We start from the raw sequence: 57,671 nt of genomic DNA, 5'->3' as shown, positions 1-57,671 counted from the left end.
TTCGTTGTTCAATGCATACGTAAACATCTCTCCTACCTTAGCTCCTGAAATGGAATCTAGAGTACCATCGCGTTTGGGGGCCTTTAAAAAACAAATATTTTACCAGTTGATTCTAGAAGGCGAAAGAAATAGTGACACCCCTAGAATTCTGGAAATGGATAAAGCCATCAAAGCCATTGACAAAGAATCGTTGCACTACTTCTTTGACGAATATCCAAGTGCCGATCATATTTCAATTGTTACTTATGGAATAGGCAAAGCATTTGATAACATTTTTGGAATGTTCAAGCCTATCAGTCCAAAAGAGTACAAAACTCAAATACTTACTTCAGAAGAACCGGTATTTCAATATCTACAGACCAAATATAACAGTATTGAAGACCTTTTCGGATTTACAAAATCGGTTGATTTGAACGATGTAATGGCGATCTATGCCGGAACCCGTAAAAAGGATGATTTTGAATCTTTAAAGCCACTTTCAGATTTGTGTAAACGCGAATTTCCAGGTACCATGCTTGGCTTTTACTTTGAAGGTGAATATTACGAACAATTAGGCGAACCTAAAAAAGCGCTTAAAACTTTTGAAAAAGCCTTCGGCATGGATGAAATTGACTTCTTGACCAAAGAAATGGCATTGGAAAAGATTGATGCTTTAAAAGCCGATTTTGGATTTTAAAGAACGCTAAAGTCCAAACTTTTTCAAACTTCTTGCTACCTTTAGCGCCTAACTTCAAAAGAAGCAATGGCGAAAACCAAAACAGCATTTTTTTGTCAAAACTGCGGCACCCAATATGCCAAATGGGTAGGCCAGTGTTCGGCCTGTAAAGAATGGAACACCGTTGTAGAAGAGGTTGTTCAAAAAGAAGAAAAACAAAGCTGGAAACCTACTTCAAATAGCAAACGAAAAGTTGCAAAACCACTCCGAGTTACCGAAATCAGTACTGAAAAAGAACTGCGTCTAAACACATTTGACCTTGAATTCAACCGTGTTTTAGGTGGAGGATTAGTTCCGGGTGCATTAGTTCTATTGGGTGGGGAGCCCGGTGTTGGTAAAAGCACTTTGCTGCTTCAAATAGCTTTAAAACTTCCCTATAAAACACTGTATGTGTCTGGAGAAGAAAGCCAAAAGCAAATCAAGATGCGGGCCGATCGCATTCATCCGAATAGTGAAACCTGTTTTATCTTAACGGAAACAAAAACGCAAAATATCTTTCAGCAAATAGAATCTACCGAACCTGATATTGTGGTCATAGATTCGATACAAACCTTGCATTCTGATTATATTGAATCGGCAGCCGGAAGCATCTCACAGGTTCGAGAATGTACAGCAGAACTCATCAAATTTGCCAAAGAAACCAACACCCCTGTCATTCTAATTGGCCATATCACCAAAGACGGTTCTATTGCAGGCCCTAAAATACTGGAGCATATGGTCGATACGGTTTTGCAATTTGAAGGAGACCGAAACTATGTATATCGCATTCTACGTGCCTTAAAGAATCGATTTGGTTCAACGGCAGAATTGGGTATATATGAAATGCAAGGTAGTGGATTAAGACAAGTGAATAATCCTTCGGAAATATTAATCTCGAAAAATGATGAAGGGCTAAGCGGTACTGCTATAGCTTCCACAGTTGAAGGTATGCGACCATTGATGATCGAAATACAAGCCTTAGTTAGTACGGCAGTCTACGGAACTCCTCAAAGATCGACCACAGGGTACAACGCCAAAAGGTTAAATATGCTTTTAGCAGTATTGGAAAAAAGAGCAGGGTTTAAATTAGGTGCCAAAGACGTATTCTTAAATATCACGGGAGGTATTTCGGTAGATGACCCGGCTATAGACTTGGCGGTTATTGCGGCAATACTCTCGAGCAACGAGGATATTCCAATTGAAAAAGGGGTTTGTTTTGCTGCCGAAGTGGGTCTTGCAGGTGAAATAAGACCTGTACAACGTGTGGAACAACGCATTTTAGAAGCCGAAAAATTGGGTTTCAAAACAATTTACGTATCTAAAAACAACAAAATTAGTCTCCATAATCCGAAGATCAATATCGAGCTGGCGTCCAGAATCGAAGATGTGGTGACTGGTTTGTTCGGCTAACGCTTGTCTCTCATAATCCGGGTAAAAACCAAGATTATCAAAATTACTGCAACGATCAGTGCCAACTGCCAAAAACCGATTTTTAAAAAATACATTTAAGATTGTTTATGGTGCCGGATTCGGAATTTCATTGTGTATCTTTTCTATGGCTTGATACACCTCATCACTAAGTTCTACTTCAATGCTGCTGATATTCTCTTCTAACTGTTTTATTGATGTAGCACCTATAATATTGCTTGTAATAAATGGCCTGCTATTCACAAAAGCCAAGGCCATCTGAGCCAATGAAATTCCATGTTCTTGGGCCAGTTCGTAATACTTTTGTGTTGCGGCTACGGCCGTTGGATTTAGGTACCTTTTGTAATTTGGGAACAAGGTAATTCGTGCACCATCTGGCATGCGCCCACCTAAGTATTTTCCACTTAGAACACCAAAACCTAAGGGTGAATACGCTAATAACCCAACCTTTTCACGCATAGCTATTTCAGCCAGGCCAACTTCGAACAAGCGATTTAAAAGACTATAAGGGTTTTGAATAGTAATCGTACGCGGCAAACTTGCGTGCACTTTGCTTTCTTCAAGAAACCGCATAGTGCCCCATGGACTTTCGTTTGAAATGCCCACCTGACGAATTTTTCCCTCACGAATCAGGTCACGAAAAGTCTCCAAAAGCTGATGGATATTATCTTGCCAATAATCAGAAACATCATGAGTATAGCCTCTTTGCCCAAAATAGTTGGTATTTCGATCGGGCCAATGCAGTTGGTACAAATCGATATAATCGGTTTGCAGTCTTTTTAAACTACCCTCTACAGCTTCTATTATCGACTCTCGGTTAAAACCTGTAGTACGAATAAACTTAGTAAATTCAGCTTTGCCTGCTATTTTGGTGCCTAAAACAATTTTATCGCGATTTCCACTCTTCTTAAACCAAGTGCCAATAATTTTTTCTGTATTCGATCTGCGATCAGGGTGTGCTGGAATAGAATACAACTCCGCCGTATCAAAGAAATTCACCCCTTTATCAAGTGCATAATCCATTTGCTCATGACCTTCAGCTTCTGTGTTTTGGTTGCCCCAGGTCATGGTGCCCAAACATATTTTACTGACTTCTATATCGGTGTGCGGTAGGTTGGTATACTTCATATAAATTTTTTGATTTCTGTGTTTGGGCAAGCAAATTTATCCATTTTTTAAGAAGTTATCGATCTAATATCAGCTATATTTATAATTGCCTGTTTATCAAAAGATTTAAAATTCATACGACCCTAAAAACTTCTTTAAACCGTGATTACCGGGCTTAATTATTCTAGATATTTTAATCTACTTCAACCAAAATTGGGCAATGATCACTGTGTTTGGCTTCCGATAAAATTACTGACCGTTTTAATCGTGCTTTTAAGGGTTCTGCTACCATTCCATAATCTAATCTCCAGCCTTTGTTATTGTTTCTGGCATTGGCACGGTAACTCCACCACGTATAATTATCAGGTTCTTTGTTGAAATGGCGAAAGCTATCAATGAATCCACTCTTCATTAAATTACCAATCCATTCGCGCTCGACTGGTAAAAATCCCGAGACGTTTTTGTTACGAACAGGATCATGTATGTCAATAGCCTCATGACAAATATTGTAGTCACCTAGCACTATAAGATTGGGTCTTTCCTTTCTCAAATCATTAAAATACGCTTGAATTTCTGCCATGTAGTTCAACTTGAAATCCAAACGCGCCAAATTCGTTCCGGACGGAAGGTACATGCTCATAATAGAAAGGTCTCCAAAATCAGCTCTGAGGTTTCTTCCTTCAAAATCCATCGATTCAATTCCCGTACCGAATTCAATATGATCTGGTTCGGTTCTCGACAAAATAGCAACACCACTATATCCTTTTTTTTGGGCACTAAACCAATAATTATAGGCATAACCAGCCTTTTCAAAAATAGAAAGATCTAGCTGCTCTTCCAATGCTTTTATTTCTTGCAGACACACTACATCAGGATTCACAGATTGAAGCCATTCGATAAAACCTTTGTTCAATGCAGCACGTATACCGTTAACATTGTAGGACACTATTTTCATATAGATTATTTTACTACGAAAATATACAATGCACCGTTCAAGTAAAAATTAGGCGCTGCTTTAATTTTGTTCGAATTTCCATAATCGAAATTGTAAAGTGGGTTTTCAGAATTATAGGGCATATCTTCCAAAACTAAATTTGTTTATTTAAAGGCTTGTCGAAACTCAAGAAGTATCACTTTGGCCCAAGATTTGATTTAAGGATGGTGTAATACTGTATACCATGAAAAAACCATTTCTTCTGTGTGCCCTATTCTTCTATTCTTGGATAAACGCCCAAGCCTATAACGATGGCTATCATGACCATGAACTCCGGTTCAATATGGGCCGCTTTCTTGCCACCACAGCAATTGAAGGTTCATACGAATATTATTTTACCCCAGATACCAGTATTGGCGGAACGGTATTTTTCAATGGTGACAGCTTGGGTAGAACGGGAAACTTCGGTATCGGACCCAATCTTAGGGCGTACTTTGGCTACAAGCCAAAAAGCGGCATTTTTGCAGAAGCATTCGGACTTTACTACACTGGTGAAACGGATATCACCGATAATCTCGGTGCTCGAAACAATGACTACAGTACAACTGCCCTTGGCTTGGGATTAGGAAAAAAATGGTCAACCTATGGCCAAAAACTGACCTTTGAGGTCTACCTCGGATTGGGGCGAAATGTTAATCAGAAAGAATTGCAAGAAGCATTCATGTACCGTGCAGGGCTATCACTCGGATTTCGTTTTTAAATAGTATTTTAGAAGCCTTATTCTAAGATATGACAAAATACCTCTTCTTGATTTCTCTTTTTTGCAACACTTTGTACCTGGTGGCGCAAGTTCCGATTTCAAAAGATAGCATTACCCAGTTAGACGAGGTCATTCTATTAGATGCTTTAAAAAAGAAGAATGCTGCGGGCATTACGTCTTCCGATATCATTTCAGCCAAGGTTTTCCAGAACTATAGTCCGGTTTCGATGGTTTCGGCGGTCAATCAAATTCCTGGTGTTTATGTGTTTTCAGGTGCATTGAACACCAATCGTATCACGGTACGAGGCATCGGTGCACGAACCCTTTTCGGCACCGATAAACTGCGTATGTATTATGAGGATATTCCCGTTACCGATGGCTCCGGATTTTCATCTATTGAACAGTACGACTTGGAAAATCTAAGTCAGATTGAAGTTATAAAAGGCCCAAAGGCGACCACTTATGGCTCAAATTTAGGAGGAGCAATTATCTTAACTCCTAAAGAAGCCTTAGGCCGGTCTACTACCTTTTCGAATAATTTCACAGCTGGTTCATTCGGACTCCTCAAAAACAATTTATCATTCAATCACTATAATGGAAAGTTAAGACTGGGATTGCAGTATGGCCATATGGAAACTGATGGTTATCGCCAAAACAGCAATTTTGAACGTGATGGATTTCTTCTTAATACATCGTATCAACTTAGTGGTAAAGACAAAATATCTCTTTTAGTAAATCACATTGATTTCAAAGCCCAAATTCCAAGTTCTTTGGGTGCAACAGCTTTTGCAGAAGACCCTCAACAGGCTACTTTTACTTGGCAAGTATCTCAAGGTTTTGAAGACAATAACACGACCTTGATCGGATTGAATTATGCACATCGTTTTAGCGAGAAACTAGAAAACTCGACAAGTATTTTTTACAATTATCTCGATAAAATAGAAGCTGCGCCTTTTGGCATCTTCGACGAAATCACGAAAGGGTTTGGCTTTCGCACGCGTTTTTCTGGAGCATTGAACTTTTTGGAGAAGGCTTCTAGTTATTCCTTGGGAGCAGAGCTTCTTAAAGATGAATACGACTGGGATCGCTTTGAAAATCTTTGGGAAGAAAATAATGGCAATGGAAGCTTAAAAGGGGCGCAAATTGGGCGAAACAAAGAGTTTAGAAGTCAATTCAATATTTTTGGTACTTTCCTTATGCCATTGACCAAAGAATTCGTTGCGCAACTAGGAATAAGTCTAAATAAAACCACCTATGATTACCGTGACCTTTTCAATAACGGAGTTGAAAACAAAAGTGCTGAAAGAAATTTCAGTGCCATAGTCTTACCTAGCTTAAATCTTGAGTATTCCTTTTCTGAATACCAGAAAGTATATGCCAATATCAGTCGTGGATTTTCGAATCCTACATTGGAAGAAACCTTAACCCCTGATGGCATTGTCAACCCTGATATTGCACAAGAAACGGGAATAAATTACGAATTGGGCACAAACCTCTCTTTAGATCAGAGGAGGTTCAACATCAATCTTTCTATTTATCAAATGAATGTCAGAAACCTATTGGTTGGGGAGCGGATTGACGAGGATCAGTTTGTAGGAAAAAATGCTGGTAAAACGCGCCATAGAGGCCTAGAAGTTGCATTGAGCTATTCATGGAGCATTTCAAAAAATGTACAGCTTGTACCCTTTGTAAACTATACTTTGACCGACCATAGTTTTGTTGAATTCATTGATGGTGATGCTAATTTTTCAGGAAATCAACTTACTGGTGTTCCCAAGCAACGCAGAACCTCGGGCATACAATTGCGTCTTTTTGACGCCTTTTATTGGAATACCACTCATCAGCATGTAAGTGCTATTCCGCTAACTGATTCCGGTAATCTGTTCAGTGAGCGCTATACTGTTTTTAATACCCGAATGGGTTATCAAAAGAAACTTACCGATAAATTCATCATTGGTGTTGCTATTGGAGTCAACAACCTTTTCGATAAAGTTTACGCCCAATCCGTCCTCATTAATACCCAAGGTTTTGGAGGTAGAGAACCCCGCTATTTTTATCCCGGCGATGAACGTAATTATTATGGAAGTTTGCGATTAGGGTATCGACTATAAGATTACTTCATTTTCAACAACCAAGACTTCATATCCACTGCCTTGTGTATAATAGCCCGAAGTTCAGAAATAGCAACGCGCTCTTGCGCCATGGTATCGCGGTGACGAATGGTCACGGTTTTATCATCCAATGATTGGTGATCAACGGTAATACAAAATGGTGTTCCGTTTGCATCTTGTCTTCTATAACGACGGCCTACGGCATCTTTTTGATCGTAGAGCACATTGAAATCCCATTTCAGGTCATCAATAATTTCATGTGCCAATTCTGGTAATCCGTCCTTCTTGACCAAAGGAAAAACCGCAGCCTTTGTAGGTGCCAATACAGCGGGTAACTTTAGAACAGTTCTTGTAGTGCCATTTTCCAATTCTTCTTCTTGGAGTGAATTTGAAAATATGGCCAGAAACATTCGGTCTAAACCAATAGAAGTTTCTACTACATAGGGAACATAATTCTTATTCTCTTCTGTATCGAAATATTGTAATTTTTTACCGGAGAACTCTTGATGTTTTGAGAGGTCAAAATCGGTTCGAGAATGTATGCCTTCTAGCTCCTTAAATCCAAAAGGAAAACGAAATTCGATATCCGACGCGGCATCGGCGTAATGCGCTAATTTTTCATGATCGTGAAAACGATAGTTGTCCTCTCCCATACCCAAAGAAAGATGCCACTTCATTCGATGCTCTTTCCAATGCTCGTACCATTTCTTTTGTGAGCCTGGCTTGATAAAAAACTGCATTTCCATCTGTTCGAACTCTCGCATTCTAAAGATAAACTGACGCGCTACGATTTCATTTCTAAATGCCTTCCCGGTCTGTGCAATTCCAAATGGGATCTTCTTACGGCTTGTCTTCTGCACATTCAGGAAGTTTACAAATATGCCTTGTGCGGTTTCGGGGCGAAGATATAAATCCATTGCTGTATCGGCAGAGGCACCTAACTTTGTGCCGAACATTAAATTGAACTGCTTGACATCCGTCCAGTTTTTGGATCCTGACATGGGACAGGCAATTTCAAGTTCTTCAATCAACCTTTTTACATCGGCTAAATCTTCATTTTCCAAAGATTTTCCGAGACGTTTTAAGATCGTATTTGCTTGCTCTTGGTAGTCGACCACGCGTGGGTTTGTAGCTAAAAACTGTTCTTTATCGAAAGTATCACCAAATCGTTTTGCTGCCTTTTTAACTTCCTTCTCAATCTTACCCTCAATTTTGGCGACATAATCTTCTACCAAAACATCAGCACGATATCTTTTTTTAGAATCCTTATTATCAATAAGAGGGTCGTTGAATGCGTCAACATGTCCCGAGGCCTTCCATGTAGTAGGGTGCATAAAAATAGCTGCATCTAATCCAACGATATTCTCATTGAGCTGCACCATGGCTTTCCACCAATATTCCCGTATATTTTTTTTGAGTTCGGCTCCGTTTTGCGCGTAGTCATAAACAGCGCTCAGTCCATCATAGATTTCACTTGATTGAAATACATAGCCGTATTCCTTAGCATGTGAAATTACCTTTTTAAAATCGTCTTCTTGTTTTGCCATTTGGCAAAAATAGAATTTTATCCGATTTTATTGACTTATTTTAACTGGAATTCAGAAGTTTGAAGAAGACGTTGATCTTCAAAAACGTTTAATATATAATCTCCCGATTCTAGCGAACCTTCGGGTATCGAAATATAGTCTTCAACTTGTGTTTGCTCTCCCGTAAAATTAACTACAACGCGCTTGCTATACACATTACCGTTAACATTGATGGTATTGGCGTTATCTTCAATAATACCCATATTTGGCCCTAAGAATTGAAAATAAATTACACGTTCTTGATTTGCCAAAGAATTATCAGGGGCGATTATTACTCGGCCTTTTAACCGTTTAACGGTCGACGCTTTATTTGTTTGTATTGGTCTACCACCACGAATTCGATAACCACTTCCCTCGGTAGTTTCGAGTGCCAAATACTTTTTTGTCTTCAGCTCTTTATTTAGATCTTGTATTTGATCTCGTTGTAGGGCTTCAGCTTTTGCCAATGCCGCATTCGTGCTGCGAATTTTCTGAATTTCCCTTTGAGAAGCTTCATACTTCTCGGCAAGCTGCATATTGTTATAATTAAGAAAATCGTTCTTAAGTTTTAAACTATCATTTTTAGCCCCCAGCCTGCGAAGTTCTGTCTTATATTCCCGAAGTTTTTCAATGGTAAAAGTTAATTTTCCAACAGAATCCAACAACTGTTGCACTTTGTATCTTGATGTTTGAAGTTCAATATCATTTACCTCATCAAGTGCCGAAAGACGATCAACATCGGCCTTCATAAGTGTTAAGTCTTTAACCAACAAATCTTTCTCATGTTCAAGAAAACTAATTTGGGTACGTGATTGTGCATAGCTATAATAGAAGGCTATTAGTATGCCTACAATCACAGCCGTCAAAGCGGCAAGGATTATTTTGTAATTGAATTTAGTATCTTGACTGTCCATCAAATTGAAATGGGCTTTATAAGTAGGTTTTTAATATATAAAATTTGCAAACAAATCAGTTTTCAAAGATAGTAAATGATATCAACACCGTGCTGCTACCTACGGTATGTTTTGGATGTAATGCCCATTTAAATAGAGGAGAACAACACTTGTGTACCGTTTGTCGAAATCATTTGCCGATTACCGATTATACCTTTAACGAAGAAAACCCTATTGACCGTATTTTTTATGGCCGAATTCCTATAAAAAAAGCCAGTTCCTTCCTGTTTTTTACTGAAAACAGCATTGTTCAGCGCTTAATTCACCATTTAAAATATAGAAAACAGGAACAGATAGGAACTTTTTTAGGCGATTGGTATGGTCAAATTCTGAAAGAAAACCGATTTCTTGATAAAATCGACACGGTTATTCCTGTTCCACTTCACAAAAGGAAATTGAAAAAAAGAGGTTACAATCAAGTTGCTGCCTTTGCCAAACGTTTGGCTCATTATCTTGAAGCGGAGTACAGAGATGAAATTCTTATAAAAACTGCCAATTCCAAAACCCAAACTACCAAAGGAAGAATTGGGCGATGGCAAGATAACAGAGCGCTTTACACCTTAACCGACTCTTCTCAACTCAAAAATAGAAACATCGTATTAGTGGATGACGTAATTACAAGTGGAGCAACCATGGAATTATGTGCAAAAGCTTTACAAGAAGCAACAGGAACTACCATTTATATTGCCAGTATGGCGGTGGTACCACAATTTCAATAATCTGTAAATTAGTCGTTTCTTTGCTATAGATTTATAGTAGGTATGTTGCAACGTTTTTTAGCTTGTATATTTTTCTTGTTGATAGCGGTTTCTGTGGTACAATGTGGTCGGCGTGGTGGTACATTGACGGGTGGTCCTAAAGATGAAGACCCACCTGTTTTGGTTAAGGCAGAACCCGAAAACCTAAGCACGAATTTCAAAGCCAAAAGAATAAGGTTGACTTTTGATGAATACATCAAATTACAAGATATTCAAGATCAACTCATTGTTTCACCACCATTGAAATATATACCGGAGATTAGTCCACAAGGTGGGGTACAAAAATATGTAGAAATTAAGATTAAAGATACCCTCCTGCCGAATACTACGTACACTTTAAATTTCGGGCAAAGCGTTCAAGACAACAACGAGGGAAATCCTCTTAGTTTTTTGACCTATGCATTTTCTACGGGAGACTATATTGATTCTTTGGAAGTTTTAGGAGTTATTAAGGATGCGTTTAACAAAGAGGCTGATGAATTTATTAGTGTTATGCTCTATGAAATAGACACCGCATATACCGATTCTACTATTTTTAAAAAACCGCCAAACTATATTACCAATACCTTAGATAGCACTGTAATATTCAAGCTGAATAATTTGAAGGAAGGAAGCTACGCTATGTTTGCGTTAAAAGATGAAGCCAAGAACAATATCTTTGATCAAAACTCAGATAAAATTGCGTTTCTAAGAGACACAATTAGGCTCCCAACAGACTCTACATATATACTGACGCTCTTCAAGGAAATTCAAGATTATAGTGCTTCCGTACCTAATTTTGCCGCCAAAAATAAGATTGTGTTTGGGTACTATGGTGGTGATGAAGATATCGAAATCAAACCGCTGACCCCTATTCCAGATACCGTAAAAACCAAAATTTTAAAAGAAAAGGATAAAGACACTATAAACTTTTGGTTTACACCTTACGAGGCCGATTCTATAATCTTTACAGTTACCAACAAAAGGAAAATGGCGGTAGACACCTTTACGGTTAAAAGCCGTAAAGTGGGCATTGATTCTTTAAAAATATCTCCTAACCAAAATGGCTCTCTAGACTTCAATACTTCCTACTACCTGGCTGCCAACACGCCCATTGTAGAGGTTGATACTACAAAAATACAGATGATTGTAAAAGACTCTTTACCGCTGAGATTCAAACTAGTTCATGATAGCATCGGTAATAAATTGGATTTTGATTTCGAAATTGAACCCAATGAAAATTATACTTTAGATCTATTACCCGGGGCCGTAACAGATTTTTTTGGTCAAACGAACGACACCTTAAATTATCGCTTATCCACAAGGAGCTTGGCCGATTATGGCAATCTTCGACTAAATCTTGCTGGAGCTGTAGCATACCCTGTCATTGTGCAACTGACTGATGAAAAAGGAAAGACAAAGCTCGAAATTTATGCTACAGAGCCCAAAACTTTCGAATTCAATAACATTGAACCATCAAAATACCTTATTCGCGTTATTTTTGATACAAACAAGAATAGAAAGTGGGACACTGGTTCTTTTCTAAAAAACATACAACCTGAAAGGGTAAGCTACTATCCCGATGAAATCGAGGTTCGAGCCAATTGGGAATTGGAACAAACATTCACATTAACCAACTAAATGATACATATGAAGAATATATTGACGCTATCCATTCTTGCTTTTCAATTCGCTATCGCGCAACCAGGAAATGTTACTGAAAAAGACGCAACTTTAGCTACTGGCACAGATAGCACACCGTTTCTCAGGGCGTCTTCGAAATCAATGCCAAAAGTAAAAGGAACCGTTTATATCAATGAAGAATGGGAGCAGGCGAGCGTAACGACCCTAACAGAAAACAAGGTCGTAAGGCTATTGGCCAGATTCAATGCGTATAGTAAAGAAATTGAAATCTTAAAGGAAAAGGACTTTGTGGCACTAAAGCCCGTTGACGGTATATCGGTACTATTGCATGGTAAATCCTTTGTTCCTTTTAAAACAAACACCTCCAGTAAAACCATTTTCGCAGAATCGATGATAGAAGGAAAACTTTCCCTATTCCGAGTTTTTGACATAAAAATTGTCAAAGCCGTATCTGACGCAACCCTACTTAATGTTGAAAATGAAGATAGAGTGACCATGATCGATAAACTCTATATTCGAGACACTTCAGGAAAAATTACAATGTTGCCTAGAAAAAGAAAAGAGGTATTGTCGATTTTTGATGGTGATACCCAAGCTTTTATTAAAAAAGAAAAACTTTCGTTAAAAAAAGATGTGGACTTAATTAGCGCCATCAACTTTTACAATACGAACAATGGAAAGAGTCAATGAATAGAAAATTCATCTCTATCTTCTAAAAAATTTAATTTTGAACGGGTAGTATCAATATGTTCTTTTGATATTCGCGCATAACATATTTCTTCCTTTTCTGTATATACAATCTGATTTCCCAAAACATCGTAAACTGCCGAATGACCTGAATACAGATGTCCTGATTGGTCGGTTCCTATTCTATTCACACCGATGCTATAACACATATTTTCAATGGCCCTTGCTTTTAGCAAAGTGTCCCAAGCATGAATTCTCGGTTTTGGCCAGTTAGCGACATATATAAGAACGTCATAATCTACTGTATTTCTCGCCCATACCGGAAAGCGAAGGTCGTAGCAGATCATTGGGCATATTTTAAAGCCGCAATAGTCTAAAACTAGGCGTTCTTTTCCAGCTTTATAAACCTTATCCTCTCCGGCTAAAGTAAACGTATGTCGCTTGTCATATTGATGATAGCTCCCGTCTGGCAGAATAAAAAACAGTCGATTTGCAAAGGTTCCGTTTTCGTGAAAGGCAAGACTGCCAACCAATGCTGAATTCTTTTCCTTAGCAACTTCTCGCATCCATTTTAAGGTAAGTTCCCCTTCTTCTTCTTTAAGGTTTTCTGGAGTCATTGTGAAACCTGTAGTAAACATTTCTGGAAGGATAATCAAATCAACATCTGATGAAATTGAATTGAACTTAGCATTAAAATTGATTCGATTTTGTTCAGGACTTTCCCAAATTAGGGAAGATTGTACCAGAGCAACCTTGAGTTCTTGAGCCATATGATAAAATTAGTCAAAATATACGTCCGCCTTATCCTTTGCCAACTTGAACAACTGTTTTAACTGTGATTCCAAAATACGATCTGTAGAAAGTTCTGGAAGATTATCTAACGAAAAAAAGGCTGCTCCCTCCATGTCAAAACCATGCCTCAAATCGCCTCCTACCATTGTACAGAAGAACATGATTTTATAAACATAGAAAGGCTGGGGCGGATGAGGGTGACAACGTTTATCATAAATTGCCAGTAATCGTACAACCTCGGTTTCAAGACCCGTTTCTTCCTTAATTTCTCTAAGTACAGCTTCAGAGGGTGAATCGCCCACATCGGCCCAGCCGCCTGGAATAGTCCATTTACCATCTATCCTTTCCTTGGCCATAAGTATTTCATCGAATTCATTTAGTACAAGTCCGCGAACATCAACCTTTACCGTTGGATAGTCTTTTTCAGGAAGAAAAAATTGCTGTAACGCTTCTAAAGGCTGATCAGCTAATTCACTCATCAGTTTTATGCTTATGTCCCGTAACTCAGTATAGCGTTCTTTATCATAATCATTTTGTACATAAACCAAGCCCGTGTCTGCTATTGCCTTAAGGCGTTTTACTAAATCCAATTGTTTTTTCGATTGCATAAACCAAATCAAGGATAGGGTTAAATATAATTATTGTGAAAAATCTAAATTAGTTTCCAAGTCTTATCCTATAATGATAGCTATCTAATTTATATACTCCTGTAAAATCGAAGCCTAAGGTTTCAGGGTGATGCATTTCATTAATAACTTTATACCCAATCAAATCCTCATCTCCAAGGTATTTTTCCAATTCCAAATAGTCGCTGTTATCAAACGCCTGAAGAATTTTAGCATGGTGAATCCTAAAAATAGCATCGATTTGTTCAACAGGTGTTTCAGAATCTTGTTCAAGAATTAGAAATAAAACGCTAGCACCTTGCGCCATACCATCTTTATTAAAACCGCTATAAAGTATGTTATCTGAACTACTCAATACTTTTTGATCAGAACATAACGATTCTCCTAAAGGATTTTCTGTTTTCAATTCATAAATTAGCAAAAGCACTTCATCATTCCCAGACGACAAGCTACTCATATCTTCAGTTAAATCTAAAGCTTTAATTGCGATCTGAATAGTATCCTTATTCGACCTTTTAACAGATTCAGCTGATCGAATATTCATCTTGCTTTTACACGAACAAAAAGCACTTCCAAGCCATATAAGAAATAGAACGTATTTCATGGTTACGGTATGTCATCGTTACTCCCAATCAGGTTTATCGAACAAATCTATAAAACTTGCAATTCCCTGTAACTTGGCATGATCGAGTGCCGAATTGCCCCTAGCATCCTTTAAAGAGGTATCAGCGCCATTTGACAAAAGTAATTTTGCAATAGCCATATGTTTAAACGTTACTGCATATATTAAAGAGGTACTTCCCATTGCATTAATTTCATTTACATTAGCAGATCGCTCAATTAACAGCTTTGCAATCTTATCAAAACCTTTAAAACAAACACCCATTAAGGCCGTATTGCCTGAGGCATCTTTCTCATCGATTTTTGCCCCGAGCTCTAGTAGCAAAACGGCTATATTATATTGGTTATAATATGTTGCCAAAATCAAAGGTGTAGAGCCTCTTTGGTCTCTAGCATTTATTAAGTCTGGATGCTCAATCAGTAGTTCGCGAACCACTTCATCATTTCCGCTACGTATTTCATTGAAAAAATCTTCTGTATTCTTCATGTTTTAAAAGTATAAAAAACTGTTAGAAAAAGACTTTAAAATGATTTACATCAGGAAATAATTTCTTTTTTTCCAATACTTTGTTTACGTTAAATCTTATAATATCTGGATAATAGATATTATCAATAATGAAATAGTACAAAACAAGATTTGCACACGAAGCTGCAATGAACAATTTGATAACTTTACCTAGCTACGTAAAAAATAAAACAATCGTTTAATCAATAATATAATTATGGGAACTGGAGATGAAAACAAATGCCCTTATTTGGGCGGAACGTTAAAAGAAACTGCCGGTGGCGGTACTAATAATTCAGACTGGTGGCCTAACCAGTTGCGCTTAAATGTACTGCGTCAAAATTCAGAATTAAGTAACCCGATGGAAAAAGACTTCGACTATGCTAAGGAATTTACTTCCTTAGATTTGGCCGAAGTAAAAAAGGATATCGTTGAGGCTTTAACCACTTCTCAAGATTGGTGGCCTGCAGATTATGGCCACTACGGACCTTTTATGATTCGTATGGCTTGGCATAGTGCCGGAACCTATAGAATTGGAGATGGACGTGGTGGAGCAGCATCTGGTTCGCAACGCTTTGCTCCTTTAAATAGCTGGCCCGATAACGGTAACCTAGATAAAGCAAGATTACTCTTATGGCCGATTAAACAAAAATATGGTAAGAAGCTTTCTTGGGCCGATTTGATGATACTAACCGGAAACTGTGCGTTAGAGTCCATGGGTTTTAAAACCTTCGGTTTTGCTGGCGGTCGAGAAGACATTTGGCAGCCAGAAGAAGATATATATTGGGGGTCTGAATCAGAGTGGATGGGTAATGAAGAACGTTTTTCAGATGGAGAATATGTTTTAGAAGCAAACCTTGGAGCTTCACATATGGGACTCATTTACGTTAATCCTGAAGGTCCTAATGGAGTATCCAATCCTTTAGGAACGGCAAAGCTTATGAAGGAAACTTTTGGGCGTATGGCGATGAATGACGAGGAAACCGTTGCCTTGACCATTGGAGGTCATACTTTTGGTAAGGCCCATGGTGCTGCCAACCCAGATGAATTTGTAGGGCCAGAGCCCGCTGGCGCAAGTATTTTAGAACAGAGTATGGGCTGGAAAAACAGTTATGGCACAGGCGTATTAGACGATACGATAACCAGTGGGATAGAAGGCGCTTGGACACCTAATCCAACGCAATGGGATCACGATTATTTAAAGGTATTGTTGGAATATGATTGGGAACCCACCAAAAGTCCGGCCGGTGCCAATCAATGGAGACCAACTGCAGAATCAAGGGCTAAACAGGCCCCTCGTGCGGGCGATGCCTCTCAGACACAAGATTTGATGATGACCGATGCGGATATGGCATTAAAGTTGGATCCAGACTATCTCAAAATTTCACAACATTTCTATGAAAACCCAGCCGAGCTTGAAGATGCCTTTGCCCGTGCATGGTTTAAGTTAACTCATAGAGATATGGGGCCCATATCGCGCTATTTAGGGTCAGAAGTTCCATCAGAAGAGCTTATTTGGCAAGATCCAGTACCTGGTATTGACCACGAACTGATAAACGACGCTGAGGTTGCTGAATTGAAAAAGAGGCTTTTAGCCTCAGGATTATCGATATCTCAATTGGTCACAACAGCTTGGGCTTCGGCTTCAACTTACCGAGATTCTGATAAAAGAGGAGGCGCCAATGGAGCTCGCATTCGCTTGGAACCTCAGAAAAATTGGGAAGTAAATAATCCAACCGAACTCTCACAAGTGTTGGATACTTTAGCGGGCATTCAGACAGAGTTCAATAGCGCTCAATCAGGAAACAAAAAAGTTTCTTTGGCAGATTTGATCGTACTTGGTGGAAGCGCTGGAGTGGAAGAAGCGGCTCGTAACGCAGGTCATGAAATAACAGTTCCATTCACTGCAGGTCGTACAGACGCCTCACAAGAACAGACCGATGCCTATTCTTTTGAAGCACTCGAACCAGCAGCAGACGGATTCAGAAATTATAAAAATCCAGATTATAAGGCATCTGCCGAAGGATTACTAGTTGATCGCGCACAATTGATGAAACTTACGGCTCCTGAAATGACCTTGTTAATTGGAGGCATGCGTGTACTTGATACGAACTATGATAAGTCTAGACATGGCGTTTTAACAGACCGTCGTGAGGTATTGACCAATGATTTCTTTGTAAATCTTCTTGATTTAAGTGTTAAATGGGAGGATACTTCTGATAATGAAACCCTTTTTGCCGGACGTGACCGTATGTCAGGAAACATCAAATGGACGGGTACCCGTGCCGATCTGATCTTTGGGTCAAATACAGAATTAAGATCGTATGCTGAGGTTTATGCTTGCGCTGATTCAGAGCACAAGTTTGTTACCGATTTTGTAGCAGCCTGGGTCAAAGTGATGAATTTAGACCGTTTTGATTTGGTTTAGTAAGTCATATTATATTGGTAAAAAAGGCAACCTGTTATAGGTTGCCTTTTTACTTTTTATATCAAAAAGTGTCCAATAAAACTGGGTTTATTCGTCTTACTATTACAGAGAGAACTATTACAAATCTAAAAATCAAGTAAAATGAAAAAAATTATTCTGCCCCTCGTGGCTCTGGTAATGGTAAGTTTTGGCCCTTTAAAAACTGGAATAACCGATGCTGAGCGTGAAATGACTATTAAGGAACTTACAAAATCACATGACCGATTAACCAATGCTATCGAAGGTCTTAGTGAAACACAATTGAATTTTAAGGCGTCTGCTGAATCTTGGTCTGTTGCGGAATGTGTTGAACATTTGGCCATTTCTGAAGGGATGTTGGGTGGAATGCTTCAAGGGGCACTAAAAACTCCCGCCGATGCCTCAAAAAGGGATTCTGTACAAATTTCTGATGAAAAACTACTTGGCATGATTACCAGTCGAGCGCAAAAAGTGAAAACCAACGAAGCCTTTGAACCATCAGGCAAATTCGGTTCTTTTGGCGAAAGCTTAAAGGAGTTCAAAGACAAACGCAAAGCGCATATCGAATACGTAAAAATGACATCTGATGACTTGCGTAACCATTATGGTAAATTACCTTTTGGCACTATCGATGGCGTTCAGATCATTTTATTTATGAGTGGACATACAGAACGTCATGTTGCACAAATGGAAGAAGTGATGGCAAACGCTGATTTTCCAAAAGAATAGTATTATAAATTTCTGATATGCACCTGTTTTTCTCTTTAGAGAAACAGGTGTTTGTTTGAAAACCTCAGAAAAAGACAGCAATGCGGAGGTTTTGTTGATAGCTGCCTTAAAAATTGTTAATAAATACATCTAAAGCGGGAGGAATCAAATTCTATAATTTATGTAATTTACTAGTATGGAAATAGCGTCTAAAACCAAAAAAGGTATCAAAAAGACAAAAGTTTCCCCCCAACCACAAAAGTGCTCCTTCTCGGGTAGTACTGCAGATTTTTATGTTGGTCTTTCAGGAATAAACGATTGCAATGCTAATGTTCGCATTGTCGGTGCGGTGCGAAGCGATTTGGTAGAAACCGCGATCAATAAGTTATTGGGTAAGGGCTCTGATGACATTAAATGGCCGGTTGTACTCGATATGAAAAAGAAAATTCTTTTTCATTCTCATGAGGCCTATCAAAAAGGCACGTCGGCGGTACTTGGGTGGAAAGCCTATTTTTCAAAAGTTTCTTGAAGGTTACCTAGTTGCGATTTCCTGGATTGAAGTCTTCTGGAGCATTTTTGACCGACTTCGTTGTTCCTTGGGCACCTGTATCATTATATATTTTCCATTCACTGAAAGTATATGTTTTATTCGCCTCCTCAATCTCTATGTTTCTAACTGCTTTACCATCTTCGAATTCATGATTGGTATTAGAGCCATCTTCACCGATTACGCCAAACACATCGACTACTACCCCAAAGGGGTCAACCAATTGTAGGTTATCGTCTCCATTAGAATCAGCAGGACTATTAATCCCTACTCCCATGTCTGGCTCAAAACCATACACTTTTTCAAACTCCATTGCGTTGGGCGAAATGACAAAAGTGCTTTGCCCTTGAATTACAAAATCGGATAAGTCAATGGAGGCGCTAACTTCTGTATTATCATTAGTATAGCGAAGCAGCGTCCAACCTTGTAAGGATAGTGGTTCGTTTGACGCATTATACAATTCTATAAACCTGGCTTTGGAGTTGTTATCTGGGTCTGCAAGTTCACATAGGAACACTTTATTTGAGGAGAACTCAGCAACAATTTCTTTGCAGCGTTCTTCACCAAAGTTGATATCCTCAAGACTTCGAATCGCAAGACTAAATTCGTTTTTATCCCTTAATAAAACCCCCACAACTGTTCCCTTACCTGAGGGCAATAGTTTGGATCGAAAATCAGAAAACCCGCTATTTAATAGCTTTATAGTATTGCCGTTACAATCTTTAAGTGTACGTATGGTTTCCGTTCCGTCTACGGCAAAAGATTCGCCCAGTTCTTCATCAATTACCTCCAATTCATCAATTGCCACAAGGGTATTGGTCATGCTCCTATCAAGGCTTTCGATGGAGACCAGAGTTGGGGGTATCTTAACTTTTACAGCTGTGGAAAGTAAAATATGCTTTTTCACCACAGCAGCTGGAAGTCGCCCTACGGATACGTTTCCAAAAGAAGTAAATACCCCGCCAATTTTAAACACATCCTTACTTTTACCCAAATAAAGCCCTTTTAGTTTGATAAGGATTTTACTCCCTACGGGAAAGTACAGATAGGAGTCGCGAACATCGATTTCTATTTGAAACCCCTCAGATGGATTTTCAGCTTTGTCCTGAAAATGAAGTTTGCCAAAGATATTACCCATTTCATCAGAAGAGCTTATATACCCTTCAATAATTAAATCTTCCTGTATTTGAAAAGTATTTTCTTGAAACAGATTTTTAACTTCGGAGTAGGTAGTATTTGCTGCCAAATTGGAAACAGGATTACCTTCCAGACGGTCAAAATTTCGCTCTTTGACGCATGAATATAGCAGAATGATCGTACATACAGCCATCCAGATCCTAATTTTTGGTATTCTTTTCTTCATTGTTTTTAAGTTCTATTTCGATAAATAAAAGACGGATAAATAGGTGTCGTTATAAGCTAAATGCCATATTCAAAAAATACGTCCTCCCATAGCCGTACCAATACTTAGGCGCAAAAGAAGGGGTGCCACTTAAGTTATCTTGTTGCAACTGACCGAAGTTGCCGTTTCTACTTTGTTCGTAACCGCCAGTTCTGTATGTTGCATCAAACACATTATTTACACTAGCAAAAATGCTGATATACCTGCCTTTTTTTAACCAAGATTTACCCCCTACCAAATTGAGTAAATAGAAATTGTCTAAGGGTTTTTGTGCCAATAGCCTATCTACATTTTCCTTCGAAGCATTCGGAAATTTTTCTCCCGTGTCAGGGTTCAAGTAGAAACTGGAAGTTCTCATAATCGTTGAAATATTGGCGTAATTATTTCCCAAATAACTTGCCGTAGCTCCGACCCACCAATATTTTGGATCGCTGTAATTTATACCTACGGCAAAGGCCTGCTGCGGACCTTGTGCCAAGCTATAGTCTTTGATATTCGCCGCACCCAATTCAAGGTTCCCTTCAAGGTTTATATGATCTGCTTCAGCCCCAGCAGTGTCAAAATTGATAGAAACATTAGGATGGCTTGCGTACCTATATTTTGCAATAGCCGCCACTGCAGAGAGCTTTACGGCAGATGATAGTTGGTACTCAAAGCCCAATTCCGTACCCAAATGCACTCTATCTAAATCGGTAAGGACCTCTTGAACAAAGTCGGAACCCACTCCAGAATCAACAAAGAAAAAATTGATGTCTGTAGTATTTTGAAAGCGGGTGTAATAGGCCGTTAATCTTCCGGTCAGTTTGGGGAGACGTAGGTAATAGTTTATATCGCCGGTGGTTATTCGTTCATTTTGAATGTTGGCTACAACTTCATTATTTTCTCTAGGATTGATAAAAACATTTTGTCCGGTAGGAGGTTTTTGTAACAATGCTCCATTTAATACGAGCTGATGTCGGCCATGTATTCGGTAGCTGAACCCCGATTTGAATCTAAGGTTTGACAATGGAATAGCGCTGCTTTTCCCAAATGAATTCTCGGCAAAACGTTCATTTTGAAACTGACCGTCTCGCTGATAGCTGGTATTTGTATAACTAGCAGATAGGAACGTATTCCATTTGTTTCGATGGTATTTAAGCTGGACAAAGGCATCTAAACTAGTAACATTAAGGTCATAGTTATAATTGAAAACGTCGTTCTCGCCTTTTGAACTGCTACCACCTATATCGTTTAAAGTACTTGAAAATGGGTCAATATCTTCATGAAACTCTGAACCTAACAAATCATGAATTTTTGCAAAATTCTTGGATTTTAGTCGGTGATGCGTGATTCCAAAATCAAGTTGAAATGCTTCTGTTAAGCTAAAATTTCCTAAGGTACTCACCGTAAACCGACTGTCTTTTGTGATATCATCGTATAGAATATAGCTCGCCTTCTCATTGTTGCTATTTGCTTGATAGATGCTGCTCCAATCGAGTTGTGGGTTTTCAAGAAACCCCTCTTTAGCCATATTGGCACTAATAAAATTAGCGCCGATTGGATTATTGCTATAAAAACTAGGTAGGTACCGGTAATAGTTAGGATCAGGATTCGGAGCGTTGAAATAGCCTAGTCTGCTCCGGTAACGCTTCCCGAATTGGTATGCTACTCCCATGTTCAATTTGAACTTGCTAGAGGTGTGAAAATAATTCAGCATCACAATAGGTTCGGTAATTTTCCGCTCTCGTGAATTTCTTATTTTACCCTGTTGAAAACCCCAATAGGGATTGTATTTTTTACCAACAAATTCGAAAACTTCTTCGGTCATTGCTGATGATCGACCTCTCCTATTTGAGGCAAAGATGCCTGTAATACTTATGGCGTTTTTTTTATCAAGCCTATGTTCTAAAGCACCAAATACCGAAAATGCATCGTACAAGGTACCTTCTACGAAACCTTCTTTCGCCCATCTTCTTGAAGCAGAAATACTATAGGTAATCCCTTTTTCTTTAGATTTGGAAGTATGGGTAATCATCAGCCTCCCCGCATAGGTTCTATTTGCAACTGAAGTAGAAAATCTTGTGCCAGGTCGAAGTCTTGATGGCCTAGTATCAATATTGGTAGTGCCTAAAATACCCCCAAAGCTATAGGCTGAGGGTTGTAAACCAGCTGTGAAATGTTGGTTTCTTGTAGCATCATTGAGTCCTCCCCAATTGTTCCATTGAGGTCTCCCGTCATAAAATTTATTCATAGGGATACCGTTCAGCAAAACCTTAGCATACCGAGAATCATATCCACGAACGCGAAAAAAAGCTTGCCCAAAATCAAAGGCCGCTCTATTGAGAAATACGTCGCGTGAAGCCTGTAATAAGCCTGGGGCCATTGACGCACGTTCATCATCGAGATCGCTATCTGTCAAAGTAACCAGATTATCCGTTTTCTCTAAAGTAATATCCGGATCAAGAAATATGGATCCCAGATTCAAATTGCTATTCTTTAAATAAACCGGGACGCGTTTGGAAACAAAATTAGTAGCAGAAATATGTACAATATGTTCTCCGCGTAAAACTGTGGACAATTGAAAAGATCCTCCAGAAGAACTGGTTGTGGCAACTGCTGTCCCTTCAATATACACCTTGTATTGTGCAATTTCACTTTTGGATCGAGTGTCTAAGACAATGCCGTTAATTACCGATTTTACCTGTGCGCTGACGAAAACGGGTAGCAAAAGTGATACTAGTATACGGAGTAAATGCGTCATTTATACAGGTATTGATTTCAAATCTAATTCGAGACTCTGCAACTTACATGCAGTAAGGCGATGTACCTTGTCTTGGTTTATAAGATGATAATCAACAAGAAATCGCAAAGAGGTGTATCATATTTCGTTATTTATCATTGTTTTCTGCGTATTCGGCTTGCGCCTAGAAGCACAGACACAATACCGGGTAAGAACCATCGCTTTTTATAATGTTGAAAACCTCTTCGACACCAAAAATGATTCATTGATCTTTGATGACGATAGAACCCCTGAAGGAAAGGATAATTGGACCATCGGGAGGTATGAGAAAAAGATCACTAACATTGCTAAAGTACTTTCAGAAGTTGGTTCAGTACTCACCAAAACATCTCCTGACATCATTGGACTTTGTGAAATAGAGAATAAATGGGTTGTCGAAGATTTGATACAGCATAAAACTCTGAACGACAAGAACTATGGAATAATTCATTTCGATTCACCTGATGAGCGCGGCATCGATGTAGCTTTTCTTTATAAAAAATCAGCCTTTATTCCCGACTCTTTTAAAAGTCATCGCCTCTTGATCTTTGATGATGAAGGATTTCGAGATTATTCTCGTGACCAGCTAGTCGTAGGTGGGTTCTTAGACAATGAGAAAATCGTTTTTATAATCAATCATTGGCCATCTCGAAGTGGCGGTGAGGCCCGTAGTAGACCCAACCGACTTGCTGCAGCAAAACTCAATTCCCGAATCATAGACTCAATAAAAAAGTTAAATGTTGATTCAAAAATCATAAGTATGGGAGATTTTAATGATGATCCTATAGATGATAGCTTTAAAAAAGTTCTGAAGACTAAAGGGAAGGTCAAAAATGTAAGCGAAGGCAGCCCGTTCAACCCAATGGAAAAGTTGTTTCGTAAAGGAATAGGCTCCTTGGCATATCGCGATAAGTGGAACCTATTTGACCAGATTTTCTTTACTAGTAACTTAATTAATGATAAAAAAGAGGGCTACGGTTTCTGGACAGCCGCTGTCTTTAACCCCACTTATCTTCTGGACCCAATGGGGAGGTATAAAGGCTATCCGCTAAGAACCTATGCCGGAGGTAGCTATATTGGTGGGTATTCAGATCATTTTCCTGTCTATATGTACTTGATTAGAGAAAGTCAGCGTCTAAATACAACCGAGCTACCAAACTAGTTAGCTGAATTATCAGAGTTCGGTTATTTGGAGATTACGCCATCTGACTTTAATGCCCCCGCCATCATGAATTTGAAGCGCTACAGAACCTTCTCCTGCACCGATCTTTTCATCAGTAAGGGTAATCATTTCTGTACCGTTTAACCAGGAGGTAATAGTATCACCGTTTACTCGAATTTTCATGGTATTCCATTCCCCCATTTTGAGCGCTTTATCTTTTTCGGGTGCTGGTTTTATCAACCAACCGCGGCCATATGATTCGTAAACCCCGCCCGAGTCATTTCCGGGAGGCGCTACCTCAACTTGCCAACCGCTAATTTTAGTGCCATCTATTGTTGATCTAATAAAAATACCGCTGTTGCCATTGGCTTCTTGTTTGAAATCAACAGAAAGTTCAAAATTTTTATAATGATCGTTGGTTCCTAAATACCCATATCCTTTGTCGGGACCGCTTTCGCAGACTAGAAGTCCATCCTCCACATACCACTTTTCAGTGCCGTAAATCGTCCAGCCGTCTAAATTTTTTCCATTAAACAACGATTTTTGAGCTGTAATACTTACTGAAAATAGGATGGTGATAAGAAATAGTACTTTTTTCATTTTATATGATATTTGATTGAAATTAACAGGTATACCCCATTTAGAAGCGAGTTCAGTACAAGCTGAGGCAATAAAAAGCTTAGTCGAACCATTGCCCATAGGGTATACGGCTTAGAATCAATAACAATCCTAATCCGTAGAAAATGGCGATGCTTTTGAACTTCTTTTTCCCCTCCATAAACTTTTTATGACGAGACCAACCTATGGTAATTAGAACAATGGCAAGAATATTAGTGAATGGATGCTCTACTGCTAGCAAGCGCGATGCAGAATTCATACCGCCCATTCCTAGCTCTTGAATGGCATTGAGGCCACTCGGAGAAACAAAAAACAATAGCAATCCTATCACCAACATGATATGAGATAGAATAAGTGCGAAAAGGCTTAATCTAAAATCTTTTTCTGGTGTGAACATTTTGTCACTAAGGAGGCCTGATATGGCGTTGATAACAGCTAAGATTAGTACTGCTAAGGCAACATAGGCAATATAAGAATGAATTACTTGGATGGTTTCGTACATGCTATTAAATTTTGTATTTAAATGTAGTGAATTTTGGGCATAAAAAAACCCTGACTTTTAAGTCAGGGTTTCTAGATGTTAAGAGTTTATTACGCTATTAGAAGCTATAACGTACACTTACGTTAAATGTTCTACCAAAACCGAAGAAAACTTTGTTTCTAGTATTCAGGCCTCTAAAAGTAGTATCTCCTGAGCCTGCAAATGTGTTTGTCAAAGACTCAGCAATATACTCGGTATCAAATGCATTATTTAAGTTAGCAGCAATACTTAACTGGCTACTGCCTCCAAAGTTAAATTTGTAATAGGCGCCAAAATCCATAAGCGTATAGCTGGGTAATCTTAAGGAACCTTGATTATCAGCACTGTCAAAATCCGAGGCATTAATCTGTGCGAAAAGACGGGAAGCATTATACAGATTCGCACTTAATTTCAAGTTCTCTAGTGGGCGAACAATCATTTCAAGATTGGTCGTAAATTGAGCGGCATCACCTACTTTAACATCATCTAAAAACAACGTCACCTCAGAATCTATCACATTTCTCTCATCATCAAAGGCTGTACCGGTCGGATTACCTGCATACTCCCAATTACCTAACGACAACATACCCCTAAACTGTACAACATCAGAAGCTCTGTAATTGGCTTCCAATTCAAGACCTGTATGTATTTGTTCAACGCCATTAATGTTTGCAACTCCTTCGTCACCATCAGGTGTTTCTATACTGATATCAACAAATCTGTCTTTCCAAGAAGTTCTATATATATTTAACTTGGCTCTGAAATCTCCAAGGTTTATACCGTAACCTGCCTCAAGACCTAATATTTTTTCATTGGTCAGATCAGGATTCAGTTCGTTCACAAAATTAAGATACACTGCATCGAATAAAGGTTGTTTGGAGTAGTACCCGGCGTTAAAGAAGACGTTATTGGCTTCGTTTAAATTGAAGTTCATTCCACCTTTGATATTACCTCCTAAAAGGTTCTCATAATCTGTTTCCTGCAAAGGATCAGAATCTAAATAGTTAAAATAGTCAATTCTCTTAAAGCCTTGCTGAGAAATACCACCTTGAAGGAAAGCCGAAACTGTACCATCAGTATACTCCAACTGACCAAATGCACCCAACCATCTTACAAGACCATCGTTATAATAATCGATTTTTTCCTCGTCATCAATGCTCTTGAAAATATTAACTATTGAACCAAAATCTGAGGCAATAGCGCCATCAGCTCTAACTATGTGGTCAGGATTGTTAATATCATCATCATCAAAATAACCATCAGCACCCAGAAGATTGTCTACCCTTCTGTAATGAATTCCCTTATACGTTCTTAGGTCAACGCCAACATCCCAACTCCACTTTTCGTTGATTTGAGTGTTCAAATTAGCTATCAGACCAAACCAGTTATGTGAGTTCATAGACGCTCTTCGAATTAAGCCATCTCCAAAACTTGTAATAATTTGCTCTCCATTAGTAGGGTCTACCTGATACTCATTTCCGTCGTAAAAAGTTACGGCTTCACCCGAGTTGAATCGAGAGATCAAGTCGTAATCAACTTGCCCTGTTTCAGGAATTCTATAGCGGCTCGAACTTGCAAAACCAAAACCTGGCCCAACACCAATGTCTCCAGTTCCTCCGCCTCTACCAAAAGAAGCGTAAGCCGAAGATGAAAGTGTTGATTTATCATTTAGCTTGTACTCCCAAGTTAAAGAAGCAATTGGTTTATGGTAGAAGTTTCTTCTCCATCCGAATTCTTCTCCATTCAATGATCCTCCGTTATAATTATAGCGAGCGCCATACTCTAAATGATCATCAAGTGTAGCTACATTGAAAAAGCTTGATGTTCTTTGGTTGTGCACTTGGGGGGCACCTGTAAGTACAAATTGCCAATTACTTCTATCACTCGCCTCATATCCCAAGCCAATAAAATAATTAAACCCTTCAAATTTAGTTCCCTGAATGTAGCCATCACCAGCAGTTCTACCTAATAAAATGGAGGCTGCGAAACCTTTATCTGATTTACCCGTGTTATAAGAGACAGTGGTTTTCAAATATCCATCGTTACCGCCTCCAAAGGCAACGGTACCACCCGCTTCTTGCTCGGTCGATTTGGTGATAATATTAATTGTACCCCCAACTGAAGAAATCGCAAGTTTAGAAGATCCTAATCCTCTTTGAACCTGCATTGCGGTCGTAACATCACTAAGACCGGCCCAGTTACTCCAGAAAACGCGGCCATTTTCCATATCGTTTACCGGAATTCCGTTGATCATGATCGCCGTATTTCTAGAATCAAAACCTCTAACGTTGATTCGACCATCTCCAAAACCGCCACCTGTTTTAGTCGCATAAATTGAAGGGGTTGCCTTTAAAATTTCAGGAAGTTCTTGAGAACCAATCTTTTCTTGAATCTCAGAAGCCATTACTGTAGAAACGGCCACCGGGGTTTCCCTATCTTTTGCGATATCTTGAATTCCTGTTACGATAACACCTTCGAGTTCTTCGGCATCAGGCTGTAACGTAATTTGATCAATTGCCCCAGCACCAGTAAAGGGTACTTTCTGGGTAACAAAACCAATATAAGAAACCACCAAATTTCCTGTGCTTTCAGTCACTTCAATGGTAAAATTTCCATCAAAATCGGTCGAGGTTCCGTTTGAGGTTCCCTCTACAACTATACTTGCTCCGGGTAATGGACTATTTGTCTCACCATCCATAACAGTACCAGTAATTGTTCCTTGTGAAAATGCAAAGGCGGTTATGAAAAACGCAACCATTGCGAAGTACTTTTGTTTCATCTGTCTCGTGTTTATTTAGTTTTCAATTTTGCTGCAAAAATGCCCCTTTTTTGCTTCTCGCGCATTAAGACAATGTTAACTTTGCAGCATGCAAATTTAACACAAATTTGGCATTCAAAGTGATAAAATAAACGAAGTTATTAGACTTTATTAAGAATTAGTAGAATCTCAAATTAACCCTTAAAAGATTGTAAAAGTTGTCTTGTAGAGCCGTCGTGTTTGCTGATTTCTGGGTTTTCTATATCTTTCAAGGTGGTGCCGGCCAATTGTTTGCCCAATTCAACCCCCCATTGGTCAAAGCTAAAGATATTCCAGAGCACACCTTGAACGAAAATTTTATGCTCGTAAAGTGCTATTAAAGCACCTAAACTACTAGGAGTCAGTTTATCAATTAGAATGGTATTGGTAGGGTTGTTGCCTTCAAATACCTTGAAAGGAAGTAGTTTTTGAATTTCATCGTCAGACATACCCTTTGCTTCCAACTCTACTTTTACCTCATTTTCTGACTTACCGTTCATTAGCGCCTCGGTCTGAGCAAAAAAGTTGGCCATCAACTTGTTATGATGGTCTGCATTGCCATAGAGCGATTTTTTAAACCCGATAAAATCTGCAGGAATCAACTTTGTGCCTTGATGAAGTAGTTGAAAGAATGCATGTTGTGAGTTTGTACCTGGTTCTCCCCAAATAATTGTGCCTGTTTGATAGTTTACTCGATTTCCATCTCTATCAACGCTTTTGCCATTACTTTCCATAATGCCTTGTTGGAGGTAGGCTGAAAATCTACTTAAGTATTGTGTATATGGAATTATGGCTTCGGTCTCCGCACCATAAAAATTATTATACCATATACTCAATAGGGCTAAAACAATTGGAATATTGTTTTCGAAATTTTCATGCTTAAAATGCTCGTCCATTTCATTGGCACCATTCAACAAGGCATCGAAATTTTCGAACCCTACGGCCAAAGCAATCGAAAGCCCTACCGCGCTCCAAAGTGAAAATCGACCGCCAACCCAATCCCACATTGGGAAGACATTGTCTTTAGAAATTCCAAATTCTGCTATTTTTTCGACATTTGTAGACACGGCGGCAAAGTGTTTCGCAACGTCTTTTTGCGTGCCACTTTTCAAGAACCACTCTTTTATGGTAGTGGCGTTACTCAAGGTCTCTTGAGTGGTAAATGTTTTTGAAACTACAACGAACAAAGTGGTTTCAGGGTTCAACTCCTTCAACACCTCCTGCACATGGTCTCCGTCAACATTGCTTACAAAATGTATTCTAAGATGGTTCTTATAAAATTTTAAAGCTTCTGTAACCATTGCCGGGCCCAAATCTGAACCCCCAATTCCGATGTTAACTACATCGGTAAAAGATTTTCCTGTATATCCTTTAGTTTGCCCAGAAATTATTGAATCTGTAAATTCTTTAATGTGTTGTTTTACTTTATATACCTCAGCAACCACGTTTTTACCATCCACCAGAATGGTATCTCGCGCCTTAGCCCGCAGCGCCGTATGGAGTACTGCTCGATCCTCGGTCTGATTTATAGCATCAGCACCAAAGTACTTGCCAATAGCATCTTTAAGGTTCACCTCTTCAGCTAATTGCAAAAGCAAACGCATGGTTTCTTCACTAATTCTATTTTTAGAGAAATCAACTAGAAAATCATTCCATTTGATAGAAAAACTAGCTGCCCTATTCGCTTCATCGCTAAAAAGGCGTTTCAAATGATTTTCTTTCGTTTCATTATAATGATCCCTTAGCTTTTGCCATGCTAGGGTAGTTGTCGGATTGAAGTTGGGTAATGACATGAATAGGTCTTTTAAATTTACAGCTTCTATTACTTCGCCAAGTAATGAAGTTTGAAGACGCAAAAATAACTTATAATACCGAAACTTCGGAATTGAAAACCTATACTTACTTTACCCTTTAGAGAAACAAGTATGGTGAAAATAAAATCGACGTTTTACTGATTTAAGGTGACCAGATCTTCCGCTTCATCCTCTTCAATTGGTTTTTCAGGATAAAGCATGCAATCGAGCTGGTCTTTAATCGGCTCGATATAGGCAAAGTAATCGGGTTGTAAGGCTTCGGCCAAAGGCTCTGCTTTCGGAAGTTCTTCTTTTCGCGGGTCAACCTGTCTGCCATTTCTCCAGAAACGATAACACACATGTGGCCCACTGGTATTGCCCGTCATACCGATCCATCCTATGACATCACCTTGACGAACGTAATCTCCTCTTTTTACATTCTGTTTGCTCATGTGTAAATACTGGGTGCTGTACTTTCCGTTATGGCGAATTTTTACATATTTCCCATTTCCTCCTCGTCGTGTTGATTCGGTAACTGTGCCATCTGCTGTGGCCAATATTGGCGTTCCTCTTGGAGCTGCGTAGTCAGTTCCTCTGTGAGGTCTCACGCGGTTGCCGTAATAGCGAATTCTCCTTTTTAAATTATAGACCGAAGATATTCGTCCGAATTTTAAAGGTGCTCTTAAAAAAGTCCTTCTCAAATTGTTGGCCTCCTCGTCGAAGTAATCAACAATACTTTTAAGCGAATCATTTTCATAAGCAAAAGCGTAAATAGGTTTTCCACGATGCTCAAAATAGGCTGCTTCTATAGGCTCAGCACCAGCATATATTGAATCATTGATGTACTTTTCTTTGTATATGACCTTAAATTTGTCTCCGGCCTCTAACTTGAAGAAATCAATAGTCCAAGCGTATACATCTGATAGATTATGCGTCACACTATAATCGATGCCTTGTTCTTGAATCACTTGAGATATTGATGACCCTTGCGCTATAACTCCTGAGGCTTCACGCTCGACATATTTAACTTCTTTTTTATCGGTGTAGGCAGAAACGCTATCTCTAAAATCTACAACCGTATAATTAATTCTATCATTTTCGTAGATGAAGATCTGCGCAGCTTCGGTAGTGTCTTTTGAAGTAAGGATGGTGTAGGGTTTACCCACCCGTATTCTGCGAACATCAAAGGTGTCTCTGAACTCTAATGATAGTCGAGCGATTTTCGGATAATCGACTTTATGCTCTAGCATTAATTCGCCGAAACTATCACCGTTTCTTACGGTATCTTGTTTTACAGTAAAATCATCTAGATTGAAGCCAAATTTTGTAATAGGTTTGACTATAGAAGGTACAACAGCTACCTCTTCTTTAGTTTCTTCAGTTTGAACCACCTTCTCTTCTTTACAAGAAAACAGCAGGATAGTTATAAAAAGGATGCCCCAGAACTTTTTCATTTTAATTTTGCTACTTTATCAGGATTAAAGATATGATCAACCCATTCTTTTCCCCAATCATTTAACTCTTCTTTGGTATATAGGTTTGGAAAAAACACAACTTTTTGAAAACTTGGCGGCAAATATGCTTTCCAGTTGGTGCCCCCTGTTGCATTGATGTCTTTCTTGTCTTTTGCAAGATAACGATGGGCAGAACCAAAGTGCATCAAAGGCCAGTTTACATTCGCATTCAAATCCAATGTTTTTAACGACTGAACCAGCTTTTTATTGTCTTTTTTATCATCTGGTAGTTGCAAGAATTTATCCCAAATTGTATTGTTTTTTACCTCTTTGGCAATTCGAATGAACCGGGGTGTATAACGGTATTCAAATTGCTTTAGGGTGAGCGTTTTTTCTCCAGTGGAAACATCTGTAGCACCCCTTTTCCAATAAATATGTTCATAAAGTTCTTCCAAACTATCTTCAGATGAAAATTGGTCGCGCTCTGAAGGGTGTACTAAGTTTTCCATGGCAGTCGCATATAGCTCTATCATTCGATATTGGGCTGATTGAAAACCACTGGCAGGAAGCAATGCCATTCGATATTGCAGAAACTGCTCACGTTCCATTCCTTTAATCATAATGCTAAAGGAAGAAATTAGTGCTTGAAAATAGCTATTAATACGACGTGTCTTTTCGATAAAAAAATCGACATTTTGTGATTTGTCATCCACCAATTGTTTTTGCTCATGCAAAATCAATTTAAAATACAATTCGGTAATTTGATGGTACATGATGAAGATTTCCTCATCGGGAAAATAGGTTCTAGGAACCTGCAAACTCAAAAGTGTATCTAGATGGATATAATCCCAATAAGTGAGATAGCGCTGATATAGCAACCCATCTAGGTAAGAGCTTAAGTCTTGGCCTGAATCTTTATATTTCTCCTGAAGTTTAGAAATTTGAGACTCAATCTGCTCCTTATTCTTCATTTTCATGTAGTTTCAGCTGTAACTCTCGATGCTAAAGAGCGGTAACTTCTTTACGTTGCCAAAGCTACATAAAGATTTTTTAAAGAAGAACTGAAACAGTATTAAACCTATGTGGTTAAGTTTAATCCATGATAATCTTGAACTGGTGCTTAAGTCCATTATAGCCGTCTAGATCGGCTTTGATAGCACCAACAGCTAAATCTGCACTAATGCGAATAGGAATTTTATTGTCGTCTGCCGAAACCCAAAGCGATAGACTTTCCTGTTCCTTGAAAACTCTACCTGATTGAACATAGGGTCTGAACTTATGACATTTTACTTTACCGTATTTGGTCTTAAGAATTTCCGCTCCTAAATATTTTAATTTAAAATTAAATATTCCATCATCGTCATAGAGCATCTTCATTTTGATTGATTTACCGACCTCAAGGCTGTCGGCGTCATAATTATTTCGCAAATAGTAAAAGGCAGAAATAAGGTCTTGAACGCTATCTTGTAGCTTTATGTCTTGTTTTTTCTTGTTTTTTTTGTCGTTTAAAACGGCCTTTTGTTCTTTGTGGTCAAAGTTTATCTCAATATCTTTTGTATAGCCTCCTTCGTATATATTTCTAATAAATTTATAAGGTTTGCCATCTTCTTTGTCAAAATAACTTTCATAGGTATCATCAACCTTAAAAAAGATACTTGCAAAGCCTGAGGTTTCGCCATGTCCGACAACATGGTAAACAGGAATTCCGTCTATTTTATCAGATTTTACTTGAAGTGTTGCATAGCTTGCATTTAAGAAGCCATAGTGCATTCTGAATTTCAGCCATTCTCCAGGCTTAAAGGCAGATTCCTTTTTGTCTTTTCGTTTGTGCGTCGATTTTTTGAACCCTGTATTTATCGCTAAATCACTAGATTCTTGGGCATTTATTAAGAGCCCGAAAGACAAAAAAATCAATAGTAAAAATTTCTTCATAGCTTGAAGGGTTATTGTAAAAATAGTGAACGAATACTAGAACATTTATTGTTTACTATAACTTAAACAAAATTTATTCCAAAGTATTGTATTGCTATTCGTATCATATGGTATCCTTTGGTTAACAATTAAGAAGCTAAATACCCTATATCAAGTATTGTAATACAATTGTTATGCCAACTACAAAATTCATTATTTACAAAAAAAGCCCAGTTTAAAAACTGGGCTTTTCCTAAATAACCAACCAAACTTTAAATTATGAAAAACCAATACTTAAAGTTGTAAGGGAACCACCCCTTACTGATACAAATTTAATACATAACCCGCAGCTTGGAATGGGTTTTAACTTACTTTAACTTATCTCTTAACACTTAATTGTTAATCTCATTGAAAAATTAGGAAATCATTAAGAAAAAGGCCTGTTTAAAGGGTTCCACGGGCTTCTTGTTCCCTTTCTATCGCTTCAAAAAGCGCCTTAAAATTTCCTACGCCAAACGATTGAGCACCTTTGCGTTGTATAATTTCAATAAACAAAGTTGGACGATCAACAATAGTCTTTGTAAATAGTTGTAACAAGTACCCTTCTTCGTCTCGATCAATAAGAATTCCGTGTTTTTTGAGTACCGCTACATCTTCGTCGATTTCGCCCACACGCTCTAATAAATCGTCGTAATACTCATCGGGAACGTATAAAAATTCTACGCCCCTATCGCGCATTGCAGATACGGTAGCCACAATATCATCTGTTGCCAAGGCCATATGCTGAACACCTGGGCCATTATAGAAATCTAGATACTCTTCTATCTGAGACTTCTTTTTGCCTTCAGCGGGTTCATTGATGGGAAATTTCACCCTCCCATTACCATTACTCATCACCTTGCTCATCAGGGCGGTGTACTCGGTGGCAATATCATCATCAACAAATGATACGATTTGGGCAAAGCCCATAACCTCACCATAGAACTTACACCATTCGTTCATTTCACCCCATCCGACATTGCCCACCATATGGTCAATGAACTTAAGTCCTACTGAGTCGGGATTGTAGTGTGATTCCCATTTTCGATACCCTGGCAAAAAAATACCATTGTAGTTCTTCCGTTCCACAAATACATGAACGGTTTCGCCGTAGGTATAAACTCCCGATCGCACCACATGGCCGTTTTCATCTTCCTCTTTTGTAGGCTGCATATAGGGTTTTGCACCGCGTTTCGTGGTTTCCTCAAAAGCCTTAGTTGCATCATCTACCCATAGGGCAACAACCTTAACACCATCACCATGTTCGACAATATGTCGGTTGATCTCCCCTCCCTTTTGCAAGGGTGTAGTGAGTACCAATCTAATTTTATCTTGTTTAAGAACGTAAGAGACACGATCCTTAACACCAGTTTCCAATCCGGCATAGGCCTCCGATTGGAAACCAAAGGCCGTTTTATAAAAATGCGCCGATTGCTTGGCATTACCCACATAAAGTTCGACATAGTCGGTACCAAGTAGTGGAAGAAAATCTTCCGCTTCCTTAAATAACTTTTTTAGGGAGTACTCTGTATTTTTTAAGTCTTTTAGATTTTTTATTTCTGCTGCCATGAAAATTAATTTTAATGCATTGAAAAGTCATTGATTTTACCTTGAGATAGTAGGTATCGTAAAAGATATTCCCGCGCCTGCACTGAATCGTTATCAGAAAAAGCGGAAACAAAAGAAATTGTAGTAATTACCACATTGCCCTAAGGTGGGCTGTTATATCAATTCTAAATTGCATCATGTTGCACTACGGCTATTGGTCTACAAATATCGGAAAAAAGAAATCAACCTGTTGTTAATTCTAAGACAAGCTCTGAAATGAAAAGCCTAAAAACTAAAACCAATATCCGACACTAAAAAAGAAGTTCCCTTTATCTACCTCCGGAGACCATGAATAGATCACCTGAATAGGGCCTAAGAATGATTCTAGTCCGTACCCAAATGCAAAACCTGAGAAGGTGGGCTCGGTAAACCATTCTCCTGTTCGAAAAAGGTCATCCTCAACATTAGCAAAATTAGCTGCAAAGAGCAGGTGGTTTTTTGGTGCCACTTCAAGGTCTACCCTACCATATGCTTTAACATAACTATTGCCTGGTAGCGATAGAAAATCATACCCATAAAAGGGAATAAAATTATTGATGAGGTTCGTACCAAATCCCCCAAGAACAAAATCGAATGACGTAACGTTGGAAGTGCCTAATTTAAAACCACCTTCCGTCTCCACATTGATTGATAGATTGTCAAAAATTGAAAATGCTCCGCCTATTCGCGCCTTACTTACGGAAAATTCCTTAAAGTTGTCATTGAAATCAGATGATAGGATATAAAAATGAAAATCTCCGTCAAAGAAGAAACCCTTTGTAGGGAAATATTTATCATCATAGGTATCTAAGGTAAGCTTCCCAAAAGCACTATAGAAATTGCTTTTTTCAAATAAGGTTCTACCATTGCCGTCTATTCTGGCCTGTGCCAGTACATTTTCATTCTGATTTTCTAACTCGGCCAGAGTTCGCGTACTATACTTAAGAAACTTATGTTCGACGCCTGTAGTAAAAGCAAATTCTTCTTGCCATACCGTTTGAACGTAGGCTTGATTGGTAAAATCTTGAACTCCCATATTAATAGTATTCACATTGCCTACATTGGGGACTTCATAATTACTTCGAATGATGTCAAAATCTACTTCCTTTTCAAAATCATTGAAACGTGAATTAAATCCGAAACTCCAGTACGAGCCTTTGTCAATATAGTACTGAAGATTATAGCGTACATTATCTCCGAGAATAAAATCAAATGAAGCAACGTCGTCTTTCATCAAAAAATTCTTTCGGGTTAGATTTATCATTGCGGCACTTTTGTAGAGATCATCGTAGTGCGCTCCTAAGCGCAAGAAGGTTTTACCAGGATTCTCGTCTAATCTTAGCACCAGGTCTTCTCCAAGTCCGTTGGACAAAAGCTGGTATCGAATTGTTTGAAAATTTCCAGTTGCCGAGAGGTTACTTATTCCTTGTTGTAATTTTTTAAAGGTGATTTCCTTGCCAAGTTCGAAACGAAGTTTTCCCTTAACATACCCCCTTGAATAGTTAGCATTGTCACCAGACAAAACCAAACGATTAATAATAATAGATTCATTGGCAGCGATTGTCTTTATAGCTGCACTTTGCTTGTTTTGACTCATGGAAAGCTCCTTTAGTGCAGTATACTCATTACGCGCTGCAGCTTCTCCCATCCTTACAATGGCATTACCTTGGTTAAAGTCTAAGACGGTGTAATCGTCCATATTAGGTCGGATGTAAATATCTGTTTTTCTTGATTTCTCTTCCATAGCAGCAGCGGATCGAAAATTATTTATCTGAAGGAGAATTTCAGTTGCCGATAACAACTCCTCACGGCTAGAAAGACCATGCTGAACATCTACCCCAATAATTACATCTGCCCCGAGATCCTTTACTTTATAAATAGGATAATTGTTAACCACGCCCCCATCGATCAAAACTTTACCATCTACCGATGCTGGCTCAAAAAGGGAGGGAAGCGTTCCACTGGCCATTATAGCTTGGGGCAAATACCCTTTGTTCAGCACTACCTCTTCTCCGGTTTCCACATTGGTGCCAATACACACAAATGGAATAGGTAATTGAGTAAAATCTTGCACGTCTTTTACGTGGTATAGCAACCTGACCAATTCATGATATATATTTTGACCTCCAGAATATGCTGGTGGAACCGATATCTTGAATTTATTGAACGGCAGCGTAATGGCATACCTTTCAGAGTCTTCTTTTTCGTAAAAGGTCTTTGCGCTTCGTGGAAGATTATCTTGAATAAGACGACTGAAATCAGTAGTTCTAAATATGGAATCTAATTCGTTCGCTGAATACCCCGAGGCATATAACGCACCAACAATCGCCCCCATACTCGTACCGCCAATAAAGTCTATTTTAACCCCAGCTTCTTCAATGACCTTTAGTGCCCCGATATGGGCCAGCCCCTTGGCTCCGCCTCCACTCAAAACAAGGCCTACCTTGGTATCTTCAGTCTCATTGGCGTCTTGTGCAGATAAATGCAATGAGAGGAACAGAGAAACAACAAAAAGGATAGTTTTTTGCATGCTGTTTATACGACGCTATTTTTGATGAAATGTTTCATAAATTTTCTTTGCCTTTACCATTCCGACTGCTGTAGCAAGGTTTTCTATAGATGCCTCTTTAATTCGTTTGACAGATTTGAATGCTTTCAAAAGATCAGCAGCTGTTTTCTCACCAACACCATCAATACGTTCCAATTCCGAATTAATTGCCGCTTTACTGCGTTTATTTCGGTGAAATGTGATACCAAAACGATGTGCTTCGTTTCGAAGCTGCTGAATAATCTTCAAGCTTTCAGACTTCTTGTCTAAATATAACGGTATGGGGTCTTCTGGAAAGTATATTTCCTCAAGACGCTTTGCGATTCCAATAATAGCAATCTTACCTCGTAACCCTAAAAGATCCAAACTTTTTAATGCTGACGATAATTGTCCCTTACCCCCATCAATAACAATCAACTGGGGCAGAGGTTCATCTTCTGCCAATAGCCTTTTATAACGTCTAAAAACCACTTCTTCCATTGAGGCGAAATCATCAGGACCTGCTACGGTTTTAATATTGTAATGCCGGTACTCCTTTTTAGAAGGTTTTCCATCTTTAAAGACAACACATGCTGCCACAGGGTTGCTTCCTTGTATATTACTATTGTCAAAACATTCAATATGACGTGGTTCTTCTGACAGTCGGATGTCTTTTTTCATTTGAGCCATAATACGATTGGTATGGCGATCAGGATCGATAATACTTATTTGCTTGAACCGTTCTTGTCTAAAAAATTTAGCGTTTCGCTCAGATAGCTCTACAATTTTCCGCTTATCACCCAACTGTGGAACCGTAACTTTCAAATGGGGTTCAACGGTTACTTTGAAAGGCAGGTAAACCTCATTCGATTCCGATTTGAAACGGTCGCGAATCTCCACTATGGCCAGTTGTAATAAATCTTCATCTTTTTCTTCCAGCTTTTTTTTGATCTCCATAGTATGCGATCTAATAATAGAACCATGGGAAAGCTGCAAAAAGTTTACATAAGCAAAAGCCTCATCTGAAATAATCGAAAAGACATCTACATTATTTATTTTAGGGTTTACGATGGTACTCTTGACTTGATAATTTTCTAGAACCTCTATCTTATCTTTAATATGTTGGGCTTCTTCGAATTTCATTTCTGCAGCCAGCGCTTTCATCTGCCCTTTGAAATAATGCAATGAAGATTTGAAATTTCCTTTTATAATCTCCCGTATGTCCAAAATTTGGCGGTCATACTCCTCAGCTGTTTGTAACCCCTCACACGGACCCTTACAATTTCCCAGGTGGTATTCGAGACACACTTTGTATTTGCCTGCTTTTATTTTTTCTTCCGATAGGTCATAATTGCACGTTCTTAACGGATAGACACTTTTTATAAGATCTAGCAAAGTTCGAACCGTTTTCATACTGGTGTATGGCCCAAAATATTCTGAACCGTCTTTGATCAACTTTCTCGTTGGAAATATTCTCGGAAAGCGTTCATTTTTTATACAAATCCAAGGGTATGATTTATCGTCTTTTAAGAGTACATTGTACCTAGGACGGTATTTTTTGATCAAATTATTTTCAAGTAAAAGGGCATCAGATTCTGTTGGCACCACGATGTGATCAATGCGTACAATCTTTTTGACCATTACACGGGTTTTTCCGTATTCATGGTTTTTAGTGAAATAAGAGGTAACCCTTTTTTTTAAATTTTTTGCCTTTCCAACATACAATATTTTACCATTTGCATCGTAAAACTGATATACCCCTGGGTCTGTTGGCAAGGTTTGCAACTGTATTTCAATAGATACTTGGGGCATGTTGTCAAAAAGGTTTTTTTACTGGCTTGGTAGATGATGTTAAATTACCACGTTTTTACAAAACCACATTCGATTTTAATTTTATTTAACGTTGTCGAATTTGTATTTGTTTTAAGTGATTGAACACCTATTTTTAAGGTGAACAAACTAGATATTTCCAGTCATATACCGTGTCTTCAACTTCAAATCTATTGTAAAGTGTTAAAACTCTTAGAAAGACATCATTTTTTCGAATTTACGAAGTGAACATATAACTTTCTGTTTTTCATATACTTAAATCTAACATAGCTCGCATATACGTTCATTTCAGGTTAACTAGACATTAAATTTTAACAAAAAACGTGCAGTTCATCGAATAAAAGATACACTTAATAGGTTTTTTTTGTATATATTTAACCATCAAAATCAACCAACACATGGAAAAATACCTTATCACCATTGGAACCTACTTAATATTAATGCTATTTTGTAAAGTCTATTATGCTGTTGCTATCAAAGATTAGCTTCAGAGATCAATGTATATCGTAATGTTTTAACGAATCTTGATGTTAAAAAAAGATTTACGATTACACTATACCGCATTACGTAAAGAAGTTTCTACGCCATCGCTTTTAAATTCAAGTTTGTCTATTGCCAATAGATTACTATCCTTGTCTATTTGGGATTTTGACTATTATCACATTTTTTTGCCTATTACTTCTAAAAATGAGGTAGACACTTCCTTTATCCTTTCCATTTTACAAGGCAAAGACAAACATATTGTACTTCCTAAAATAGTGCACGGACGCAGTCTCCAGCATATTTTATTAACTGATAATACAAGGTTGAAAACAAATTCTTGGGGTGTGCCTGAACCCGCGGACGGTATTGAGATACCTATCAATAAAATCGATGTGGTTTTTGTACCCTTATTGGCATTTGACAAAAATGGTAACCGTGTGGGATACGGCAAAGGATTTTACGATAGCTTTCTATTGGAATGCAGAGCGGATATCATAAAAGTGGGGTTGTCATTGTTTGCGGCCGAAGATGAAATTACAGATGTAAATGAAAAGGATATTTCGCTAGACTTCTGCATTACCCCAGAAAAAACTTATTCGTTCTCAGGAGATTGATTCACCATCGTATCTACTTCTTCTATTTCAGCTTCTTCCTCGTTCTTTGGGAAAGCTTTTTTATTAAAAACAAGAAGTATTCCAACACCAGTACTGATTGCAGTATCGGCTATGTTGAAAACAGGCTCGAAAAAGCGAAAATCCTTTCCGCCGAAATAAGGCACCCACTCTGGCCAAACACTGTCGATCATTGGAAAATACAACATATCTACAACCTTGCCATAGAACACACCTCCATAGGGTTGGTCTGAAAACAAGGTAGCAACTTGACCGTTGCTATGATCAAATATGAGTCCGTAGAATACAGAGTCAATGATATTTCCCAAGGCTCCAGTAAAAATCAGAGAAACCGCAAGAATTAAGGTTTGTGGAGATTTCTTTCGAAGTGTATCATACAGCCAATACCCGATACCCGCAACCGCGAATAACCTGAATACCGTTAAAATCAACTTCCCAGCCGATTCTGAAATGGGCAGAAAGTCATTCAACTTAGCTCCCCATGCAGCACCTGAATTTTCTATAAAATGAATTTTGAACCAACTAAAGACTTCTGTTGAATCTCCTAATTCAAAATGGGTTTTGATGTAAATTTTACTAAGCTGGTCTATGATCAATATAACCGCAATCAGCAACAGCGACTTCTTTAAATTCATTCCTTACGTTATCTAGGGACAAAAATAGACATATTATTCGATTCTCTTTAAGCGTATGTTACCAGTAACGGTATGAAGTATATACTTCGTATTTCCGTTCGGAATTTGATCTCCGAGAATTTTTCCATATTTACTAACGCCATGAATTTCAGCCTTATTGCTTTTCACTATGATATCACCACTTTGGGTATTAACTTCCACAAAGCCCTTAACGTTGTTTAAATAGCTAGCACCATCGTTTAAAGTTACTTTTAACTTTTCGTAGGCGCCACTTGCCTGAATAGTGCAATTTGTTCCGAATAGTCGAACTTTTTTATGCGTTGGCAGTTGTATTCTCAAAGCGATAGAAACCACTTTATGAGCGCTTAATTTGTCATTCGGGTTTTCAAAATTGGGTCGGAAACCTGCATTTATCATAACAGCGGAGCCAACTTCCTTAACACTTAATACAAGGTCTTTGCTATATTCGCCATCAATGGTTGCCTCTACAACTACAGCATCGGTATCGCGGGTGTCGATACTTATTTCAAAACTGTTCGAAGCATCTATTTGAAATGAATCAATAGCGCTATCTACAATTGATTTTTTAACGACCTTCTGGGCGGTCAAAAAATTCACAATAAGAAATAGCAATAAAAAACTTCGCATAATCTGTTACAACAAAAAAGACCTACAAGGTTTGCATAACCTTGTAGGCCAAAATTCTAATATATCGACGTTTTTATTTCTGCATGTTTTTCGCCTCGATGCTCAAGGTCGCATGCGGAACAAGTTTTAAACGTTCTTTATTGATGAGCTTTCCGGTTACGCGACAAATACCGTAGGTTTTGTTTTCAATTCGTAACAAAGCGTTCTTCAAATCACGAATAAATTTCTCTTGACGAATCGCCAATTGCGTATTCGCTTCCTTACTCATGGTTTGAGAACCTTCTTCAAACGCTTTGAATGTTGGTGATGTATCATCGGTGCCATTATTGCCATCATTCATATACGAGCTTTTCAATAACTCTAAGTGGCTTTTCGCCTTTTCAATTTTTTCCTCTATGAGCTCCTTAAATTCGGCCAAATGCTTGTCGGAGTATCTAACTTTTAAATCTTGTGCCATTGTTCTAGTGTTTTTCAATAAATAATTTCGTGTTCACTTCATCGAAGGCTACTTCTGTGCCAATATCTAACTTTTCTTCAAAATCAAGTTCCGCAGTAAGGGTTTCGGTTTTGATATAGTTCAAATTATCCGTCACTGCTTTTTCTACAAAACCGTCTTTTAAAATCTTTATATCAATTTTGTCGGTTACTTCAAATCCAGAGTCTTTTCTCATATTCTGAATTCTATTTACTAATTCTCTTGCGATACCTTCTTTTCTTAGGTCTTCATTGATAGTAATGTCTAAGGCCACCGTAAGCGAACCTGAAGAAGCTACTAACCAACCTTCAATATCTTGAGAAGTAATCTCTACATCTTGTAACTGTAAATTAATACTATTATTTTCTATATGGATGGATATTTCGCCCTCCTGTTCGATTTTCTGGATGTCTTCCTGTCCAAGTTTAGCTACTTCAGCTGCTATCAGCTTCATTTTCTTGCCATATTTAGGACCCAAAACCTTAAAATTTGGCTTTATACGCTTTACTAAAACTCCAGAAGCATCATCTAATAGTTCAATTTCTTTTACGTTTACTTCCGACTTAATTAAATCGGCCACCGCTTCAATTTCATGTTTCTGTTTTTTATCTAAAACAGGAATCATGATTTTCTGCAACGGCTGGCGCACTTTAATTTTTTCCTTTTGACGGATAGATAATACCAATGATGAAATCCTTTGTGCTTTCTGCATTTTTCCCTCTAATTCAGTATCGACCATTGCCGAATTAAAGGACGGAAATTCCGCCAAATGTACACTTTCAAACGTTTCTTTTTGAGTGGTTTTTGTTAAATCTTTGTAAAGGCGCTCCATGAAAAATGGCGCTACAGGGGCGGAAAGTTTCGCCACATTTATCAAGCATGTATACAAGGTTTGGTATGCAGAAATTTTATCTTGTTGATAATCGCCCTTCCAGAATCGTCTTCTACATAAGCGTACATACCAATTGCTTAGATTCTCCTGTACAAATTCAGAAATGGCTCTCGTAGCCCGAGTAGGCTCATAATTGCCATAGGCTTCATCTACCTTCATAATTAGCGTATGCAGTTCAGAAAGAATCCATCGGTCAATTTCGGGGCGCTCGGCTAAAGGTATATCGGCTTCCGAGTAATTAAAGTCGTCGATATTGGCATAAAGCGCAAAGAATGAGTACGTATTGTAAAGTGTTCCAAAGAATTTACGCTTGACCTCTACAATGCCATCGATATCAAACTTTAAATTGTCCCAAGGGTTGGCATTTGATATCATATACCACCTTGTAGCATCTGCCCCATGTTCATTCATCGTTTCAAAAGGGTCGACTGCATTACCCAAACGTTTAGACATTTTCTTGCCTTCCTTATCTAGTACAAGGCCATTTGAAACCACATTTTTAAAAGCCACGGAATCAAATACCATAGCTCCAATGGCATGTAGCGTATAAAACCACCCTCTGGTTTGGTCAACTCCTTCAGCAATGAAGTCTGCAGGAAACGTCTCTCTTTTATCAATCAAATCTTGATTCTCAAAAGGATAATGCCATTGCGCATAGGGCATAGAACCACTATCAAACCAAACATCGATCAAATCGCTTTCGCGTTTCATCGGTTTGCCCGATTCAGAAACCAAGGTAATTTGATCTACGATATTTTTATGTAAATCTATTTTGTCATAATTCTCATCTGACATATCACCTACTACAAAATCTTCGAAGATGTCTTTGTCAAGAACTCCCGCTGCCAAGGCTTTTTGCATTTCAGCTTTTAACTCCGCTACGGAGCCAATCATTATTTCCGCGGTACCATCTTCAGTTCTCCAGATAGGAAGTGGAATACCCCAGAAACGTGAGCGAGATAAATTCCAATCATTGGCGTTGGACAGCCAATTTCCAAAACGACCTTCCCCGGTAGCTTTGGGTTTCCAATTGATGGTTTGGTTGAGGTCGAACATTTTGTCTTTGACATCGGTGACCTTGATAAACCAAGAATCTAACGGATAATATAAAATAGGCTTATCAGTACGCCAGCAGTTTGGATAACTGTGCACGTATTTTTCAACCTTAAATGCTTTATTCTCTTCCTTTAATTTAATGGCAATTTCAACGTCAATAGAGCGTTCTGGCGCTTCACCGTCGTCATAGTATTCATTCTTGACATACTTGCCTGCCCACTCCTTCATTTCAGGTCTGAACCTTCCTTGAAGGTCAACCAAGGGAACTGGATTGTTGTTTTCATCTAAAACCAAAAGCGGCGGAACTTCGGGTACTGCCTGTTTCGCTACCAAGGCATCATCTGCTCCAAATGTCGGGGCAGTATGAACTATTCCCGTACCGTCTTCTGTGGTCACAAAATCTCCGGCAATCACACGAAAGGCATTCTCCGGATTTTGGTAGGGTTTTGCTAAATCAATAAGCTGCTCATACTTTGTTCCGACCAATTCCTCTCCCTTAAATTCCTTTACAACATAATATGGTATCTTTTTATCAACTGAGGTATAGGCTAACAATTCGGGTTTGCTTTCAACCTGAATGAATTTACCAGCGAACTGTTTAGCAACCAAGTTTTTGGCCAACACCACGTTCATAGGTTTGAAGGTATATTGGTTATAGGTTTCGACCAATGTATAATCAATCCTATTGCCAACGGTCAATGCTGTATTTGAGGGAAGTGTCCAAGGCGTGGTCGTCCATGCTAGAAAATAGACATCCCCTTCATTTTGCAAAAAATCGGGTAATGTAGTTTCAATGGCCTTGAATTGTGCAGTTACTGTTGTATCTGTCACATCTTGATAGGTGCCTGGCTGGTTCAATTCGTGTGAACTGAGCCCTGTTCCGGCTTTTGGCGAATAGGGTTGAATGGTGTATCCTTTATAAATTAATCCCTTATCATAAATCTGTTTCAACAGCCACCAGACCGTCTCCATGTATTTAGATTTGTAAGTGACATAAGGGTCATCCATATCTACCCAATAGCCAACCTGCTGGGTCATTCTATTCCAGACATCGGTATAACGCATCACTGCTTTTTTACAAGCAGCATTGTATTCCTCTATTGATATTTTTTTTCCAATATCCTCTTTGGTGATGCCAAGTTCTTTCTCCACACCAAGCTCTATGGGAAGTCCGTGGGTATCCCAACCCGCCTTTCGTTTTACCTGAAAGCCTTTCATAGTCTTATACCTCGGAAAGATGTCTTTAATCGTGCGGGCCATCACATGATGAATACCGGGCATACCGTTTGCAGATGGCGGCCCTTCATAAAAGACATAGCTCGGTTTGGCTTCACGTGTGGAAACACTTTTCTCGAAAATTTGATTTTCTTTCCAGTAGCTAAGAACCTCTTCCGCTACTTTAGGTAAATTCAATCCTTTGTATTCTGCAAACTTCATACGAAACGCTTCTGACACTGCAATTTAAGGCTGCAAAATTAGGCATTTTGATTCATATAATTAGTATCTGTTATCGTAAACCACTGTGAAATTGAACCAGAAGATTATTTTGGAGCCGGCCCTTCAAATATTCGTTTTTGTTTACTACTTGACTTGAAATGTTAACAAATAGCATCTAAAAGAGAACTAAATACGTATATCTTTGTGTTATAAATAAAACACTAAAACTAAAAAACATGAAAAAATTAATTTTAAGTTCAATTTTGATGCTTGCCCTTTCTGTATCATTTGTATCATGCAGAGAAGCAGCTGACAAGGCAAAAGAAGCTACAGAAGCTGCTGAGGAAGCAGCTGAGGATGTGGGTGAAGCCGCTGAAGGTGCCATGGATAAAGCTGGTGAAGCTGTTGATGCAGCTGCCGAAATGGGTGAGGATGCCATGGATAAAGCTGGTGATGCCGTTGATGCAGCTAAAGATGCAGCAGGAGATGTAAAAGACGCTGCTGGCGATGCCATTGACAAAGCGAAAGATGCGGCAGGAGATGTCAAAGACGCTGCTAACGAAGCTGCTGACAAGGCAAAAGACGCTGCTAAAGACGTTACGGATAAAGTAAAAAACTAATTTCTTTAGCTACATAAAAATGACCCCGACTAAAAGTTGGGGTTTTTTTATTTAAAAACGATACCCAAGGCCTAAAATGAGATTCGCTCCTGGGGCAGCAATTCCAGAAGAATACGAGCGATACCTTTGATTGGTAATGTTTTCTAAACTCAAAGTAGCCTTTAATGCATTGGAAATGGCATACTGTGAACGTAAGTTCAAGGTATACCATGACGGAGAATACGGATTTCCATCAGCATCAATCGCGTAAATGTAATCCTTACTTATTTCAGATGGAGCAAGGTCTTTAAAGGCGAGTTTTCCATTGTAGTTTACAAAGGCATCTGCCTTAAGTTTTTGATTTTTCCAAATTAGGTGAAAATCACCAAAAATTGGAGCCACATGCCTGCCAGGAGCTTCGGTTCCATCTGCTTCTTCTTCAAGGCCCTCGGTAACCGTTAGGTTTGAGTTAATTGATATATGGTCTGACAAAAAAGCCTCAAGCCCCATCTCAAAACCGTAAACGTAGGCCTTCGCGGCGTTTTGTATGGCCTGTACGTCACTTAGCGCACCGTTGTACTCAATTTGCGACTGGCCATTGAACTGAAAGTCTCTACGAACTAGGGCATCTACCAAATAGGTATAGAAGGCCGCTCCTTTTAACACCACTTTATCCGCAAAATTCTTTTGAATACCCAATTCGGTATTGTAAGCATATTCTGGTTCTAAGTCAGGATTTGGCACTACTACCGAACCCGGTTCTGACTCAAATACTTTGCCGATGTCATCAATATTAGGTGACCGAAAACCTGTTGAAGCATTCCACGTAATTTGCAGATCGGCTTTTGGAAACCAACTAAGACCAAAACTTCCGGTAAGTGCCCCATTGTCTAATTTGGCATTATCAAATGGAAAGGGGTAAAAGGTCTTATCAAAAACAGCATCTATCCAAACATGACTGTATCTAAGACCGGAGAGCAGTGTTAAATTTGGTTTGGCCTTATATTCAGCTTTTATATAGCCCGCTACGGTTTGCCAAGTGGCTCCGTTGGGATATCTTGAGGCCGCATCGGAAATAATATCCGTTGCTATATTCTCTTGACTCCCATTGGAACCGACTTTGTTAAATATATATTCAGTTCCGTAGTATAGCCTGAGGTTTCCTATGCGTTTGTTTTCAAAATCAACATTGGCTGAAATAGCGTCAACCTTTTCTGCGGTCGTATATCTAGTAAGGTCTTGGAAGTCGCGATTATTCCTGCTTTCTTCGAAATATTGATAAGCCGTGGTGATCTTTAAGCCATCGTAAAACAGACCCTTCCCTGTATTATTGATTTGCAGGTTACTCATAAACCATTTTTGCGGACCGTAAAACCATTCAGCTGAGCGAAGACCAGTACCTTCTGAATTAGGCCGTATCAAACGGTCATATCTGGCATAATCAGATGTTTCTGAATAATGCAATCCCAAATCATAATTCCAATTCTTGTTGGGTTGATGCGCTATTTTTTGCAAGATGTTAATCTGATTGTAATTTGTAGGAATTTGTCTTTCAGGATTATCGTTCGCTACCAATTCATCTTGTCCGTTTCTTCGTATGACATAGTTAGTTCTCAAATACGAATCAGGTCCGTTTCTTCCCATCTTCAAATCACCGAAATCATTATAAGATACACTGGTTAAAAATGCCCATTTTTTTCTTCCCAGGTTAAAATCAAAATGCAGGGTATTTTCAGTATTTGCAGAGGCGAAGCGGTAGTTTGCGTTTCCAGAGAAAGAGAGACTGTCAGCTATTGAAAACTCCGCTTTCCTCGTATAAAAGTTCATAACTCCGCCTATGGCATCACTCCCATAAATGACCGATCCAGGGCCGAAAATTATCTCTGTATTTTTAACGGCATAAGGGTCAATTGAAATTACATTTTGAATATTTCCCCCTCGAAAAATTGCATTGTTCATTCGGATACCGTCAACCGAAAGCAAAAGTCGATTAGTTGCAAAGCCACGTATCATTGGACTTCCTCCACCAAGTTGGCTTTTTTGAACGAAAACCTTTCCGCTATTTTGCAGTAAGTCAGCTGAAGTTTGAGGATTCGTAAAAGCTATTTCACGGGCGTCAATGGAAGCAATCTTATTTGGTATATCTTTTTTTTGCTGCTCCCATTTCGAAACCGACATCACCACCTCGTCTAGCTGTTCAGCCTTCAATCTGAGATATATTCTTTGCTTCTGTCGCTGAATTTGAGCCTTGGTCGACTTGCGGATTTCGTAGCTAATATGTTGAAAGGTAATGCGTTCGCTCCGATCAAAAATTGACAAATCACAGCTGCCATCAACATCAGAAACCGCGGTTTTTGATTTATCTAGATTATACACAGCTACATTGAGAATAGGTTCTTTTGTATCTACATCAAGCACCGTAATTTCTTGAGCAGAAACCAGTTGTAGACCTAAAAAAAAGAGCACAAAAAATATCCTCGTCATCATAGTCACCTTAGCTAAAAACTTCATTTAAAATGGCAAGAGACTTGGGTTTTCGAAATCCCTGTAAATGCAATTCAAAATACAGAACTAGGGATTTTAGCAGTTCTTGTCGGTTTGTTTTAGTCATTTTGATCCTATGTATCTCATCAAAATTTGTGCCCAACACGGTTTTAAAAAAATTAAGATTTTCTCCTGTTAAAATCGGGTTCAACGAAGGACGATCAGTAAACGCTCCTTCCAAAAGGTCGAAACAAGGTGAATTTATGGCATTAGTGTCTGGGTAAAAACCCAAATAACGTGTTAGATTTATCAGAAAACCAAGGTGGAAATTAGAGATTTCGTCATGCGTATCAAGCCATTGAAGGGAGGCTTCAAGATACTGAAAAAGGCCTTGGTTACTTTCCTCTTCGTGAATACTATTGCTCAACATTTCTGCCAAGAACTGCGTCATAGCACTTTTAGAAATATCACTATGTAGGGTTTGATAATGATAACTGACCTTCGCTTCTCTAATGCGTTCCAAGCTTCCTTTATTCTTATGATTGGCAACGATTTCCAATTGAGTCAGCGGCTGAAAATAGGCTGTTTTCAACTTTCCTTTTTTGGATACCAACACTCCCTTTAATAGGTAGGATTTCAATCCGTCAGAAGCCGTAAAAACCTTAGAGATAAGACTCGTATCTCCATACTTCAAAGAAGTAAGAACTATGGCTTTTGTGGTAACTTGCATTAAGGTGGTTGGGTTTTTTGGCAAAGATAGGTTGAAAAAATACGAAATACGAAGTACAAGGTGTTTCATGAAAAAGCCCATAAGTTTATTGCAACTTATGGGCCCTAGCTTGTACTGTTAATTCCTACTTTGTGAACCTTAAATAACTCCCTGAGCTAACATGGCATCAGCAACCTTTACGAAGCCAGCGATATTCGCGCCTTTAACATAGTTACAGTAGCCATCTTTCTCTTTGCCATATTGGATACAAGAATCATGAATATCTTCCATAATATCCTTCAATTTTTGGTCAACTTCTTCACGGGTCCAACTTATCCGTAGGGAGTTTTGAGACATTTCCAATCCGGATGTTGCAACGCCACCCGCGTTCGAAGCCTTTCCTGGGGCAAACAATATTTTCGCCTTTTCAAACTCATGGATCGCTTCTGGTGTTGATGGCATATTTGCCCCTTCAGCGACACAAATACATTTTCCTTTCAACAACTTTTTAGCATCGGCACCTCCCAATTCATTTTGAGTAGCACATGGTAGTGCTATATCACACTTCACCTCCCAAGGCGTTTTTCCTTTTACAAATTTTGCCGACTTATATTTCTTAGCGTATTCTGAGATTCGACCTCTTTTGTTATTTTTCAAATCCATAACATATGCCAATTTTTTGGCATCGATTCCATCGGTATCGACAACATAGCCTTGAGAATCGGAAAGTGTTAAGACTTTTGCCCCTAATTGCAATGCCTTTTCAGCGGCATACTGAGCAACGTTACCAGAACCAGAAATCACCACATTTTTACCTTCAAAACTTAAATCTCTTGTCTGAAGCATACTTTGTGCAAAATAAACCGTTCCATAACCGGTAGCTTCCGGCCGAATTAAGGAACCTCCCCAAGAACGTCCTTTACCGGTCAACACCCCGGTAAATTCATTTCTGATTTTTTTATACATGCCAAAAAGAAAACCGATTTCTCTAGCCCCCACACCAATATCTCCCGCAGGCACATCGGTATTCGGACCAATATGGCGACTTAATTCGGTCATAAAAGCATGGCAAAATCGCATCACCTCGTCGTCAGACTTTCCCTTAGGATCAAAATCAGAACCTCCTTTGCCACCACCCATGGGCAATGTGGTCAAACTATTCTTAAAGACTTGCTCAAAAGCCAAGAACTTCAAAATACTGGCATTTACAGAAGGGTGAAAACGAAGTCCCCCTTTATATGGGCCAATAGCAGAATTCATCTGAATTCTGTATCCACGGTTTACATGAATTTCTCCCTTGTCATCAACCCAAGAAACTCTAAAAGAGAGTAACCTTTCGGGTTCGACCATTCGTAGTAAGATGTTTTTACCACTATATATTTTCTTTCGGGCGATATACGGAATAACGGTTTCCGCTACCTCTTGTACTGCTTGAATGAACTCAGGTTCATGGCCATTTCTAAGCCTTACCTCGTCCATAAATCCATTGATTTTTGATTGCATTTTTGCGTCCATAAACTCTTAGGTAATACGTTATTTCCCTTCGACTTTGCTCAGGGAATGATTATTGAATTTAGAATTTAGCGGCAAAATTATGCTATTATTATAATTTTACCCCTATAATTTTAAAAATTTGATAAATAACTCAAGGTGCATTCCATCTTGCTATCCTATAGCCTGTTCCAAATCTGCAATCAAATCCGATTCATCTTCGATACCAACGCTCAAACGGATTAGCGAATCAACAACACCGCTCTTTTCACGTTCTTCCTTAGGAATACTTGCATGCGTCATACTTGCCGGGTGACCAGCTAAACTTTCAACACCACCTAAAGATTCAGCTAGCGTGAATATTTGAAGCTTCTCAACAATTTTTATGGCATCCTCATAGCTGCTTCCTGCTGGTATGAAGGAGATCATACCCCCGAAACCGCTCATTTGGCTTTTGGCAATATCATGGTTCGGGTGGTCTTCAAATCCGGGCCAATACACTTTTTCGATTTTTGGATGCTTGGCTAAATATTCGGCTATTGCCTTCCCATTTTCGCAATGGCGTTGCATTCTAACATGCAGTGTTTTAATACCGCGTAAGGTTAAAAAGCTATCCATAGGCCCGCATACTGCTCCACTTGCATTTTGAATAAAATAGAGCTTATCAGCTAAATCTTTGTCGTTTACTACCAAAGCTCCGACCACAACATCACTATGACCCCCTAAATACTTTGTGGCAGAATGCATCACAATATCGGCACCTAAATCTAAAGGTACTTGCAAATATGGAGTAGCAAACGTATTGTCAACTGCTAATAAGATATCGCGCTTCTTGGCCAATTGAGAAACTGCTTTGACATCTATGACATTCATCATTGGATTGGTCGGCGTTTCTACCCAAATCAGCTTGGTATTTTCGGTAAGGTGTTCTTCAAGACTACTGGCGTTTTGCATGCCGACAAAAGTGAATTTGATTCCAAACTTTTCAAAAACCTGTCGGAACAAACGGTAGCTTCCGCCATACAAATCGTTGGTGGAGACTACCTCATCTCCAGGATTCAACAACTTTATTACCGCATCAATTGCTGCAAGACCACTAGCAAAGGCCAAGCCGAACTTCCCATTCTCAATGCTTGCCAAAGCGTTTTCCAAAGCCGTTCGGGTTGGATTTGCACTTCGGGAATATTCATACCCTTTGTGACCTCCTGGGGTACTTTGTGCATAGGTTGATGTTTGGTAAATAGGAGGCATCACTGCCCCATATGCTGCATCGGGCTTTTGACCTCCATGGATAGCCTTACTATTGAATTTTAACTTTTTTTCGCTCATAAGAAGTAATTATTGGTACAAATGTATCGTTATCTTTGGAGGCATACAATCATGCCCCATTTTTAGCACCACCTAAATGAAGCCTAAACTTTACTATATTTTGGTATTTATCTTGCTCCTTGGTTGCCAAAATGAAACCAACCTTACATTTGAGTCTTTGGTTTTCGAGAACGAAACTTGTGCTGATTGTCCAGAAGTATCTATCGCAATTCCGAAAGCACTTGGTCTAACAAAAATTTCCAAAACCATAAATAACGCCTTAGAGGAAGAGTTGATTTCCTTGCTTTCCTTTGATGAGGAAATTGAAGTGAATTCTGTTGACGATGCGTTACAATCGTTTAAAAATGGGTATTTGGAATTGCAACAACTGTATGATGATGAGCCTACAGGTTGGGAAGCAACAATTGAAGGTTCAATATCATATGAGGATTCCAATTTTATAACTATTGCTCTAGATTCGTATCTCTTTACAGGTGGTGCACATGGCTACGCCTCGAAAAGATTCTTGAATTTTGACAAGAGAAAAGGAATTGAACTAGACAATTCAGCGCTATTTAAAAACGTCGCAGATTTTCGCACTTTTGCCGAAGAAATGTTCCGTCAAAAAGAAGACATCCCGAAAGATAAATCTATCAACTATACCGGTTTTATGTTCGAGCAAGACTCCTTTTATCTTCCCGAAAATATCGGGTTTACTCCAAAAGGATTAAAACTGCTTTACAATCCTTATGAAGTAGCTTCCTATGCTGACGGAGCAATTGAATTGCTTTTGCCACATCGAGAAGTAAAAAAATATTTGAATAAAAAGCCTTAAGTTTTAGATCGCTATAATTTGACTGCTTTTTGAAGCGCCAAAACGCTGCCCATATGCAGCCCTTCGTGAAATAGATTAAAGGCCATGGCATCCTCCAAATTTTTAAGCGTAATTCCTGCACTTGTCGGGTATTCTTTGAAATTTTGAAAAAGTTCATTTTCATAATCCTCAATTGTTGCTTCAATTGTAGAGAAAAGAAATCCTTTTACCATTTCTATTTCGCCATCTGTAGCTGTGCCATCTGGCACAGTTCCCTTCGTGAATTTAACCATCAACTCCTGAGGCATTTTATATTCAAGTCCACAGAGGCCGTATATCAGCCTTTGTTGTGTCACCGCGACATGCGCGATATTCCACCAAATGTTGTTGTTAAATCCCTCTGGTATCTTTAGCAATTCTGCTCGAGGCGTATTCTTTAAAATAACGTAGAAACCCTTTCGAATTTGCAGCGTCAGGTCTAATAGGTTTGTCATATAAAAAATCAATATATCTATTATTCTAGATATCTAAATATAATTAGTATCTTTGAATCGTGAAGATAGTGGAAATTAGTAAAGTATTGGCAAACCAAACCAGAGTACGTATTCTAAAGTGGTTGAAAGATCCTGAATCCAACTTTCCCCCACATCAAGATATTGATCATTTTGATGACGGCGTTTGTGTAGGGTATATTCAAGATAAAGCTGGCTTATCACAATCAACCATTTCAACCTATCTGACATCGATGCAGAATGCTGACCTTATTATACCTACCCGTCATGGCAAATGGACCTATTACAGGAGAAATGAAGAGGTCATTAAAAGCTATATCAAATCACTACAGCAAAATCTGTAATTTTTTTTAATTAAATCATATCGACATTTAGCGATATATAAATATAAAACTCATGAAAAGCGATCAAGAATGTGTATTGTCACAGTGCTATCCCAATCGAGAAAAAAAAAGTGATCAAATCTCAAGGTATGTTACAAAACTTATGAATTCATTTAAGATTTGCAATGCTGAAGAATTATCAAAAACAAAATAGGAACTTAAAAAGATAAAGACATGAAAACAATAGGATTAATAGGTGGCGTAAGCTGGGAATCATCAAAGGTTTATTATGAATATACAAATCGAATCATCAGAGATCGTTTGGGGGGGTCACATTCTGCAAAGAGCATGCTGAACACGGTTGATTTTGCCGAAATAGAAGAATTGACCTTCAAAGGTAACTGGGACGGAATAGGAGATATCATAGCAAATGAAGCTTCAAAGCTTGAGCAGTCAGGTGCAGAATTAATCTTAATTTGCAGTAATCTGATTCACATAGTTAGCGAGAGGGTTAAAGAAGCTACCTCCATTCCCTTTTTGCATATTGCCCACGCTACAGGTGCGGAAATAAAGAAAAAAAATCTGTGTAAAATTGCCTTGTTGGGAACCAAGTTCACTATGGAAAAAGACTTCTACTCAAAAATCCTAGAAGACGCATATGGGCTTGAAATTTTGATTCCAGAAAAGCAAGAAAGAGAACTGTTGAACGAAATAATTTATAAGGAGCTGGTAAGAGGTATATTTACTGAAGCGTCTAAACAACGCTGTATTGAAATTATTGAAAAACTAATGGTTGATGGTGCCGAAGGCGTAATTTTAGGTTGTACCGAACTTCCACTTTTAATTTCCAAATCTGACGTTTCCATACCGACCTTCGACACGGCAAGAATTCATGTAGAAAAGGCAATTGATTTTGCACTTGCAGATTGATTTTAAAAGTAAATGGGTTTCTTTGTAGGGAACTTAAAATTAAGTTAAGGTGCCTAAATTCAACTTTAATAACAAACTATTTTCGCTTGTAGAAAATTCGGAAAAGGGGAGTGCCACTGCAAAGACTATTTTTGAATATAAGCAGGAAGAAAGTTTGGTGACTGCAGACTATCATGGTGGCGGCATCAAATACGGAAAAATTATTGCTATACTTGAAAACGATGTGCTGCATATGCGCTATCAATGTGTGACAGACGATGGTGAACTAAAGGCAGGTAAAGCAATTGCTCAAGTAAGTTTAACAACACATGACAAACTCAGGCTGAAACTCAATTGGGAGTGGTTCGGCAAAGGCCACGAAAAAGGAGTTTCAGAATACATTGAAAATTAACATTGCTTCCCGCTAGCGTCCTTCCTGAACGAAGACGAAAGATGAGAACGAAAATAACACACTTCATTTATGCGAAAAATATACCATCTCAGTAGCTGTGACACCTGTCAGCGTATTATCAAAGAACTTCAACCCTTAGAAGGATTTGAACTTCAAGACATCAAATCTGAGGCGATGACCGAAAACCAAGTCGAAGAAATGAAAACCTTGACTGGCAGCTATGAAGCGCTATTTAGTAAAAGGGCACGCTTGTTTCGACAACAAGGCTGGCACGAAAAACAACTTTCAGAAGCAGATTTCAAAAAACTGATCTTAGCTCATTATACGTTTTTAAAAAGGCCGGTTATTTTTGTCAAGGACCAAATTTTCGTAGGAAATAGTAAAAAGGTCGTAGAGGCGGCCAAAGCGGCCATTCACTCTTGAGCAAACGTACACTAGCCATACTCGCCGCCATCGGTGCCACAACCATTTACGCGCTGAACCATACGATCGCCAAAGGAGTTATGCCCGAATATATACAACCCTACGGACTTGTCATGCTTCGAGTTATAGGGGCGTCTATTTTATTTTGGTTGGCATCTTTTTTAGGCCCCAATGAAAAAATCGAAAAAAAAGATTACCGCCGCATCGTAATTTGTGCGGTGTTTGGCATGGGTATCAATATGCTAGCTTTTTTTAAGGGATTGGCCCTATCTACCCCCATCAACAGTGCTGTCATTATAACCTTAACCCCAATATTCGTGCTCATTCTATCCGTAATCTTTATCAAGGAAAAAATTACCATACGAAAAATAATAGGCATTTTAGTAGGCCTTGCTGGAGCACTTGGGCTTATCGTATTTGGTAATGAAATACGACAAGACGCCCCAAATGTTCCACTGGGTAATATGTATATTATCTTAAATGCGCTCTTCTACGGAACCTATTTGATTCTCGCTAAAATATTGATCGAAAAGTATCACCCCTTCACATTTATGAAATGGTTATTTTCTTTGGGAATTTTAATTTGCCTCCCTTTTGGATATTCAGATTTGCTCGCAGTACATTGGCAAGACCTACCTTTTGAGGCAATTTGGAAAATTGCCTTTGTCATTCTCGGAACTACATTTTGCACCTACCTTTTCAACATTTTTGCATTGACACAATTGAAGGCTTCAACGGTTAGTGCGTTTGTTTATGTACAACCTCTAATCGGTATACTTTACGCCGTGGCAACGGGTCAAGATACCCTTACCACTGTTAAGATTTTGGCTGCTTGTTTGGTTTTATTGGGCGTTTATTTGGCGAGCCGAAGAGCACCCCAACCCGCAAAGAGCGAGAACTAATATTACTTTCACAGCGTATTCGCAATTTTAGATTTCAAATAGAGACAACTGTTTCCTTTGAGGTGCTTTTGCGTACCCAAAAATACTACGCCCGCCATATTTGTGAGATTCCTCATTTTCTTTTTTTACCAAGGCGTCGAAATTCGTATTAGGTATAAAACCCTGTTCCGCCTTTTGTGCTAAATCAGTCAACTTTTTGAGCGCTTTAAGTTTATCTGTATTTCCAATTCGTGCTCTGTGCACTGCATCGCTAAGGGTATTGATAGTTTCGTCATACACTTTGGTAGGAACCGGAAAGGGAGTAGCATCTTTGCCCCCATGTGCAAAGGCGAACCTTGCTGGGTCTTTAAAACGTGATGGTGTACCATGAATGATCTCACTGACCAATGTTAATGATTGCAAGGTTCTTGGTCCAAGGCCTTTTAGCAACAATAAATCTTCAAACTTTTGGGTCTCATTTTCTTGGGCCAACCAAAGAATGCTTCCTAGCCTCTTCATATCTACATCTTTGGGTTTGATATGATGATAAACGGGGACCAACAGACGTGGGAGTTCTTTTAAAATTTTATCAGGATGTTCTTTGGCAATAGCTAGGATACCTTGCTTAGTGGGCAATGCATTTGTGTGAACCAGATTTAATATTGCACCTTGGTTTTTCCCACAAACAGCTGTATGCGGTTCTTCTACAAATGATTTTAGATTTTCAGAGTGCCAATGATACCGTCGCGCCATACCATTGGAATGGTGCATGCCCTGCTGAACTACAGACCATCGGCCCGTATCGCTAACAATGAAATTGTGTAAGTAGATACTGTATCCATCTTGCAGCGCAGTATTATCAACCTTAGCACTTAGCTTGCTGCATTTGGCTAGGTACTTACCATCAAGCCCTGTATGATATCCTACTTCTAATAATTCCTTGGGGGTTTGCAATGAACTTTTACCCTTACCTCCACATACGTAAAGCCCCAAGGATCTAGAGACCGGATTCAAAGACTGTTTGAGCACATTCATAACAGTCGTAGTTACTCCAGAAGAATTCCAATCCATTCCAATAACAGAGCCAAAACTTTGAAACCAGAATGGATCTGACAAACGCTCTAAAAAGTCTTCTTTACCCTTATGCTCAATAATAGCTTCTACCACGGGAAGGGCAAGTTGTTTCATACGATTAAAGAGCCAAGGGGGCACTGCTCCACCGTGCAACAATAAATCAGCGGTGCCTGAACGTTTCATTTAATATCTATTTTTGGAATTTATCCAA

49 protein-coding genes (1 of these 49 cut by a window edge) are annotated in these 57,671 nt (G+C 38.8%); 19 read left to right on the top strand and 30 right to left on the bottom strand.

Annotated elements, in window-relative coordinates:
- Both ABJN95_RS07215 and radA read left to right on the top strand, forming a co-directional pair.
- Positions 1-676, top strand: partial view of an alpha/beta hydrolase-fold protein gene (locus ABJN95_RS07215; RefSeq protein WP_348369683.1) — the 3' portion only. Its footprint begins 467 nt before the window's first position; 676 of the gene's 1,143 nt are visible here — the last part of the coding sequence; its start codon lies beyond the left edge, outside the window; it ends in the stop codon at positions 674-676.
- 66 nt (positions 677-742) lie between these two features.
- Positions 743-2,104 (top strand): DNA repair protein RadA, encoded by a 1,362-nt coding sequence (gene radA / locus ABJN95_RS07210; RefSeq protein ID WP_348369682.1) that lies wholly within the window; start codon positions 743-745, stop codon positions 2,102-2,104.
- A gap of 105 nt (positions 2,105-2,209) precedes the next feature.
- Here radA and ABJN95_RS07205 read toward each other — a convergent pair whose 3' ends face one another.
- The gene (locus tag ABJN95_RS07205; protein WP_348369681.1) at positions 2,210-3,250 is read right to left on the bottom strand and encodes an aldo/keto reductase; all 1,041 of its coding nucleotides are present in this window, start codon (positions 3,248-3,250) and stop codon (positions 2,210-2,212) included.
- A 172-nt stretch (positions 3,251-3,422) separates the two neighbouring features.
- Positions 3,423-4,184 carry an exodeoxyribonuclease III gene (locus tag ABJN95_RS07200; protein ID WP_348369680.1) on the bottom strand — a complete coding sequence of 254 codons (762 nt, stop codon included), beginning with the start codon at positions 4,182-4,184 and terminating at the stop codon, positions 3,423-3,425.
- A gap of 223 nt (positions 4,185-4,407) precedes the next feature.
- Here ABJN95_RS07200 and ABJN95_RS07195 point away from each other — a divergent pair, with 223 nt between their 5' ends.
- Positions 4,408-4,923, top strand: a complete 516-nt coding sequence (locus ABJN95_RS07195) for a hypothetical protein (protein ID WP_348369679.1) — start codon at positions 4,408-4,410, stop codon at positions 4,921-4,923.
- Positions 4,924-4,952: 29 nt separating this feature from the next.
- Positions 4,953-7,034, top strand: coding sequence for a TonB-dependent receptor (locus tag ABJN95_RS07190; RefSeq protein ID WP_348369678.1), 2,082 nt, complete (start codon positions 4,953-4,955; stop codon positions 7,032-7,034).
- Positions 7,035-7,036: 2 nt separating this feature from the next.
- Here ABJN95_RS07190 and ABJN95_RS07185 read toward each other — a convergent pair whose 3' ends face one another.
- Complete coding sequence (locus tag ABJN95_RS07185) at positions 7,037-8,581, bottom strand: glycine--tRNA ligase (RefSeq protein ID WP_348369677.1); 1,545 nt, start codon at positions 8,579-8,581, stop codon at positions 7,037-7,039.
- A gap of 35 nt (positions 8,582-8,616) precedes the next feature.
- Entirely contained in the window at positions 8,617-9,513 is an 897-nt protein-coding gene (locus ABJN95_RS07180) for a hypothetical protein (RefSeq protein WP_348369676.1), read from the bottom strand.
- Positions 9,514-9,557: 44 nt separating this feature from the next.
- Between ABJN95_RS07180 and ABJN95_RS07175 the strand changes: the two genes are divergently transcribed.
- The 3 genes from ABJN95_RS07175 to ABJN95_RS07165 are packed head-to-tail and all read left to right on the top strand — an operon-like array spanning position 9,558 to position 12,623.
- Positions 9,558-10,271, top strand: coding sequence for a ComF family protein (locus tag ABJN95_RS07175; protein WP_348369675.1), 714 nt, complete (start codon positions 9,558-9,560; stop codon positions 10,269-10,271).
- 42 nt (positions 10,272-10,313) lie between these two features.
- Entirely contained in the window at positions 10,314-11,930 is a 1,617-nt protein-coding gene (locus ABJN95_RS07170; RefSeq protein WP_348369674.1) for an Ig-like domain-containing protein, read from the top strand.
- A gap of 9 nt (positions 11,931-11,939) precedes the next feature.
- Complete coding sequence (locus tag ABJN95_RS07165; protein ID WP_348369673.1) at positions 11,940-12,623, top strand: hypothetical protein; 684 nt, start codon at positions 11,940-11,942, stop codon at positions 12,621-12,623.
- Here ABJN95_RS07165 and ABJN95_RS07160 read toward each other — a convergent pair.
- From ABJN95_RS07160 to ABJN95_RS07145, 4 genes are all read right to left on the bottom strand, one after another.
- Positions 12,617-13,390, bottom strand: a complete 774-nt coding sequence (locus ABJN95_RS07160) for a nitrilase family protein (RefSeq protein WP_348369672.1) — start codon at positions 13,388-13,390, stop codon at positions 12,617-12,619. The two genes, ABJN95_RS07165 and ABJN95_RS07160, sit on opposite strands and share 7 nt — an antisense overlap.
- A gap of 9 nt (positions 13,391-13,399) precedes the next feature.
- Complete coding sequence (locus ABJN95_RS07155) at positions 13,400-14,020, bottom strand: NUDIX hydrolase (protein WP_348369671.1); 621 nt, start codon at positions 14,018-14,020, stop codon at positions 13,400-13,402.
- Between the two features lie 49 nt (positions 14,021-14,069).
- Complete coding sequence (locus ABJN95_RS07150) at positions 14,070-14,582, bottom strand: hypothetical protein (protein ID WP_348369670.1); 513 nt, start codon at positions 14,580-14,582, stop codon at positions 14,070-14,072.
- A gap of 78 nt (positions 14,583-14,660) precedes the next feature.
- Complete coding sequence (locus tag ABJN95_RS07145) at positions 14,661-15,146, bottom strand: ankyrin repeat domain-containing protein (protein WP_348369669.1); 486 nt, start codon at positions 15,144-15,146, stop codon at positions 14,661-14,663.
- Positions 15,147-15,381: 235 nt separating this feature from the next.
- On the opposite strand from ABJN95_RS07145, the gene katG reads away from it, so the two are divergent.
- The 3 genes from katG (at position 15,382) to ABJN95_RS07130 (ending at position 18,847) form a co-directional block, all read left to right on the top strand.
- On the top strand, positions 15,382-17,592 hold the full coding sequence (gene katG / locus ABJN95_RS07140) for a catalase/peroxidase HPI (RefSeq protein WP_348369668.1): 2,211 nt from the start codon (positions 15,382-15,384) through the stop codon (positions 17,590-17,592).
- Between the two features lie 141 nt (positions 17,593-17,733).
- Positions 17,734-18,339, top strand: coding sequence for a DinB family protein (locus ABJN95_RS07135; RefSeq protein WP_348369667.1), 606 nt, complete (start codon positions 17,734-17,736; stop codon positions 18,337-18,339).
- A 175-nt stretch (positions 18,340-18,514) separates the two neighbouring features.
- Positions 18,515-18,847 (top strand): hypothetical protein, encoded by a 333-nt coding sequence (locus ABJN95_RS07130; protein WP_348369666.1) that lies wholly within the window; start codon positions 18,515-18,517, stop codon positions 18,845-18,847.
- A gap of 7 nt (positions 18,848-18,854) precedes the next feature.
- Here the strand turns inward: ABJN95_RS07130 and ABJN95_RS07125 are convergent, their stop codons facing one another.
- Both ABJN95_RS07125 and ABJN95_RS07120 read right to left on the bottom strand, forming a co-directional pair.
- Positions 18,855-20,228 carry a DUF5689 domain-containing protein gene (locus tag ABJN95_RS07125; RefSeq protein ID WP_348369665.1) on the bottom strand — a complete coding sequence of 458 codons (1,374 nt, stop codon included), beginning with the start codon at positions 20,226-20,228 and terminating at the stop codon, positions 18,855-18,857.
- 49 nt (positions 20,229-20,277) lie between these two features.
- Positions 20,278-23,007, bottom strand: a complete 2,730-nt coding sequence (locus ABJN95_RS07120) for a TonB-dependent receptor (protein ID WP_348369664.1) — start codon at positions 23,005-23,007, stop codon at positions 20,278-20,280.
- A 121-nt stretch (positions 23,008-23,128) separates the two neighbouring features.
- On the opposite strand from ABJN95_RS07120, the gene ABJN95_RS07115 reads away from it, so the two are divergent.
- Positions 23,129-24,187 (top strand): endonuclease/exonuclease/phosphatase family protein, encoded by a 1,059-nt coding sequence (locus ABJN95_RS07115; RefSeq protein WP_348370077.1) that lies wholly within the window; start codon positions 23,129-23,131, stop codon positions 24,185-24,187.
- 12 nt (positions 24,188-24,199) lie between these two features.
- Here ABJN95_RS07115 and ABJN95_RS07110 read toward each other — a convergent pair whose 3' ends face one another.
- The 10 genes from ABJN95_RS07110 to uvrC form a co-directional block, all read right to left on the bottom strand.
- On the bottom strand, positions 24,200-24,787 hold the full coding sequence (locus ABJN95_RS07110) for a DUF1080 domain-containing protein (RefSeq protein ID WP_348369663.1): 588 nt from the start codon (positions 24,785-24,787) through the stop codon (positions 24,200-24,202).
- A 79-nt stretch (positions 24,788-24,866) separates the two neighbouring features.
- Positions 24,867-25,307, bottom strand: coding sequence for a hypothetical protein (locus ABJN95_RS07105; protein ID WP_348369662.1), 441 nt, complete (start codon positions 25,305-25,307; stop codon positions 24,867-24,869).
- Positions 25,308-25,404: 97 nt separating this feature from the next.
- Positions 25,405-28,104, bottom strand: coding sequence for a TonB-dependent receptor (locus ABJN95_RS07100; RefSeq protein ID WP_348369661.1), 2,700 nt, complete (start codon positions 28,102-28,104; stop codon positions 25,405-25,407).
- A gap of 173 nt (positions 28,105-28,277) precedes the next feature.
- Complete coding sequence (pgi, locus tag ABJN95_RS07095) at positions 28,278-29,915, bottom strand: glucose-6-phosphate isomerase (protein WP_348369660.1); 1,638 nt, start codon at positions 29,913-29,915, stop codon at positions 28,278-28,280.
- Between the two features lie 155 nt (positions 29,916-30,070).
- Entirely contained in the window at positions 30,071-31,369 is a 1,299-nt protein-coding gene (locus ABJN95_RS07090) for a peptidoglycan DD-metalloendopeptidase family protein (protein WP_348369659.1), read from the bottom strand.
- The gene (locus ABJN95_RS07085) at positions 31,366-32,340 is read right to left on the bottom strand and encodes a tryptophan 2,3-dioxygenase family protein (RefSeq protein WP_348369658.1); all 975 of its coding nucleotides are present in this window, start codon (positions 32,338-32,340) and stop codon (positions 31,366-31,368) included. Before ABJN95_RS07085 ends, ABJN95_RS07090 begins: the two co-directional genes overlap by 4 nt.
- Before the next feature lie 121 nt (positions 32,341-32,461).
- Positions 32,462-33,301, bottom strand: coding sequence for a DUF3108 domain-containing protein (locus ABJN95_RS07080; protein ID WP_348369657.1), 840 nt, complete (start codon positions 33,299-33,301; stop codon positions 32,462-32,464).
- A 423-nt stretch (positions 33,302-33,724) separates the two neighbouring features.
- A complete protein-coding gene (hppD, locus tag ABJN95_RS07075) occupies positions 33,725-34,888 on the bottom strand; it encodes a 4-hydroxyphenylpyruvate dioxygenase (RefSeq protein WP_348369656.1) in 1,164 nt (387 codons plus the stop codon).
- Between the two features lie 271 nt (positions 34,889-35,159).
- Positions 35,160-37,436 (bottom strand): patatin-like phospholipase family protein, encoded by a 2,277-nt coding sequence (locus tag ABJN95_RS07070; protein ID WP_348369655.1) that lies wholly within the window; start codon positions 37,434-37,436, stop codon positions 35,160-35,162.
- A gap of 15 nt (positions 37,437-37,451) precedes the next feature.
- On the bottom strand, positions 37,452-39,245 hold the full coding sequence (uvrC, locus tag ABJN95_RS07065) for an excinuclease ABC subunit UvrC (protein WP_348369654.1): 1,794 nt from the start codon (positions 39,243-39,245) through the stop codon (positions 37,452-37,454).
- Positions 39,246-39,790: 545 nt separating this feature from the next.
- Here uvrC and ABJN95_RS07060 point away from each other — a divergent pair.
- Entirely contained in the window at positions 39,791-40,360 is a 570-nt protein-coding gene (locus ABJN95_RS07060) for a 5-formyltetrahydrofolate cyclo-ligase (protein ID WP_348369653.1), read from the top strand.
- Here ABJN95_RS07060 and ABJN95_RS07055 read toward each other — a convergent pair.
- From ABJN95_RS07055 to ileS, 4 genes are all read right to left on the bottom strand, one after another.
- Positions 40,339-41,013: a lipoprotein signal peptidase gene (locus tag ABJN95_RS07055; protein WP_348369652.1), complete on the bottom strand. Its 675-nt coding sequence runs from the start codon at positions 41,011-41,013 to the stop codon at positions 40,339-40,341. The two genes, ABJN95_RS07060 and ABJN95_RS07055, sit on opposite strands and share 22 nt — an antisense overlap.
- 33 nt (positions 41,014-41,046) lie before the next feature.
- Positions 41,047-41,661, bottom strand: a complete 615-nt coding sequence (locus tag ABJN95_RS07050) for a hypothetical protein (RefSeq protein WP_348369651.1) — start codon at positions 41,659-41,661, stop codon at positions 41,047-41,049.
- A gap of 73 nt (positions 41,662-41,734) precedes the next feature.
- On the bottom strand, positions 41,735-42,118 hold the full coding sequence (locus ABJN95_RS07045; protein ID WP_348369650.1) for a TraR/DksA C4-type zinc finger protein: 384 nt from the start codon (positions 42,116-42,118) through the stop codon (positions 41,735-41,737).
- A gap of 4 nt (positions 42,119-42,122) precedes the next feature.
- Positions 42,123-45,521: an isoleucine--tRNA ligase gene (gene ileS / locus ABJN95_RS07040; RefSeq protein ID WP_348369649.1), complete on the bottom strand. Its 3,399-nt coding sequence runs from the start codon at positions 45,519-45,521 to the stop codon at positions 42,123-42,125.
- A gap of 236 nt (positions 45,522-45,757) precedes the next feature.
- Between ileS and ABJN95_RS07035 the strand changes: the two genes are divergently transcribed.
- Positions 45,758-46,141, top strand: a complete 384-nt coding sequence (locus ABJN95_RS07035; RefSeq protein ID WP_348369648.1) for a hypothetical protein — start codon at positions 45,758-45,760, stop codon at positions 46,139-46,141.
- 51 nt (positions 46,142-46,192) lie between these two features.
- Here ABJN95_RS07035 and ABJN95_RS07030 read toward each other — a convergent pair whose 3' ends face one another.
- The 4 genes from ABJN95_RS07030 to ABJN95_RS07015 all read right to left on the bottom strand — a co-directional run bounded on the left by ABJN95_RS07030 (position 46,193) and on the right by ABJN95_RS07015 (position 52,133).
- Positions 46,193-48,607, bottom strand: coding sequence for a TonB-dependent receptor (locus ABJN95_RS07030; RefSeq protein ID WP_348369647.1), 2,415 nt, complete (start codon positions 48,605-48,607; stop codon positions 46,193-46,195).
- Positions 48,608-48,614: 7 nt separating this feature from the next.
- Entirely contained in the window at positions 48,615-49,334 is a 720-nt protein-coding gene (gene recO, locus ABJN95_RS07025) for a DNA repair protein RecO (protein ID WP_348370076.1), read from the bottom strand.
- A 138-nt stretch (positions 49,335-49,472) separates the two neighbouring features.
- Complete coding sequence (gdhA, locus tag ABJN95_RS07020) at positions 49,473-50,816, bottom strand: NADP-specific glutamate dehydrogenase (RefSeq protein WP_348370075.1); 1,344 nt, start codon at positions 50,814-50,816, stop codon at positions 49,473-49,475.
- Between the two features lie 162 nt (positions 50,817-50,978).
- Positions 50,979-52,133 (bottom strand): cystathionine gamma-synthase, encoded by a 1,155-nt coding sequence (locus tag ABJN95_RS07015; RefSeq protein ID WP_348369646.1) that lies wholly within the window; start codon positions 52,131-52,133, stop codon positions 50,979-50,981.
- A gap of 76 nt (positions 52,134-52,209) precedes the next feature.
- On the opposite strand from ABJN95_RS07015, the gene ABJN95_RS07010 reads away from it, so the two are divergent.
- Positions 52,210-52,947: a DUF3298 domain-containing protein gene (locus tag ABJN95_RS07010; protein ID WP_348369645.1), complete on the top strand. Its 738-nt coding sequence runs from the start codon at positions 52,210-52,212 to the stop codon at positions 52,945-52,947.
- Positions 52,948-52,958: 11 nt separating this feature from the next.
- Here the strand turns inward: ABJN95_RS07010 and ABJN95_RS07005 are convergent, their stop codons facing one another.
- Positions 52,959-53,420, bottom strand: coding sequence for a DinB family protein (locus ABJN95_RS07005; protein ID WP_348369644.1), 462 nt, complete (start codon positions 53,418-53,420; stop codon positions 52,959-52,961).
- Positions 53,421-53,488: 68 nt separating this feature from the next.
- Here ABJN95_RS07005 and ABJN95_RS07000 point away from each other — a divergent pair, with 68 nt between their 5' ends.
- From ABJN95_RS07000 to ABJN95_RS06980, 5 genes are all read left to right on the top strand, one after another.
- Entirely contained in the window at positions 53,489-53,782 is a 294-nt protein-coding gene (locus ABJN95_RS07000; protein WP_348369642.1) for a metalloregulator ArsR/SmtB family transcription factor, read from the top strand.
- Positions 53,783-53,995: 213 nt separating this feature from the next.
- The gene (locus ABJN95_RS06995) at positions 53,996-54,691 is read left to right on the top strand and encodes an aspartate/glutamate racemase family protein (protein WP_348369640.1); all 696 of its coding nucleotides are present in this window, start codon (positions 53,996-53,998) and stop codon (positions 54,689-54,691) included.
- Between the two features lie 49 nt (positions 54,692-54,740).
- Positions 54,741-55,082: a hypothetical protein gene (locus ABJN95_RS06990; protein ID WP_348369638.1), complete on the top strand. Its 342-nt coding sequence runs from the start codon at positions 54,741-54,743 to the stop codon at positions 55,080-55,082.
- 69 nt (positions 55,083-55,151) lie between these two features.
- Positions 55,152-55,505 (top strand): ArsC/Spx/MgsR family protein, encoded by a 354-nt coding sequence (locus tag ABJN95_RS06985; RefSeq protein ID WP_348369636.1) that lies wholly within the window; start codon positions 55,152-55,154, stop codon positions 55,503-55,505.
- Positions 55,502-56,407, top strand: a complete 906-nt coding sequence (locus tag ABJN95_RS06980) for a DMT family transporter (RefSeq protein ID WP_348369634.1) — start codon at positions 55,502-55,504, stop codon at positions 56,405-56,407. The genes ABJN95_RS06985 and ABJN95_RS06980 overlap by 4 nt, the downstream gene beginning before the upstream one ends.
- A 27-nt stretch (positions 56,408-56,434) precedes the next feature.
- Here ABJN95_RS06980 and ABJN95_RS06975 read toward each other — a convergent pair whose 3' ends face one another.
- The gene (locus tag ABJN95_RS06975; RefSeq protein ID WP_348369632.1) at positions 56,435-57,643 is read right to left on the bottom strand and encodes a DUF763 domain-containing protein; all 1,209 of its coding nucleotides are present in this window, start codon (positions 57,641-57,643) and stop codon (positions 56,435-56,437) included.
- Positions 57,644-57,671 lie beyond the last annotated feature (28 nt).

The sequence above is a fragment of the Maribacter sp. genome, from assembly GCF_039974175.1.
Lineage (GTDB): Bacteria > Bacteroidota > Bacteroidia > Flavobacteriales > Flavobacteriaceae > Maribacter_C.
Note: the sequence above shows the minus strand (reverse complement) of the source record. Positions and strands in the feature narration are given on the sequence as shown.

Coding starts and splice junctions, on each gene's coding strand:
- radA (WP_348369682.1), top strand. CDS start 743: ATGGCGAAAACCAAAACAGCATTTTTTTGTCAAAACTGCGGCACCCAA.
- ABJN95_RS07205 (WP_348369681.1), bottom strand. CDS start 3,250: ATGAAGTATACCAACCTACCGCACACCGATATAGAAGTCAGTAAAATA.
- ABJN95_RS07200 (WP_348369680.1), bottom strand. CDS start 4,184: ATGAAAATAGTGTCCTACAATGTTAACGGTATACGTGCTGCATTGAAC.
- ABJN95_RS07195 (WP_348369679.1), top strand. CDS start 4,408: ATGAAAAAACCATTTCTTCTGTGTGCCCTATTCTTCTATTCTTGGATA.
- ABJN95_RS07190 (WP_348369678.1), top strand. CDS start 4,953: ATGACAAAATACCTCTTCTTGATTTCTCTTTTTTGCAACACTTTGTAC.
- ABJN95_RS07185 (WP_348369677.1), bottom strand. CDS start 8,581: ATGGCAAAACAAGAAGACGATTTTAAAAAGGTAATTTCACATGCTAAG.
- ABJN95_RS07180 (WP_348369676.1), bottom strand. CDS start 9,513: ATGGACAGTCAAGATACTAAATTCAATTACAAAATAATCCTTGCCGCT.
- ABJN95_RS07170 (WP_348369674.1), top strand. CDS start 10,314: ATGTTGCAACGTTTTTTAGCTTGTATATTTTTCTTGTTGATAGCGGTT.
- ABJN95_RS07165 (WP_348369673.1), top strand. CDS start 11,940: ATGAAGAATATATTGACGCTATCCATTCTTGCTTTTCAATTCGCTATC.
- ABJN95_RS07160 (WP_348369672.1), bottom strand. CDS start 13,390: ATGGCTCAAGAACTCAAGGTTGCTCTGGTACAATCTTCCCTAATTTGG.
- ABJN95_RS07155 (WP_348369671.1), bottom strand. CDS start 14,020: ATGCAATCGAAAAAACAATTGGATTTAGTAAAACGCCTTAAGGCAATA.
- ABJN95_RS07150 (WP_348369670.1), bottom strand. CDS start 14,582: ATGAATATTCGATCAGCTGAATCTGTTAAAAGGTCGAATAAGGATACT.
- ABJN95_RS07145 (WP_348369669.1), bottom strand. CDS start 15,146: ATGAAGAATACAGAAGATTTTTTCAATGAAATACGTAGCGGAAATGAT.
- katG (WP_348369668.1), top strand. CDS start 15,382: ATGGGAACTGGAGATGAAAACAAATGCCCTTATTTGGGCGGAACGTTA.
- ABJN95_RS07135 (WP_348369667.1), top strand. CDS start 17,734: ATGAAAAAAATTATTCTGCCCCTCGTGGCTCTGGTAATGGTAAGTTTT.
- ABJN95_RS07130 (WP_348369666.1), top strand. CDS start 18,515: ATGGAAATAGCGTCTAAAACCAAAAAAGGTATCAAAAAGACAAAAGTT.
- ABJN95_RS07125 (WP_348369665.1), bottom strand. CDS start 20,228: ATGAAGAAAAGAATACCAAAAATTAGGATCTGGATGGCTGTATGTACG.
- ABJN95_RS07120 (WP_348369664.1), bottom strand. CDS start 23,007: ATGACGCATTTACTCCGTATACTAGTATCACTTTTGCTACCCGTTTTC.
- ABJN95_RS07110 (WP_348369663.1), bottom strand. CDS start 24,787: ATGAAAAAAGTACTATTTCTTATCACCATCCTATTTTCAGTAAGTATT.
- ABJN95_RS07105 (WP_348369662.1), bottom strand. CDS start 25,307: ATGTACGAAACCATCCAAGTAATTCATTCTTATATTGCCTATGTTGCC.
- ABJN95_RS07100 (WP_348369661.1), bottom strand. CDS start 28,104: ATGAAACAAAAGTACTTCGCAATGGTTGCGTTTTTCATAACCGCCTTT.
- pgi (WP_348369660.1), bottom strand. CDS start 29,915: ATGTCATTACCCAACTTCAATCCGACAACTACCCTAGCATGGCAAAAG.
- ABJN95_RS07090 (WP_348369659.1), bottom strand. CDS start 31,369: ATGAAAAAGTTCTGGGGCATCCTTTTTATAACTATCCTGCTGTTTTCT.
- ABJN95_RS07085 (WP_348369658.1), bottom strand. CDS start 32,340: ATGAAGAATAAGGAGCAGATTGAGTCTCAAATTTCTAAACTTCAGGAG.
- ABJN95_RS07080 (WP_348369657.1), bottom strand. CDS start 33,301: ATGAAGAAATTTTTACTATTGATTTTTTTGTCTTTCGGGCTCTTAATA.
- hppD (WP_348369656.1), bottom strand. CDS start 34,888: ATGGCAGCAGAAATAAAAAATCTAAAAGACTTAAAAAATACAGAGTAC.
- ABJN95_RS07070 (WP_348369655.1), bottom strand. CDS start 37,436: ATGCAAAAAACTATCCTTTTTGTTGTTTCTCTGTTCCTCTCATTGCAT.
- uvrC (WP_348369654.1), bottom strand. CDS start 39,245: ATGCCCCAAGTATCTATTGAAATACAGTTGCAAACCTTGCCAACAGAC.
- ABJN95_RS07060 (WP_348369653.1), top strand. CDS start 39,791: ATGTTAAAAAAAGATTTACGATTACACTATACCGCATTACGTAAAGAA.
- ABJN95_RS07055 (WP_348369652.1), bottom strand. CDS start 41,013: ATGAATTTAAAGAAGTCGCTGTTGCTGATTGCGGTTATATTGATCATA.
- ABJN95_RS07050 (WP_348369651.1), bottom strand. CDS start 41,661: ATGCGAAGTTTTTTATTGCTATTTCTTATTGTGAATTTTTTGACCGCC.
- ABJN95_RS07045 (WP_348369650.1), bottom strand. CDS start 42,118: ATGGCACAAGATTTAAAAGTTAGATACTCCGACAAGCATTTGGCCGAA.
- ileS (WP_348369649.1), bottom strand. CDS start 45,521: ATGAAGTTTGCAGAATACAAAGGATTGAATTTACCTAAAGTAGCGGAA.
- ABJN95_RS07035 (WP_348369648.1), top strand. CDS start 45,758: ATGAAAAAATTAATTTTAAGTTCAATTTTGATGCTTGCCCTTTCTGTA.
- ABJN95_RS07030 (WP_348369647.1), bottom strand. CDS start 48,607: ATGATGACGAGGATATTTTTTGTGCTCTTTTTTTTAGGTCTACAACTG.
- recO (WP_348370076.1), bottom strand. CDS start 49,334: ATGCAAGTTACCACAAAAGCCATAGTTCTTACTTCTTTGAAGTATGGA.
- gdhA (WP_348370075.1), bottom strand. CDS start 50,816: ATGCAATCAAAAATCAATGGATTTATGGACGAGGTAAGGCTTAGAAAT.
- ABJN95_RS07015 (WP_348369646.1), bottom strand. CDS start 52,133: ATGAGCGAAAAAAAGTTAAAATTCAATAGTAAGGCTATCCATGGAGGT.
- ABJN95_RS07010 (WP_348369645.1), top strand. CDS start 52,210: ATGAAGCCTAAACTTTACTATATTTTGGTATTTATCTTGCTCCTTGGT.
- ABJN95_RS07005 (WP_348369644.1), bottom strand. CDS start 53,420: ATGACAAACCTATTAGACCTGACGCTGCAAATTCGAAAGGGTTTCTAC.
- ABJN95_RS06995 (WP_348369640.1), top strand. CDS start 53,996: ATGAAAACAATAGGATTAATAGGTGGCGTAAGCTGGGAATCATCAAAG.
- ABJN95_RS06985 (WP_348369636.1), top strand. CDS start 55,152: ATGCGAAAAATATACCATCTCAGTAGCTGTGACACCTGTCAGCGTATT.
- ABJN95_RS06975 (WP_348369632.1), bottom strand. CDS start 57,643: ATGAAACGTTCAGGCACCGCTGATTTATTGTTGCACGGTGGAGCAGTG.